We start from the raw sequence: 52,657 nt of genomic DNA, 5'->3' as shown, positions 1-52,657 counted from the left end.
TCCCGGTTTGAGGGCCGGGTTCTTGCTATCTGAAATTCACTTAATACAGTGACGGTGCCCCAACCGGGCGGGTCTTAAAGCGGCGATGTAACCACAGATATTGCTCAGGTGCGCGCATGATCTCTTTTTCGATCACTTTATTCATATAGCTGGCAGCGGCTATCTCATCATCAATCGGATAGTCCTCTAGCGCAGGCTGGATCAGCAGGTCATAGCCACTGCCATCAGCTTTGCGTAGTAAGACCAACGGCAGCAGTGCTGGTTTTGCTAACCGGGCTAACATAAAGGTCCCGCTGGTGGTCGCGGCCTGATCCACCGCGAACAGCGGCGCAAATACGCTCCCACGCGGGCCATAATCTTGATCCGGTGCAAACCAAACGGCCTCACCTTTTTTCAGTGCTTGCACCATGCCACGCAGGTCTTTGCGGTCTAGCATCGCTTTATTCGAGCGCATACGACCCCAAGTCTGTACCAGTTCCATCACTTTATTGTTGTGTGGGCGGTACATGGCCATCATCGGTTGGCACTGCCCCATCACGCGGCCACCCAGTTCCAGCGACATAAAATGAACACCAATGACCAGAACCCCCCGATGACCTTCCTGTGCTTTTTTCAGGTTATCCAGGCCGGTAACGGTAAACCAGCGTTTAATTCTGGCGTCAGGCCAAAACCACGCCATACCGGTTTCCAACAACCCCATGCCCAAAGATTCGAAATTACCAACGATGGTGCGCTCCAGCGTCTGTTGGTCCATATCAGGAAAACACAGCTCCAGATTGCGTCGTGCAATGGAAACACGCCGTTTAAGGAAGCGCATCGAAGTACGACCCAGCCAGATGCCTAATTTATTCAGGAGTGGATAAGGGAGCTGCACCAGTAAAAACAGGACACCAAGGCCAAACCAGGTTAGCCAATAGCGCGGACGGAGTAGGGAAATATGGAATTTCTGCGGCTTTATCATATGAACTCTATCATTTTGCGTTAAGTGCGAATGTGTAACGCATAAGGACATAACTCGATAGCGGTACATATCTTCAGACACTGATGGTCAACTATTGTTTTGCTGAATACTATAATTGATGCAATTTTTACATTAAAAGCGGGGGTCGCGTAGTGATTTGGCATAAAAGGCAGGTTATCTGTAGCGAAAACGCTTTTAATTAATTATATCATAACCGTAATAAATGAAAGAAAAAGATCAAAGGTAAACGCGATACTTGAGTTGTATCGACACAAATAACGCGTTTTTTTACTGTAAAGACAGACGTTAATAGTGAAAAGTGTGCAGAGTATTTCCCAACCAGCAGGGGAGTGAGAGCTTTATCCCAATTTTGGATAATTGTTATCGCGAAGATGAATGTCATGGAGATATCTGCGTGCTACAGAAAGATAATATCGTCTTTATTGTTTAATTTATGTAAATTAATCTAGTCGTTTTTGCATTTATTAACTTATTATCTGATCACTTACATTCATTTACTTAGATAATTAACCAAAATTTAACGTATTAACTCATTAAATTTAACCTTTTTGGGCTTGCATCACATCTCGCGACGACTTGTCGCGCAGCCTCTTGTGTTCCTTTGTTAACCTCCGTTATGTGAAAAGCAGTCACATGAAAATAATACTGTCACGGTACAACACCACGGACTCTTCACCCTGCAACTAACCCGTTACCTGAAAAAACAAGAAGGTATTGCTATGAAACTTAATCTCGCATTACTGAATGCATGTGTTGTTTCTGCATGTATGCTGTTCACCACGCAAACGATGGCGGAGAAAAAATATGAAATTGCTGTCGTCGCGAAAGTTACGGGTATTCCCTGGTTTACCCGCATGGAAGTCGGTGTAAATGAAGCGGCAAAAAAACTGAATATTAATGCTTATCAGGTTGGGCCAGCAACACCAGATCCTGCGCAACAAGTTAAAGTCATTGAAGATCTTATCGCTAAAAATGTGGATGCCATTATTGTGGTACCGAACGATGCCAAAGTGCTGGAGCCGGTGCTCAAAAAAGCACAAGAGAAAGGTATCGTGGTACTCACTCATGAATCGCCCGATCAACGCATCGGCCAGTGGGATGTTGAAACCATCGATAGCGAGAAATATGCTCAGGCCAATATGGACGAACTGGCAAAAGCGATGGGTGGCAAGGGCGGTTATGCCATTTATGTAGGCTCGCTGACTGTACCATTGCATAACGCTTGGGCTGATTACGCCATTAAATATCAGAAAGAAAAATACCCGGATATGTTTGAAGTCACCCCACGCCTGCCCGTGGCCGAGAACATTGATAAATCTTACTCCACCACGCTGGATCTGATGAAAACTTATCCGCAAATGAAAGGGATCATCGGTTTCGGTTCACTGGGGCCAATCGGTGCCGGCCAAGCAGTGGCTAAGAAACGCGCGAAAGATCAAATCGCGGTAGTGGGTATCGCCATGCCAGCACAGGCAGCGCCATATCTGATGCGCGGTGATATCAAAAAAGCATTGCTGTGGGACCCGAAAGACGCCGGTTTTGCGGTCGTCGTGATTGCCGATCAACTGCTGAAAGGCCAAAAAATCACACCAGATCTGACCATTGACGGCTTGGGTAAAGCTGATGTGGATAGCGAGAAAGGCGTGATTCGTTTCAACAAAATTCTCGAAGTCACCAAAGATAATGCGAAAACGTTAGGCTTCTGATTTTCAGTCGCCATATCTGGGGATTACCGGCTGATTAGCCGTGTTAGACAGTAAATCAGGCAGCGGGAGAGCATCCCCGTTGCCCTCACCATCATCACCGAATTGCTGTAAAAATAGCGCCATGTTTATGGCGTTAGGGAAGGTATTGTCATGACTCAGGCTAACGCATTCATCACTCTTGAAAATATCAGTAAGCGGTTCCCCGGTGTACTGGCGCTGGATAATGTGAATCTCACGCTGAATAAAGGAGAAGTGCACTGTCTGGCAGGTCAGAACGGCTGCGGCAAGAGCACCATTATCAAAGTGATTTCAGGAGTTTATCAGCCAGAGAAAGGCGCGAGTATCTTGATCGACGGCAAACTGTTTCATCAGTTTACGCCGCAACTCTCATTCTTCTACGGCGTGCAGGTGATTTATCAAGACCTGTCATTATTCCCCAATTTAACCGTATCCGAGAACATTGCCGTCCACCGCTATTTGCCGGGTGGCGACTTTTGGGTGAAACGCAAAAGTATGCGTGAGCGCGCCTTGGCCGCTATGCAGCGAGTCGGCGTGACTCTCGATCCCGATAAAAAAGTTGAACAGCTTTCCATTGCCGACCGCCAGTTAGTGGCGATTTGCCGCGCCATCGCCGCAGACGCCCGCTTGGTGATTATGGATGAACCCACCGCCTCGCTGACCAGCCAGGAGGTGAAAGGTTTGTTGAACGTGGTACGTGACCTCAAATCACAAGGCATCTGCGTAGTATTTGTCAGCCATAGGTTGGATGAAGTGATGGAAGTGGCCGACCGTATCAGTGTGATGCGCGATGGTAAGTTAATTGGCACCTGGCCTGCCAGCGAGTTAGATAGCCATGAGTTGGCATTCCTGATGACCGGCCAACGCTTTACTTATAGCCCGCTACCGCCGCTGGCAACCAAGGCTGTACCTTTGCTGGAAGTGAGAAAACTCAGCCGTGGCACGCAGTACCGTAATATCGATTTGACTCTACATCAGGGTGAGATTGTCTCTATCACTGGCTTACTTGGTGCAGGCCGAACCGAGTTGTGTCTGAGCTTATTTGGCATGACCCAACCCGATAGTGGTGAGTTGCGGGTGGCCGGTGAGCCGGTGCATTTTCGCAATAACCGCGATGCTATCCGCCACGGGATCGGCTATGTCTCTGAGGATCGTCTAACGCAAGGGTTGATCATGGAACAGTCGATCTATGACAACACTATTGTCTCGGTTTTCGACAAATTGCATACCCGCAGTGGATTGCTGGATCACACCAAAGCTAGTGCGCTGGTAAAACAGCTGGTGTTGGATCTGAACATCAAAGTATCCGATACCGCGCTGCCGGTGAAAACACTGTCTGGTGGCAATGCACAGCGTATTGCCATTGCCAAATGGGTGGCAACGCAACCGCGTATTTTGATCCTCGACTCCCCGACGGTAGGGGTGGATATCGCCAACAAAGAAGGGATTTACCACATTGCCAAGGCGCTGGCAGAGCAGGGAATGGCGGTCTTAATGATTTGTGATGAGATCTCGGAGGCCTACTACAACAGCCACCGGGTGCTGGTGATGCGTAAAGGCGAGCTGGTAGCAGAATTTTACCCTCATCAGTGTACCGAACAACAGGTAGCCGAGGTGGTCAATGGATAAGCTAAAACTACGTCAACTAACAGGGCGGCATGAGTTTTATCTCGGCCTGCTGGTATTGCTGTTGGCTATTGGCCTGAGTGTGAAAAGTCCGGAGTTCCTGACATTGGGGAACCTAACCGATGTCGCGACCAGTTATGCCATCTTGGGTATTCTGGCTTGCGGGCTGTTTGTGGTGCTGATCGCCGGTGGGATTGATATCTCGTTTCCGGCAGTAACGGCAATCGCGCAATACGTGATGGCATCATGGGTGATTACCCACGGTGGCAGCTTCCCACTTGCATTCGTTCTGGCTATGGCCGTTGGTTTGGTGTTGGGGCTGGTAAATGGATTGCTGGTGTATTGGCTGAAAGTGCCGGCGATTATTATCACCATTGCCACGCTGAATCTGTTTTACGGGTTACTGGTTTATTTCACTAACGGCACCTGGCTGTACGGCTTTCCAGACTGGTTTATGACCGGTATTAACTGGTTCTCGTTTACCGGCGGTGACGGTTATGACTATGGCCTGACATTACCGCTATTTTGCCTGGCTGCCACCATTATCTTTACCGGTGTGCTGATGAATTATACCCGCCTTGGGCGGCAGATATTTGCGATGGGCAGTAACAAAGATGCGGCTTCCCGTTTGGGCATTAATATTCTGCGGTTGCATCTGTATGTCTATGGCTATATGGGGTTGCTGGCGGGGGTTGCGGCGGTGGTTCAGGCGCAGATTTCTCAATCGGTTGCACCTAACTCATTGATGGGATTTGAGCTGACGGTACTGGCCGCGGTGGTACTCGGTGGCACCAGTATGAGTGGCGGTCGTGGCACATTAACCGGCACGGTGCTCGGTGTCATGTTGCTGGCATTTTTACAAAACGGCCTGACGCTACTGAGCGTCTCCTCTTACTGGCATACGGTTTTCAGTGGCGCGATCATTTTGGTGAGTATCAGTAGCACCGCATGGAATGAAAAACGTAAATTGCTGAGGGAGCACTGATATGACCTGGCTAAACCGAATGATTCCTAACGACCGCATTATCCGCCTACAATTGCTGATTTTGATTGCAGTGATGTTGGCCTTCTCACTGACCTTGGGGCAACGCTTTTTTAGTTTGGGTAACTTCCAGTCTATTTCCTCGCAGTTGCCCATTTTAGGCATGTTGGCGCTGGGAATGGGGCTGACCATGCTAACTGGCGGCATTAACTTATCGATTATTGCCGGAGCCAATGCTTGCTCGTTAGTCATGGCGGCCATCATTGTTAGCCATCCAGATCAACCGTTGTTCCTGCTGTTGGCTTTAGTCGCCGGATTGCTGGTGGCGGTGGTGATTGGCACCTTAAACGGCATGTTGATTTCGGTGATTGGTGTATCACCGATTCTGGCCACGCTGGGTACCATGACGCTGATTACCGGCCTGAATATCTTGTTGTCCAACGGGGATGTTATCTCCGGATTCCCGCCAGTAATTCAATACATTGGTAGCGGTGTTATTGCCGGTATTCCTGTGGCGATGATTCTGTTCTTGCTGGTTTCGGCTGGGTTATGGGTGCTGCTCGAACATACCACGCTGGGGCGCAGTATTTATCTGGTCGGCTCTAATGAGCAGGCGACTCGCTTTAGCGGTGTGAATACCCATCGGGTTCAGATTGCAGTTTATATCCTGTCAGCCTTATTGGGTTGGGGGGCGGCCATCTTGATGATGGCAAAATTTAACTCCGCCAAAGCCGGTTATGGCGAATCCTATCTGTTGGTGACCATTCTGGCCTCGGTGCTGGGTGGGATTAACCCGGATGGTGGTTTTGGCCGCATTATTGGTCTGATTTTGGCATTGGTGGTACTGCAATTACTGGAAAGTGGCCTGAATTTGCTGGGGGTGAGTAGCTACCTGACTATGGCGTTATGGGGTGGGGTGCTGATCCTCTTTATCGCATTACAGAATCGTAAGGCTTAAGAATTGAGGGATAAAACAATGGCAAGTTACTTTATCGGCGTAGATGTAGGAACCGGCAGTGCAAGAGCGGGAGTATTCGATTTGCAGGGCCGTATGGTCGGGCAGGCTAGCCGTGAAATCACCATGTTTAAGCCTAAGGCCGATTTTGTGGAGCAGTCTTCCGATAACATCTGGCAGGCGGTGTGTAATGCGGTGCGCGATGCGGTGAATCAGGCTGATATCAACCCGATCCAGGTGAAAGGGATGGGTTTTGATGCCACCTGTTCGCTGGTGGTGCTGGATAAAGAAGGCAACCCGTTGACCGTTAGCCCGTCGGGGCGCAGTGAGCAAAACGTGATTGTCTGGATGGATCATCGCGCGATTACGCAGGCGGAGCGGATTAATGCCACCAAACATCCGGTGCTGGAGTTTGTCGGCGGGGTGATTTCACCTGAAATGCAAACGCCAAAGCTATTATGGCTAAAACAGCACATGCCAACCACCTGGAGTAATGTCGGTCATCTGTTTGATTTACCTGATTTTTTGACCTGGCGTGCAACAAAAGATGAAACCCGTTCGCTCTGTTCTACCGTCTGTAAATGGACCTATCTGGGCCATGAAGATCGCTGGGACCCGTCCTATTTCAAATTGATCGGGCTGGCTGATTTGCTGGATAACAATGCGGCGAAAATCGGTGCTACGGTTAAACCAATGGGGGAGCCATTGGGACGAGGATTAAGTCAACGGGCGGCGTCAGAAATGGGCCTGATCCCCGGCACTGCGGTCAGCGTCTCGATTATTGATGCTCACGCTGGCACCATTGGTATTTTAGGTGCCAGCGGGGTTACTGGCGAAAATGCCAATTTTGATCGGCGAATTGCGCTGATTGGCGGCACCTCCACTGCACACATGGCGATGTCCCGTTCTGCGCATTTCATTGGTGGCATCTGGGGGCCATATTATTCTGCCATTCTGCCGAAATACTGGTTGAATGAGGGCGGGCAGTCGGCAACAGGAGCCTTAATTGATCATATTATTCAGACACATCCGTGTTATCCGGAGTTATTGGCTCAGGCTAAAAGCAAAGGGGAAACCATCTATGAGGCGTTGAATCACATTCTGCGCCAGCTTGCCGGTGAACCGGAGAATATCGCCTTCCTGACCAAAGATATTCACATTTTGCCGTACTTCCACGGCAACCGTTCGCCGCGGGCTAACCCGAATCTGACCGGTATTATTACCGGATTGAAGCTCTCGATAACCTTCGAGGATATGGCGTTACGCTATTTGGCGACCATTCAGGCACTGGCGCTGGGAACGCGGCATATCATCGAAACCATGAATAAGAACGGCTATTGCATTGACACTATGATGGCCAGCGGCGGCGGCACCAAGAACCCAATTTTTGTGCAGGAACATGCTAATGCTACTGGCTGCGCCATGTTGTTACCGGAAGAGAGTGAAGCCATGCTGTTGGGCAGCGCCATGATGGGCACGGTGGCCGCTGGCGTATTTGAGTCGCTGCCAGAGGCGATGACGGCCATGAGCCGAATTGGTAAAACGGTTACGCCGCAAACTAATAAAATCAAAGCTTATTACGATCGCAAATATCGGGTGTTCCACCAGATGTATCATGACCATATACGTTATCAGGAATTGATGCAGGAGGAGGCATGAGCCAGAGTGATGAATGGCGGATGGCCAGTGATGCATGGATGACTTACAGCCGTGAGCTGGCAGCATTAAAGGATAATGTCGATCAACGAGTGTGGTTACAGGTGCTGGGGATGCTGGCTGGGTGCCGTGGCAAAATTGCGGTAACGGGCGTGGGTACATCAGGTATTGCGGCGCGAAAAGTGGCTCATATGTTGGCTTGTGTGGAACAACCCGCGATTTACCTGAATGCGACTGATGCTGCCCACGGTGATTTGGGATTTTTGGGGCCGCAAGACATTATTATCCTGATTTCCCGTGGCGGTAATTCCGACGAACTGACCCGTTTGTTGCCAACGCTGCAACGCAAACAGGTAAAGATTATCAGTGTGACGGAGAATGAGCAGTCGGCTATCGCGCAGGTTTCTGCTTTAGTGCTAAAAACACATGTACAGCAAGAGATAGACCCGCTGAATATGTTAGCTACGACATCTATTGTTTTAGTGTTAGCACTGTTTGATGCCATTTGTGTTTGTCTAATGGCTCGCAGTGGTTTTAGCAAAGAAACATTACTGGCGGTACATCCCGGCGGGGATGTGGGTATTGAATTGCGCAAGTCACAGTAAGCTGTTGGTGCCATACAAAAACAAAAAAACCGCACTAAGGCGGTTTTTTTTATTCAGAATAACTTAACTGCTCAGGGCTATCACCTTCATCGCTATCGTAAGTTATTCTAATTATTGGCTTTACAGCACAACAACGTTTGCCGCTGCTGGGCCTTTAGCGCCGCTCTCGATAGAGAACTCCACTTTTTGGCCTTCATCTAAGGTTTTGAAATCATTGCTCTGAATGGCAGAGAAGTGAACGAACACATCTTTGCTGCCGTCAGCAGGCGTGATGAAACCGAAACCTTTATCAGCGTTAAACCATTTTACTAAACCAGTCATTTTATTAGACATAGAGATACTTCCTTCAATTTTTTATATTGCTGCCATAGGCGAGCGGAGAGGCTTGGGCACAACTTATGGGGGCACTTAGAAGGAATTTCGCGGAGAAGAGGTATCTGTCTGATAACGCTAATACGGAGAACTGCTTTACTAAAACTGCTTGCATAAATGTTACTGTCAACCGGGTACGACTTTCATACTTTACTTGGGGAGCTGGCTACACTGCTCGGGTCTGGCCGTCATCGCTATCGGCAGCCTGCTCCCCTAATCACGCTGTATTACAGAGCGACTACGTTTACCGCTGATGGGCCTTTAGCGCCGCTCTCGATAGAGAACTCCACTTTTTGGCCTTCATCTAAGGTTTTGAAATCATTGCTCTGGATAGCAGAGAAGTGAACGAACACATCTTTGCTACCGTCAGCAGGAGTGATAAAACCAAAACCTTTACCAGCGTCAAACCATTTTACTAAACCAGTCATTTTATTAGACATAGAGATACTTCCTTCAATTTTTTTTTGCCACAATAGTGTAGCGAACGTGGTCTGTTTTCAGAAGGTAACTTACTTAGGCACTTAGGAGGAGACTCACGGAGAAGGGATATCTATGGATAGCGCTTGAACTGAGGACTGCTTTACTAAAACTGCTTTCATAAGGTCTGTGTTCCAAACCGATGTCGCATTAAACCACAACACATTCATCGTGGCAACCTAATATTCAAATGATGTAATCAATATGAATGGTTTTTTCATCTATTTTCTGGCGTGAGCACGGTGTTTGATGTGATAAAACAGCTTGTTACGCAGATACGCGCTGGTGGTGAAATAAAGTGAAGATATTAATGATTTTGTCGTAAAAGCCGGAGGATGGCCCCCGGTTTTTGGCTTTAGCGAGGAGAGACGGTCACGGTGCCGCTACGATCACTGGCAATAATGACGCGTTGACCGGCACTGAAGCGGGTTGGCCCCTGCGCCTGAACCACCACAATACTGCTGCCATCATCACGGCGGATTTCTAACTGCACACCATCACTTCTGTTCATGGCACTTTGGACGCCCTGGCCTGCCATCCCACCAGCAACCACCCCACCAGCGGTTGCGAGGCTATTACCACGGCCCCCACCGATGGTATTACCTAAGAACCCGCCAACAACCGCGCCGCCAATAGCCCCCGCGACGTTATTTTTATCGCCACCTTGGATAGTGACCGGCCGTGCAGAAACCACGGTGCCATAAGTGACGGTCTGTACTTGTCGTGCCTGAGAGGCAGTGAAAGTATCACCAGACGCCGTTCTGTTATTCGCACAACCACTTAATACGGTGGCTGCGAGTGCTACGACAATGACCAGCTTGTTCATAATCAACCCCTATTATCAGTCCAAGTCAGACTTCCGTCAGCAATCCACTTCCTGCAACGTCAATTACTCTGGTATAGATAGTTGTTAATAATGACTATAGCGTGAGAACGATTAATCTGAGCAGATAAATATGATATCACGGTCGATATAGGCGGATTCTCGGCTTATTTTCGTGTTACCGTCAGTGCTATACATGGCTATTTATCGTCTCAGGAATGCTGTCTTGTCACGCTCTATTATTTCCAGCAAAATTTTCCGCCTCGACCTGGGTCGCTTAATCCTTATTCTGGCTGTGATGAGCGCGTTTGTGACGTTGGCGAACAGCTTTTATGCCAGTTATCGAGTACAGCGGCAGTTACTGATTGATAACACGCTGGAGGCTAATCGTGTTTATGCGACTAAGCTGGCGTCCAGTACTGAAATCTTTCTAAGAAGTGCGCAAAAGCAGCTTCATTACAGCAGCATGATCGCCGCTAAGCATTTTGATGATCAGGCCGTTCTGCAAGCAGAAACCGCGCGGCTAAAATACCAGACTGACAGCTTTAACTCGGTGGTGATAACCGATGCGCATGGGGTTATACGTGCAACATCCCCAGACAGCCTCCAGTTATTAGGCCGTGTCTTGTCATCCCCAGGTTCGGTGGAAGCATTAAAGCTGCGCCGTCCGATAATCAGTAAACCCTATATATCTGCTGCAAATAATCTCGTTATCAATATATCGACACCTATCATTACGCCGGATGGACGTTATCGCGGTTATATCGGCGGGACTATTTACCTGCGCAAGCAAAGTATTTTAAATGAGCTATTGGGTGAGCATTACTATCGTGATGGTTCCTACATCGTGGTGCTCGACCGTGATCGTCGCATCCTTTATCACCGGGATGTGAACCGTATCGGGGAGATTCTGGAACCAAGGCCCATCACTGAGGTAGCCAAAGCCGCGACCAATGGGAGTTTGATGGTCACCAGTACTGGTGGTGAGTCTATGCTGGCGGGCTACGCCATTGTCGAGCCATCAGGTTGGGAAATCATTACCCTGCGGCCGGAGGCATCAACCTTAAAGCCGTTGGAAGGGCTAATGCTTAAGGGATTGGGCCATATCACGCCGCTGGCGATACTCACGTTGCTGGGGGTTTGGCTGCTATCCCGGCTGATTGCCCGCCCATTATGGCTACTTGCGGGCAGTGCCAATAACATGGATAAGCCAGATATTGCCAACAGTATCAAAGAGATCCCATCTTGGTATTTTGAAGCGACGCAACTTAAGCGGGCGTTATTGATAGGCATTAGCCTATTACAAAAGAAAATTGGTAAGTTGAAATTTGAGGCACAAACCGATCCGATGACGGGGCTGTATAACCGCCGTGGGCTGGCAACCACCCTCGAACCTATTTCACAGCTCGGACAGCATTTTTCCGCCATTGCGCTAGATATTGACCACTTCAAAATGATCAATGACTCCTACGGCCATGATGTGGGTGATGAAGTTATCAAACAACTGGCGTTGCAAATACGTGATAGCTCTCGTGATACCGACATTCTGTGCCGTAGCGGTGGGGAAGAGTTTCTAATGTTATTACCAGGTATATCACGGGATGTCGCTGGGCAGGTCGCCAGCAGGCTACGTCATAATGTCGAAACGATGGTGATAGCGGATGTTCGTCCCATTACGATTTCATTGGGTGTAGCGCACTGGGATGGTGAGAATGGCTCGCCAGAAGATGCCCTGAAACAGGCGGATGAAGCGTTGTACCGAGCGAAACAGCAGGGGCGCAATCGGGTAGAAATGGTCTAACAAAAAAGGCGCGCTCCGTGTGGAGTACGCCTTTTTAAACAACAAGTTAACTGACTAGTATCAGTTCATGCCGTATTTTTTCAATTTCTTACGTAGCGTGCCACGGTTGATGCCCATCATCAGGGCAGCGCGGGTTTGGTTGCCACGGGTGTATTGCATCACCATGTCCAACAATGGCTGTTCAACTTCAGCCAGTACCAACTCATACAGGTCACTTACATCTTGACCATTCAGTTGAGCAAAATAGTTCTTCAGTGCTTGTTTAACCGAGTCACGCAAAGGCTTTTGAGTCACCTGATCTTGTGAGTTTACGGTTGCAACGGTCAGTACGTCAGAATTTACGCGTTGTTCGAACATAGTTCTGTCAGCTCTTTTTTCTGTTTACGCAAGATTTTCGAAATATGCCTCCAACGCCTCCAGCTGTTCGCTGGCATCCTCAATGGCGTTGAATGTGCGCCGAAACTGGTCGTTAGGGGCGTGCTCCTGGAGATACCAAGAGACGTGCTTACGTGCAATACGAAATCCCTTGCCTGGACCATAAAAGTCGTGCAATTCCCGTATATGCCCGTTTAACAAGCGCTGTACTTCGCCAAGTGGCATCGGTGGCAGCAGCTCCCCTGTGTCCAGGTAATGCTGGATTTCCCGGAAGATCCAAGGTCTTCCCTGAGCGGCACGTCCTATCATCAGAGCATCAGCTCCAGTGTAGTCGAGCACCGCTCTGGCTTTATGCGGGTCAGTGATGTCACCATTCGCGATAACGGGAATGGTGACAGTCTGCTTAACTGCCCGAATACTGTCGTACTCCGCCTCACCATTAAACAGGCAAGAACGGGTTCGGCCATGAATCGTCAGGGCTTGTATACCACAGTTTTCGGCTAGTTGGGCAATTTCTATACAGTTACGGTGTTCTGGCGACCAACCCGTCCGGATCTTCAACGTTACTGGAACATCTACCGCATTAACCACAGCGGAGAGGATCTGTTTGACCAGTTCAGGATGCTGCAATAATGCTGATCCTGCCAGTTTGCGATTCACTTTCTTGGCCGGGCATCCCATATTGATGTCAATGATTTGAGCACCATTCGCCACATTGATTCTGGCGGCTGCTGCCATCTCATGCGGGTCGTTACCGGCAATTTGCACGGTACGAATCCCCGGCTCATCACTATGAACCATGCGCAAACGCGACTTATCTGTCCGCCACACTTCTGGATTAGAAGAGAGCATTTCAGATACAGCCATCCCAGCCCCCATGCCATGACATAGCGTTCTGAAGGGGCGATCTGTGATACCCGCCATCGGAGCGGCAATCAGGCAATTTGTAAGCTGGATGTGTCCAATGCGCATAGACAAAGAATGACCACACTGTGTCCGTAAGGGCGCGTATATTACGCATTTTTGCGCTCAGATGAAAGGCCAAACTTTGACCAATTAATTAAAAAAGCGCAATAAAGAATAAGATAATCTGGGTTAATTAATTATTTATTCATATATAACATGATGTTAATTCTATTTGGTTAAATGATGCGCTTTGATATTTTCTGCTAAACAACATCATTATCGACTGGTTATGCAGTATGAACGCGGTCAATAGTGCTGATTTATTCATCAAATCAACGATAAAGCACAGATATAAATCAGCCGTATATCAAATTTCGGACAAAAAAATTTGTCTTGGGTTGCACTCAATACTCATTCGATATGGACAACCTTGCCCGCGCGCTGGTGTACTGTGTTCGCGAGGGCAGTTCTTGCATTTTTACTTTTTGATACCGGTGATGCGGCACCATTCTTCTTTCTCAGCGACCGCATCGAGGGTGAACTTATCCTCATAAGCCTGCGCGACACCCACAGCTTGAGTTGCCAGCACGCCGGATAAACCCAGATGCCCGCCTGCAACGGGCAGGACGCTTATCAGCGGAGCCAGTTCTCGCAATGGGCCTGCCAGAATATTGGCGACGACCACGTCAGCAGATAAGTCTGCCGGCTGGTCTTTGGCGAGATATAGCGCCAAACGCTCTGAAACGCCGTTACGCTGTGCGTTATCACGGCTGGCTTGAATGGCTTGAGGATCGATATCGATGCCAATAGCGTGCGCTGCACCGAGTTTTAGCGCCGCTATCGCCAGGATGCCAGAGCCACAACCGAAATCGATAACCGTCTTGCCGGCCAGATCCAGGCCATCGAGCCATTGCAGGCATAATGCGGTGGTCGGATGGGTGCCGGTACCAAAAGCCAAACCGGGGTCGAGCATCACGTTGACCGCCGTTGGGTCGGGCACATCACGCCAGCTCGGACAAATCCATAAGCGCTCGCCAAAACGCATTGGATGGAAGTTATCCATCCATTCGCGTTCCCAATCTTTATCTTCCAACTGCTCGATTTTATGGACAAAACCTTTACCGAGCTGCGGATTGTATTCCAGCATGGCAATCACGTCTGCCATATCGGTTTCAGCATCATATAGACCGATGACATCGGTATCACCCCACAGACGCGTTTCCCCTGGTAGCGGCTCAAACACCGGATTATCGTGGGTATCTTGAAACGTTACCGATACTGCGCCGCTTTCGATTAGCGCATCCCCAAGGGATTCGGCCTGATTGCCGGTAGTGTTTAATTTTAGTTGGATCCAAGGCATAACTTTTCTCTCAAAAGCTCAATTCCCTTAATCTTTCAAGTCGCAGGGATGTTGGCTGTGCTCACGCACCCGAATCACTTGACTGTGTAAGCTCATCGGGATGCCCTCGCTTACCGTCTTCCTGCATCTTGAAATCTATTGGGTATATAATTGAGCTGATATAAATTAATCGTTTCTAATCAGCGCTAACTACCACGGGCTGTCGCGCTCTAGCCCGGTCGCCAAACTGATTACCGATATAAAACGCCAGTAGATTGAGAACCAGCGACGGCACTATCGGGTGCAGACCGGCTATCTTAATATTGAAACTGGCCAGTACGGTATAGCATACCGCACCGACAATCATCGCGCTAAGCGCGCCGTGAGCATTGGCCCGTTCCCAGTACAACCCCAGCACCAATGGCCACAGGAATACCGCTTCCAGGCCGCCAAAGGCCAGCAGGTTAAGCCAGATAATCATTTCTGGTGGCCGCCAGGCGGCAAGCAGCAGTAATAGCCCAAGAACCAGTGTCGATAAGCTGGAAATTCGCGCCAACTTACGTTCATTCTTCAACTCATCTGGCCATAAATTGAGGTATAAATCTTTCACGATGGTGGCAGAAGATTGCAGCAACTGAGCATTGATGGTGGACATGATCGCCGCCATCGGTGCTGCCAGAAAGATCCCCGCAGCAAAGGGCGGTAACACGGTGATCATCAGTGTTGGGATCACCTGATCGGGGATCTTCAGATCCGGTAGGATCGCCCGCCCCAATGCACCGGCCAGATGCATACCAAACATCAGGATTGCCACCACAATGGTGCCGAGGATAATGCCGCGATGCACCGCTTTGCTATCACGATACGAAATACAGCGCACGGCGGTATGTGGCAGGCCAATGACCCCAAAGCATACCAAAATCCAGAATGATGCCATAAAGGGCAGATCGAGGATCTGATCGCCCCCTTGCGGGGAAACGAGCGCTGGATCGATATGTTGCAGGGTTTCGACTGCTTTATGCAGCCCGCCTGCGGCATGGATTACCGCCACTAGTAGCAAAATGGTGCCAACCAGCATTACCAGCCCTTGCAAAGCATCATTCAGCACACTGGCGCGGAAGCCACCAAAAGAGGTATACAGCGCGATACTGATACCGAATATCAATAAACCGGTATCGTAAGGAATGCCTGCCGCCGTTTCCAGTAAACGTGCGCCACCAATAAATTGTACCGTCATGGCTCCGACAAACGCCACCAACAGGCTAACACTGGCCAGCCACACCAGTAACCGGCTCTGATAGCGGGCATACAGCATATCGTTGAGGGTGACGGCGTTATAGCGACGGGCTAAAATGGCAAATTTCTTACCCAGAACGCCCAGTGACAGCCAGACCGCAGGTAACTGGATCATCGCCAATAACACCCAACCAAGGCCATATTTATAGGCCGCACCCGGCCCGCCAATAAATGAACTGGCACTGATATAAGTGGCGGTCAACGTCATTGCCAGAACGAATCCTCCCATCGAGCGATTGCCGATAAAGTATTCGTTGAGAAAATTTCCTGTTTTGCGGCGGGTATAGGCATACACGGATAAGCCAAATACCATGACCAGATAGCCCACCAGTGGCAGGACAACATCAGTTTGCATTATCGTCCTCCAGTGAGATGTCGCGGAAGACAAAACGCACCATCAGAACGCACAGCACAATAAACACCAGTGGCAGCGCAATACAGGCGGCTTCAAACCAAGCCGGGAGGCCGCTTATCCCAGCAATGTTACCCGGTAAATACGCCGTTATTATCCACCCAGCCAGATAAGCCAGCGTTAAGCCAAAGGCCCAGCGTGCTTCTTTATTGGCTTGTAGAAATCTTGTATCCATGTCTTTTCCCCATACCCTTGGTACTTGGCACTACAGTGTTGTTAGCTGCTCTCACTTACCCGAATTAACTTATCGGATTTCATTAGATTGCCGCTTTGCTACAACGCCAATGACTTGGGTATAAAAGTATAAACAAAGTTTAAAAAGAAAAAGGCCGATGATTAACCGGCCCTGATATAAAAGGTAAAACTCATGAAAGGCGAAATATTAGGTTTCTTGCAACCCGAGTTTTTTCTCCAGATAGTGGATATTGGTGCCACCGTGCTGGAAGTTTTCGTCGTTCATGATGCGTTGCTGCAACTCAACGTTGGTCTTGATGCCATCGATAATGAGTTCTGCCAACGCATTCTTCATGCGGGCAATAGCAACATCACGGTTTTCACCGTAAGTAATCAGCTTGCCGATCATGGAGTCATAATATGGCGGCACGGTATAACCGGCGTAAATATGAGACTCCCAACGCACACCAAAACCGCCCGGCGCATGGAAACGGGTAATTTTACCCGGACTTGGCAGGAAGGTGTTTGGATCTTCGGCGTTGATACGGCATTCCACGGCGTGGCCATGAACCTTCACTTCATCTTGTTTGATAGACAGAGGTTGGCCCGCCGCGATGCGCAGCTGTTCTTTGATCAAATCGACACCGGTGATCATTTCGGTAACCGGGTGTTCAACCTGAATACGGGTGTTCATTTCAATGAAATAGAACTCGCCGTTTTCATACAGGAACTCAAAGGTTCCTGCACCGCGATAACCGATATCCACACAAGCTTTCGCGCAGCGCTCGCCGATATAACGGCGCATTTCGCTGGTAATACCGGGGGCTGGTGCCTCTTCAACCACTTTCTGGTGACGGCGCTGCATAGAGCAGTCACGTTCAGCCAGATAGATAGCTTTACCCTGACCGTCAGCCAAAATCTGAATTTCGATATGGCGTGGGTTTTCCAGGTATTTTTCCATGTAAACCATGTCGTTATTGAAAGCCGCTTTGGCTTCCGCACGGGTCATGTTAATGGATTGTTCAAGATCTTTGTCGTGACGAACTACACGCATACCACGACCACCGCCACCGCCAGATGCCTTGATAATGACCGGATAACCGATTCGTTTGGCAAAGGCTTTGTTCTTGGTAGTGTCGTCATCCAGCGGGCCATCAGAGCCAGGTACGCAAGGTACACCGGCTTTCTTCATAGCATTGATCGCGGAAACCTTGTCACCCATCAGGCGAATGGTTTCGGCGCGTGGGCCGATGAAGATGAAACCTGAACGTTCTACCTGTTCGGCAAAATCAGCATTTTCAGACAGGAAACCATAGCCGGGGTGAATTGCCACCGCGCCGGTGATCTCAGCAGCAGAAATGATTGCTGGGATGTTCAGATAGCTTTTAACAGAAGGCGCGGGACCAATACAGACAGTCTCGTCAGCCAGTAATACGTGTTTAAGATCACGATCCGCAACAGAGTGAACTGCCACAGTTTTGATCCCCAGCTCTTTACAAGCTCGCAGGATACGTAGCGCAATCTCACCGCGGTTAGCGATTACGATTTTATCAAGCATGGAACGCCTCGTTACTCGATGACGACAAGAGGCTCGTCGAATTCAACCGGTTGACCATTTTCAACCAGAATGGCTTTTACAGTACCGGATTTATCTGCTTCGATTTGGTTCATCATTTTCATCGCTTCAACGATGCAAAGAGTGTCACCAGCAGAAACTTTCTGACCTACTTCAATGAAGGCTTTAGCATCCGGGCTCGGGGTGCGGTAGAAAGTACCGACCATTGGGGAGCGCACGATATGACCACTGATAGCAGCCGGTGCAGCCGCTTCAGCAGGTGCTGGAGCAACGGCTGCTGCCAGCGCTGGCTGTTGCTGTGGTGCAGCAAACGCATACGGCTGTTGCATCATTGGGTAGTTTGGTGCGGCGGGAGCACGACTGATACGTACTGACTCTTCGCCTTCTGAGATTTCCAGCTCTGAAATGCCGGACTCTTCAACCAGTTCGATCAGTTTCTTAATCTTACGAATATCCATGAGTGTGATTCCGTACTCTTTGTGTGTTGCATTAGTTGGATTTTGACAAGCGATTTACCGCTGCCTGTAAAGCAAAGTTGTAGCCATCTGCGCCAAGTCCACAGATTACGCCAACCGCGATATCAGAGAGATATGAATGATGACGGAAAGGCTCCCTGGAATGCACGTTAGACAAGTGGATCTCGATAAACGGGATCTGCACACCTAGCAATGCATCGCGCAGCGCCACGCTGGTATGCGTAAACGCTGCCGGGTTGATCAGGATAAAATCGATATTACCCCGAGCCTGATGAATTCTATCGATCAGCGCATGTTCTGCATTCGACTGCAAATGGGACAGCGCCACATCCAATCCCTGAGCTTGAGCCTCTAACTGGCTAACAATCTCAGCCAGTGTGGTGTAACCGTACTTTTCCGGTTCACGCGTTCCAAGCAGATTCAGGTTAGGGCCATTTAGAAGCAAAATGTGAAACTTATCCGACATTGTGCAGGTATCTCCGGCAATTAGTCCATCATCGTAAAAAATAACCTGATGTCACCGATTTGTCACCTTTTTACGACGAAATTGACACTGCGATCGGCACTAAGGTCGGGCATTATAATGATATCGTAGCAATTAGCAGCTAAATACTGGTCTTATCAGCGAAGATATTCAATAGAAAAGAGTGCGAACTGTGCGTTCAGCATTATTTATGATGGGGAGAACGATGATAAGTTCAGGCAGTTAGCGGCACCATTGGCGGAATTTTTTATAGCGTAGCGCCAGCAATATAACCGCTGCCACGGCGTAGATAATCGGCAGTGGCGAAAGCGTTTTCACCGACCAAAGATAATGAATTGGTGCAAGAATGGCGACAAGATACACCAAATTATGCAATTTTTGCCAGTTGGGTCCCATTTTTCGTTGCGCCCACAAAGTGGATGTTACGGCTAACGAGAGTAACAATAGCCAACTGATAATGCCCAACGTCAGGTAGGGGCGGGTAACCAGTTCTCGCCCTAACAGGCTGATATTACTCAATCCTAACTCCAGAACAGAATAACTGACCAGATGCAGCGTGCCCCAGGCAAAACACCACAATCCGAGCAGGCGACGGCAGCGGATAAGCAATGGCTGCTTGCCGTAGCGTGCCAACGGTGTGACGACTAGCGTAACTAATAACAATTTCAGTGTCATGCGGCCGGTAAAATGCTGAATGTCTTTGGCGGGATCAGCGCTGAACCAACCCTGATCGACCGATAAAACCAGCCACAGGAACGGTAAGGATGCCGCCAGCCAGATAGCCACTTTTAGCCATTTAATTTGCCGCAAGCTGAGTCGCATCAGAAATTCACCCTTAAGTCTAAACCGCGATACAGCGAGGCGACCTGATCGGCATAACCGTTAAACAGTAGCGTCGGTTGGCGCTGTACATCTAAAATGCCGCCTGAACCGATAAAACGCTCGGTAGCCTGCGACCAGCGTGGGTGGTCGACATGCGGGTTTACGTTGGCATAAAAACCGTATTCGTTAGGCGCACTCAGGTTCCAGGTGGTGGGCGGCTGGTCATGAGTCAGGCGAATATGAACAATGGACTTTATTCCTTTAAAACCGTATTTCCACGGCGTGATAAGCCGCAGTGGTGCACCATTTTGTGGCGGTAGGGCTTTGCCATACACACCTAAAGTCATAAAGGCCAGTGGGTGCATTGCCTCATCCAGCCGTAGTCCTTCGACATAAGGGTATTTCAGGCCGCCGCCAATAAAGCGATCTTCCTGCCCTGGCATTTGATCCGGTGCGTAAAGTGTCTGAAACGCGACGTAGCGGGCATTACTGGTGGGTTCAACCAGTTTTAGCAATTTGCCCAATTCAAAACCGATCCACGGCACCACCATTGACCAGGCTTCAACGCAGCGCATCCGGTAAATGCGCTCTTCCAACGGGAAGCGTTTTATCAGGTCATCAATATCCAGTGTCATCGGTTTAGCCACATCACCGTCGATACGTATCTGCCAACCCTCAGTTTTTAACGTGCCAGCATTGGCGGCGGGATCAGCTTTATCCAGACCAAATTCGTAGAAGTTATTGTAACCGGTCACTTTGTCTTCTGGCGTCATTGCCAGATCGGGGTGATAAGCCGTTGATGGGGTAAACGTCAATGGCTTGCCTGACGGCGCTTTAGGGCGGCCATTACCTTTAAACCATGCTAACAAGTCGGCCTGTGCCGCGGTGGGCAAGGCCAGTGATGCTGCCGTGATCCCCAACGCCTGCAACACCTTGCGGCGCTGATAGAAAATACTTTCCGGCGTGACGTCAGCTTCGGTCAGCTTGCGTGGTTTGGTACTGCTACCACGAAGACTATTTTTTGAATGAGAGAAAAAGTTGTTCATAGACCTACTCCATCGGGCAGGGGAGTCATACTGACCATTATGGTATTAATCATGGCGGCTTATGGACACAAGTGCGAGGCTGCTGGGAAAAATATGAAATTTCTGAGAGCGGAGTGATAGGGCCGGGTGGTAGCAATATCCACCCGGTGACTTTTGCAAAATCAATAATTAGCGAACTTTAACCAACGTCCGGCCAGTGACTTCATTCGCCAGCAGGCGTGCGGCGATAGTTGGAGCATCTGCCAGCGTGATGGATTGTGATGCCTGCTGATAGAAGCTGTCAGGTAAGATTTTCAGCAGCCGCTGCCAGGCTTGTTGGCGGCGCGGTTGCGGTGTCATCACCGAATCCACGCCCTGCAAGCGCACGTTGCGCAGAATAAAGGGCATCACGGTGGTGGGCAGAGTATAACCACCTGCCAAACCACAAGCTGCGACGGTGGCGTTGTAACTCATCTGCGCCAGCACTTTAGCCAGTAACTTGTCGCCAACCGTATCAATGGCACCGGCCCACAATTGTTTCTCCAATGGACGCGAAGCATCAAGATAATCGTTGCGCGAGAGCACCCGATGCGCGCCCAGGCTCTTCAGATATTCGCTGTTACTGTCGCGGCCAGAAATGGCAGCAATCTGATATCCCAGCGCGCAGAGCAGGGCAATTGCGGTGCTGCCGACACCGCCACTGGCCCCGGTGACCACCACTTCGCCGCTTTCTGGCGTCACACCACCTTCCTCCAGCGCCATCACACACAGCATCGCGGTAAACCCGGCGGTGCCGATAATCATGGCATTACGTGGGTCCATCCCTTCAGGCATGGGGACCAGCCAGTCACCATTAACGCGCGCTTGTTCCGCTAAACCACCCCAGTGGTTTTCGCCAACTCCCCAACCGGTCAGTAACACTGATTGGCCGACATGAAAACGCGGATCTTCGCTGCTATGAACGGTTCCGGCAAAATCAATGCCTGGCACCATCGGGAATTCGCGGATAATTTTCCCTTTTCCGGTGATCGCCAATGCATCTTTATAATTCAGACTGGACCAATTGACGTCAACCGTGACATTACCCGCAGGCAGTTGTGAAGGTGAGATGTTACGTACTTCGGCGATAGTACGGCCTTCAATTTGCTCAAGGACAAGCGCTCGCATATAACACTCCTAATACCCTGCCGGCTTCACGTTGCAGCGTGGTTATCATCGATACTTACTGGCTGCAACGCCAATGAGGTGAGGTATGCATTATGAGAAATACAGAAACGTATGGGCTAAGAGTGAGCCAATATAGTGTTAACGGCAACTTTTGAGCCTGATCAAGGACAAAAATCATGTCGATGGTTTTTGTCAGCAGCTATTCTTTAACCAGGGATTGCACGAACGTCAGGGAAAAAGAGCAAATTATTGTGTATTTATCGCATCATGAGGTAAAAAATCAGCGTTGCGCCCGGTTTTTGTCATATAGTGTTCTCCCCAAGGAGCTGAGGGCTTTTTTCCATTTAATTGCACAACGCAAGGCTAAGGGATGCGATTTACAACCAAACTTTCTGCGTTTATGACGCTGCTGGTCGTATTGGCGATGTGTTTAGTGTTACTGGGCAGTACCGTCAGTTTCTTCTATTTATGCCAGAAAAAAATGGAGCACCGTCTCCAGAGCATCGTGACGGCTTATGATCAGTCACTATTACAGCAACCGGCAGATAAACAACGTGAATGGTTGCCGCTGATGATGCAGGCCATTGGTGTGGTGGAACTCAGTGTGAATAACCAGACCAGCACCTTGTATCATCTTAAACTCCCAGCGATTTATGCTCCCTGGAATCAAGCAAGCCGCTATCGCACTTTGGCGCTGCCGATGCTGCATCAGTCGGGGGCGACCATGCATTTTACCTATATCGACCCCCTCAAAAGCTATACCCGCTCCCTCTATGCGGCGGCAATTCTGTCACTGGTCGTTGTGCTGGTGGGGTTGACGCTGCTACTGAGCTTCCGTTGGCTGCGGGATCAAACGGCAGGGCAGGAGAAACTTGAGCGACGAGCCAAGCGTATTCTCAATGGTGAACGCGAATATGCCATTCGTAGTGAGGATTATGAATGGCCTCCTTGTGCGAGCCGGGCCATCGATCATCTATTGGCGGAGTTAGCGGAGGTTCGCGAAGAGCGTAATCGCGTTGATACGTTAATTCGCACGTTTGCTGCTCAGGATGGCAAGACCGGGCTAAACAACCGCCAGTTTTTTGATAACCAACTGACGACTCAGTTGGAGGAACCCGGCGCGCATGGTGTAGTCATGGTGGTGCAGTTACCGGACTTTGATAGCCTGAATGACACGAGAGATAATCAGCAAGTACAAGAATTGATGAGTTCGTTGATTAACCTGCTGTCCACGTTTGTCGCCCGTTACCCCTCGGCCTTGCTAGCCCGTTATCTAAATAGTGACATGGCAATCTTATTGCCACACAAAACACTGAAAGATGCTGAGGTTATGGCCGCTCAGTTGGTCAACGCCGTCGGATCGCTACCAGAGCCACATATAATTGACCGTGAGTCACTGTTGCATATTGGAATTGTGGCTTACCGCCGTGGAGAATCGGCAGAACAGATTATGGATAATGCTGGACAAGCGACTAAAAATGCGGCGTTGTATGGGGGTAACGGTTGGTATGTGTATGATACGCAGGTACCCGAAAGTGGCCGTGGTAGTGTTAAATGGCGTACTTTGCTGGAACAAACACTGGTAAACGGTGGCCCACGGTTATATCAAAAACCCGTCATTACTGTAGACGGTAAAGTTCATCATCGTGAAGTGATTAGCCGTATATATGATGGCGAGAAAGAGTTACTGGCTGCTGAATTCATGCCATTGGTACAATTGCTCGGATTAGCGGAACGCTATGACCGTCAGAAAATTGATCGGATAATTCCTTTATTAGCTTTATGGCCTGACGAAACTCTGGCATTTTCTATCTGCGTTGATTCATTATTACAGCGTCCTTTCCAGCGCTGGCTGCGGGATACGCTATTGCAATGCAGAAAATCTGACAGAAAGCGTATTATCTTTGAACTTGCAGAGGCAGATGTGTGTCAACATATCGATCGAATTCGCCCGATGATCCGTTTGCTGCTCGGCGTAGGGTGCGAAGTGATGGTTTCACAGGCTGGATTGACGGTTGTCAGCACCTCTTATCTTAAGTTGTTGCGGGTTGAAATGATAAAGCTTCATCCCGGATTAGTAAGAAGCATTAATTTACGTTATGAAAATCAGCTATTTGTCGAAAGTCTGACCGGTGCCTGTGCAGGAACACATGCGAAAGTTTTTGCGGCAGAAGTTCTTACCCGTGAAGAATGGCAAACGCTACAGGCGAAAGGTGTTCATGGCGGGCAGGGCAATTTTTTTGCTCCGCCGATGCCTTTGAACGCCGGAAAGAAAAAATATTCGTAATAGGGCCATGTTTAGCCTGATCGTTGAGCAAAAATTAACGTAGAATGTGTCAACCATTTCCGTAAATCGTTGGTGGGCGCTTACTTTCAACGAGAATCAGGTTAAATGTTAGATTTTATGTGCTGTGTTACGCCAGTCGTTACACAGAGTCCGTGTTGTGTCGGGGCGGTTATTCAACCTTTACTGGCAAGATGGGCTTTGATTGCAACGAGATGTGAATAACGCAGCTACTTTTTCACCGAATCAGGACGTTTTTGCGCCTTGTCGCTGCTTCGTGTGGTTGGTAAAGTAGGCGGATTTTATTTTCCGCCCCCAGCTTGCAGGATTATCCTTTCGTTATGTTTAAGAAATTTCGTGGCATGTTTTCCAACGACTTGTCCATCGACTTGGGTACCGCCAATACCCTTATTTATGTTAAAGGACAAGGCATTGTACTGAATGAACCTTCAGTGGTTGCTATTCGCCAGGATCGTGCCGGTTCACCGAAGAGCGTTGCGGCTGTGGGCCATGATGCCAAGCAGATGCTAGGGCGTACCCCTGGCAATATCGCAGCTATTCGCCCGATGAAAGACGGCGTTATTGCCGATTTCTTTGTCACTGAGAAAATGCTGCAACACTTTATCAAGCAAGTTCACAGCAACAGCTTTATGCGCCCAAGTCCGCGTGTCTTGGTGTGCGTACCGGTCGGGGCAACTCAGGTTGAGCGCCGTGCGATCCGTGAATCTGCTCAGGGCGCAGGTGCGCGTGAAGTGTTTCTGATTGAAGAACCAATGGCCGCAGCGATTGGTGCTGGCCTGCCTGTTTCTGAAGCAACCGGTTCAATGGTTGTGGATATTGGTGGCGGTACCACAGAAGTGGCCGTTATCTCTCTAAATGGCGTGGTTTACTCTTCTTCTGTTCGTATCGGTGGTGACCGTTTCGATGAAGCTATCATTAATTATGTGCGTCGTAACTACGGTTCATTGATTGGTGAAGCCACGGCCGAGCGTATCAAGCACAGCATTGGTTCTGCTTATCCGGGTGATGAAGTTCTGGAAATCGAAGTCCGTGGCCGTAACCTGGCTGAAGGTGTACCTCGTGGCTTTACTCTGAACTCCAATGAGATTCTCGAAGCGCTTCAAGAGCCACTGACCGGTATCGTTAGCGCGGTTATGGTTGCGCTGGAGCAGTGCCCGCCAGAATTGGCTTCCGATATCTCTGAACGCGGTATGGTATTGACCGGTGGTGGCGCATTGTTGCGTAACCTGGATCGCCTGCTGATGGAAGAGACCGGTATTCCGGTGGTGGTAGCAGAAGATCCATTGACCTGCGTAGCACGCGGCGGTGGTAAAGCGTTGGAAATGATCGACATGCATGGCGGCGATTTGTTCAGCGAAGAATAATAGTCAGCCAAAAAAGAGGAGGGCCAGATCAAATTGTTTGGCACCTCCTTTTGTCGTCGAGGAATACGCATAACTTATGAAGCCGATTTTTAGCCGGGGTCCATCCCTGCAACTGCGACTTTTTTTTGCCGTTCTTGCAGCCATTGCGTTGGTTATCGCCGATAGCCGGTTGGGTACGTTTGTTAAAATACGGACCTACATGGACACCGCCGTCAGTCCTTTCTATTTTCTGGCCAACGGGCCACGAAAAGTTCTCGACAATGTTTCCGAAACTCTGGCTACCCGTGGGCAGTTGGAGCTGGAAAACCGTGCATTGCGCCAAGAGTTATTACTGAAAAATACTGATTTACAGTTACTTGGGCAATTTAAGCAGGAAAATAACCGCTTACGTGAATTGCTGGGTTCTCCGTTGCGTCAAGATGAGCAAAAAATGGTGACTCAGGTGATGTCCAGTGGGACAGATCCCTATAGTGATCAGGTTGTTATCGATAAAGGTTCTAACAATGGCGTGTACGAAGGCCAGCCGGTTATTAGTGACCGTGGTGTCGTAGGCCAGGTTGTGGCGGTGAGTAAGTTAACCAGCCGCGTATTATTGATTTGCGATGCTTCCCATGCGCTACCTATTCAGGTACTGCGCAATGATATTCGGGTGATTGCTGCCGGCAGTGGTTGTACTGATGACCTATTACTGGAGCATTTGCCTAGCAATACCGATATTCGCGTTGGTGATGTGTTGGTCACGTCTGGCTTGGGTGGTCGCTTCCCCGAAGGGTATCCGGTGGCCGTAGTGTCTTCTGTCAAAGTGGATAACCAGCGTGCTTACACTGTGATTCAGGCACGCCCAACCGCTGATTTACAACGCTTACGTTACCTGTTGTTATTGTGGGGCGCTGATCGTAATGGCGATGTTCCGTTGCCCGCGGATGAAGTGCGTCGCGTGGCGAACGAACGTCTGGCACCAATGATGTCACAGGTGCTACCTGCTGCTGACGCGATGGGGCCACCGGCTCCGCCTGTGGTGACGGCTCCCGCCACAGTCACTACGCCGGGAGTCTCGCCATGAACCGTTACAGCAGTAATGGACGTTGGGTTATCTGGTTATCATTCCTGATTGCTATGGTGCTGCAAATTATGCCGTGGCCGGAACAGATTTATATGTTCCGCCCCTCCTGGTTGGCATTGATATTAATTTATTGGGTGATGGCGTTACCGCACCGGGTGAATGTAGGTACCGGATTTATTCTTGGGCTGATTATGGATCTCATTTTAGGATCAACCCTTGGGGTGCGTGCGCTGGCACTGAGTATCGTGGCCTATCTGGTGGCGTTTAAGTTTCAGCTTTTCCGCAACATGGCACTGTGGCAGCAGGCGCTCATTGTTATGCTCCTTTCGCTGACAATGGATGTCGTGGTGTTCTGGTCTGAGTTTTTAGTGATTAATGTCTCATTCCGCCCAGAAGTTTTCTGGAGCAGTGTAGTAAACGGTATTCTATGGCCTTGGCTATTCTTATTAATGCGTAAAATTCGCCGTAAATTTTCGGTGCAATAAGGACTTAAGACCCATGACCGCCCTGTATCTTGCCTCCGGTTCCCCGCGTCGCCGCGAATTACTGACTCTGCTTGATGTGTCCTTTGAGGTGTTACAAACAGATGTTGAAGAACAACGTCGCCCTGAGGAAAGCCCGTCAGAATATGTACAACGCCTGGCGCAGGACAAAGCACGAGCAGGTGTGATGGTTGCACCACAGGATTTGCCGGTATTAGGGGCAGATACCATCGTGGTGTTAAATGGGCAAGTGCTCGAAAAACCACGAGATAAAACACATGCACAGCAAATGTTGAGTGCGTTATCCGGCAAATCGCATCAGGTCATCACTGCGGTATCGCTCGCTGACCGGCAAGACGTATTATCTGTCATGGTGGTGACAGATGTGACATTTCGTGTGTTATCCCAATTAGAAATCAGTAATTATATTGCTACCGGTGAACCCACGGACAAAGCGGGCGCTTACGGTATTCAGGGGAAAGGTGGTTGCTTCGTCAGATCCATTGCTGGCAGTTATCATGCCGTGGTGGGGTTGCCGTTAGTTGAAACCCATGAATTACTAAGTAATTTCATTGCGCTACGTAATGTGAGAGGAATACATGACAGCTGAATTACTGGTCAATATCACACCGTCTGAAACGCGGGTTGCCTATATTGATGGTGGCATCTTGCAAGAAATACACATTGAGCGTGAAGCCAAAAGAGGGATCGTCGGCAATATCTACAAAGGTCGTGTCAGCCGGGTATTGCCGGGGATGCAGGCGGCTTTTGTCGATATAGGTCTGGATAAGGCAGCCTTCCTTCATGCCTCCGATATCATGCCCCACACCGAATGCGTGGCTGGGGATGAACAGAAAAATTTCAATGTGCGCGATATCGCCGAACTGGTTCGTCAGGGGCAGGATTTAATGGTACAGGTGGTGAAAGATCCACTTGGCACCAAAGGCGCACGTTTGACGACCGATATCACCCTGCCTTCCCGTTATCTGGTGCTAATGCCCGGAGCGGCACATGTGGGCGTTTCTCAGCGTATAGAGAGTGAAGCTGAACGCGAACGGCTGAAAAAGACCGTGGCCGCGTATTGTGATGAGCAGGGTGGATTTATTATTCGCACCGCTGCGGAAGGTATTGGTGAAGAGGAATTATCTGCCGATGCTGCCTTCCTTAAACGTTTGTGGACTAAAGTTCAGGAACGTAAGAAGCGCAATATCACCAAATATAAGCTGTATGGCGAGATGGCGCTGGCGCAACGTGTGTTACGTGACTTTGCCGGTGCCGCGCTGGATAAAATCCGCGTTGACTCCAAGTTGACTTACGATTTGCTGGTAGAATTTACCAGCGAATATATTCCGGAAATGACCGCGAAGCTGGAGTTATATACCGGCAAGCAGCCGATTTTTGATCTCTTTGATGTCGAAAACGAAATTCAGCGCTCGTTAGAACGGAAAGTTGAGCTAAAATCAGGCGGTTACCTGATTATCGATCAGACAGAAGCCATGACGACGGTGGATATTAATACCGGTGCTTTTGTCGGCCATCGCAATCTGGACGAAACTATTTTCAATACCAATATTGAAGCCACGCAAGCCATCGCCCGCCAGTTGCGGATGCGTAATCTCGGTGGAATTATCATTATTGATTTCATTGATATGAGTAATGAAGAACATCGCCGGCGTGTATTGCATTCACTGGAACAGGCTCTCAGTAAAGATCGGGTAAAAACCAGTATTAACGGTTTCTCTCAGCTAGGCTTAGTTGAAATGACCCGCAAACGCACGCGGGAGAGCATCGAACATGTGTTGTGCAATGAATGCCCGACGTGTCGTGGCCGTGGCACGGTGAAATCGGTTGAAACGGTGTGCTACGAAATTTTGCGTGAAATTGTCCGCGTACACCATGCTTATGATTCTGATCGCTTTTTGGTTTATGCGTCACCAGCGGTAGGGGAAGCGCTGAAAGGCGAAGAATCTCATGCGCTGGCAGAAGTGGAAATCTTCGTCGGTAAGCTGGTGAAAGTTCAGATTGAGCCACTGTATAACCAAGAACAGTTTGATGTGGTGATGATGTAAGCACTCCCTGCCTTACAGGGATATACCCGTCATCTTTCAAACTGCAGGTGTGTTGGCTGCGTTCAATCACCCGAATCACTTAACTGATGTAAGTGATTCGGGATTATGAGCCTCATTAGAGGCTCACCCTGCGGGCCAGCGCAAGCGCCGTTCAAAATGGTTTGCAACCAATTTGTCATTCGCTTGCCGCCTTCCTGCATTTCGAAATTTATTGGGTATGGGGTCTATCAATACCCGCTGCCACATTTGTAGCGGATGCCAAGGAGAGAAGTGTGAGGCGACTGCCCAGGATAATGCTCGCAACAGGCGTCACAATAATTGTTGTGGTGGCGCTGTTGGTCAGTGGGCTACGTATGATGTTGCCGCTCATCAACGATTATCGCCCGCAAATAGTGGCTAAGATCCAGTCCGTCAGCGGTATCCCTCTGGAAATAGGGTTCATGCAAGGGGCGTGGGAATCTTTTGGCCCGACGTTAGAATTACGCGATATCCAAGTGAAAATGCCACACACCGATTGGCAAGTACAACGGGTTACGCTGGCACTGGATGTATGGCAATCGCTGCTGCATTGGCGCTGGCAATTGCGCGATATGACCTTCTATCAGTTGCAGCTGGACCTCAATACCACGCTGAATATGCAGCAAAATAATAGCCGCAATCTTGAAGCGGGTAATCTGGCCGATATCTTCTTGCGTCGGTTAGACCATTTTGACCTGCGTAACAGCCGTATTTCGTTTCTCACTCCCTCTGGCCCGCGTGCCAAATTAGATATACCACAACTGACCTGGCTTAACTCCCATAACCGGCATCGTGCTGAAGGCGAAATCAGTCTGTCCACCATTAATGGTCAGCATGGTGTAGTGCAGGTGCGGATGGATTTGCACGACAATCAGGGCATTCTTAATAACGGCACAGTTTATATGCAGGCCGATAATATCGACCTGAAACCGTGGATCAGTCGCTGGCTACGGGCTAATACCGGGTTGGATAGCGCAGAATTCAGCCTGGCGGCGTGGTTAACGATTAAAAGTGGCGAAATCTACCACGGCAATGTACTGCTCAGCGAGGGGCAGGCTAACTGGACTGTGGCGGGTAAAGCACATCAGCTAGCGGTGGATAATTTTGTGCTGGAAGGCCGCCGACAGGGCAATGGTTGGCAAATTGATGCGCCGGAACTGAATCTGAAAACCGATGGTCAGGCATGGCCTAAAGGGTATTTATCCGCACTGTGGCTACCTGAAAATACCCAATTTATCGGCCCGGACCAAGCTCAAGAGTTACGTATTCGTGCTACCAATATTCAGTTGGAGCGGGTGGGGCCACTGTTACCCACCCTGTCACTTTTCACACCGGAACTACTCGATAGCTGGGCTGACTTACAACCACAAGGCCGCGTGGATGCACTGGCATTGGACATTCCCATTAGCCAGCCGGAAAAACTCCGTTTTCAAGCTAAATGGCACGATGTCAGTTGGCAACACTGGAATCTGCTGCCAGGGGTGAATCATTTTGCTGGTGCGCTGAGGGGGTCGGCTGAAAATGGGCGATTGGATATCAACCTCAAAGACAGCACATTGCCCTATGGTGATATGTTCCGCGCGCCGCTGGAAGTGAGTCAGGCCAGTGGATCACTGAACTGGCAGGTGGATGATAACGGCTGGGAGCTGTGGAGTGACCAACTGGATGTGCGGGCTAAGTCTTTGTGGAGCACCGGCAGTTTCCGCTATCAGCAACCCGATATTGGGCAGCCTTGGCTGAAAATTCTGGCCGGTATCCGCCTGTATGATGCGACCGATGCCTGGCGTTATTTCCCTGAGCCGCTGATGGGCAAGAAGCTGGCCGACTATCTGACCGAGGCGTTACAGGGGGGGCAGGTAGACAACGCCACGCTTATCTATAACGGCAATCCTCATGATTTCCCTTACAAAAAGAAAGAGGGGCAGTTCCAGGTTTATGTGCCGCTGCGTAACGCCACCTTCCAGTTCCAACCGGATTGGCCCGCGCTTGAAAATCTGGCTATCGACCTCGATTTCCTCAATGAAGGGCTGTGGATGGACGCCCCCCACGCCATGCTGGGGAATGTCACGGGCCGCAATATCACGGCGATTATTCCGGATTATCTGAAAGAAAAGTTATATGTCGATGCTGAGGTTGTCGGTGAGGGGAGCGATGTCCATGACTACTTTACCGAGACGCCACTTAATGATTCGGTCGCGGCAGCACTGGAAGAGTTGCAGGTGGGTGGTGAAGTTAGTGGGCGCTTACACCTAGATATTCCGTTGGAAGAGAATCGCATCACTCATGCCAGTGGTGAAGTGACGCTGCATAACAACAGCCTGCTGGTTAAGCCGTTACAGAGTCAGTTAGAGAATATCAGCGGTAAATTCCGTTTTAATGATGGCAATCTCGATAGCGATACCTTATCCGCCAACTGGTTCGGGCAGCCGCTGGCGGTTGATTTCACGACACAAGAGCAGCCGAAGAACTTTCTGGTCAATGTAGGGCTGCGCGGCGACTGGTTACCCGCGAAGTTACCCGGCGTACCGGATGATGTGGCGAAATTACTTAATGGCAGTGCCAACTGGCAAGGTAAGGTCGCGGTACAATTGCCTAAGAATGGTAAGCCAAATTACAAAATTGATGTCAACGCCGACTTGAAAAAAGTGAGCAGTCACTTACCACCACCGCTGGATAAAACAACGGGTCAGGTGTTGCCGTTACATGTTCAGGCGGTAGGGGGACTGGACGATTTCACCCTCTCAGGGACGGCGGGTAACAATAGCGCTTTCAACAGCCAGTGGTTACTGCAAAAAGATAACGTAGAGTTGGCGCGAGCCATTTGGCAAACCGACAGCAAAAAAATACCGCAGCTCCCTGAAAGCAACGGTCTGGTGCTCAAATTACCCGCTCTTGATGGGGAGCGCTGGCTGGCATTGTTGGCTCCGCAGTTTGCGGTGATAGCCGCCCCTTTCGCTTCAGCGGATCAAGCGAAAATCAAAGGCAGCAGCACCAATGTCATTTTGCCGAAACGCCTGACCTTGCAGACACCACAGCTATTCGTGGGTGGGCAGGCATGGCATCAATTGACCTTATTGATCGAGCCGCTGCTAAGTGGCACGAAACTGACAGCCAAAGGGCAAGAGGTTGATGGTAGCTTGCTGATGGCGGCCCATGCCCCGTGGCATGGCGATATCAGTTACCTCTATTACAACCCGCAATGGGGCGGCAGTGAGGCGAAAAATCCGCTCAAACAAGCGGCCTTGCAGACGCCAAAAAGTGCCAGCACAATCTCGTTCCATGATTGGCCAGCACTGCAATTGCGTTGCAAAGAGTGTTGGATTCTGGGCCAGAATATTGGGCGGGTTAATGCAGATTTAACACCGAAAGGCTCGGTACTGGTGCTGACTAACGGATTGATTGACGCGGGCAATGGGCAAGCTAAAGTTTCCGGTCAATGGCAGCAAGATGGTAATGGTGATAAAACGGCGTTTAACATTACGCTGAATGGGCCAAAAATTGACGAAACTATCTCGTTCTTTGGGTTATCAACCCCGATCAAGGGCGCATCTTTTGATATCAACGCCGACGTAAGCTGGCACGGTGTTCCCTGGCAGCCACAGATAAATACCCTGAATGGGACATTAAAAACTAGATTGGGCAGAGGCCAACTGAGTGATCTCGGTGGTGGACGCGCGGGGCAGTTACTGCGTCTGGTGAGTTTTGACGCACTATTACGTAAGCTCCAGCTCGATTTTAGTGATACGTTTAGTCGTGACTTCGCATTTGACTCAATTCGCGGTACTGCCAACATTAAAAATGGCGTGATGCATACCAATGACTTAGTGGTGGATGGCCTGGCGGCCGATATCGCTATGAACGGCAATGTGGATTTGGTTAAGCGGCAGATAGATATGGAAGCGGTTATCACCCCCGATATTTCAGCTACCGTCGGTGTCGCGACCGCCTTTGCAATTAATCCAGTGGTTGGCGCAGCCGTCTTTGCGGCATCTAAGATTTTAGGGCCGTTATGGAGTAAGGTTTCGCTGATTCGCTACCAGATTACCGGCAACATCGATCAACCGAATATCCATGAAGTATTACGCCAGCTAAAGGAGAGTAAGGCGCCATGAAAAATGCCAATGTTGCATTATTGCAGTTATGCAGCGGTGAAAATATCCGTGACAATCTGGCTCAAATTGAGCAACAGATCAAACAGTTAAGCTCAGGTATTAAACTGGTTATGACGCCTGAAAACGCATTGCTATTCGCCAATGCAGCGTCTTATCGAAAGAATGCCGAGCCACATAATGATGGGCCATTGCAACAGGAAGTGCGTGAAATGGCGCGTAAGTATGGTGTCTGGATACAGGTTGGCTCCATGCCGATGGAAAGCCGCGAATCACCTGATTTGATCACCAGCAGTAGCTTGTTGTTTGATGATCAAGGTGAGTTGAAAGCCCGCTATGACAAAATACATATGTTTGATGTGGACATTAACGATACACATGGGCACTACCGTGAGTCTGATACCTATCAACCGGGCCAGCAACTGACCGTGGTGGACACGCCGGTAGGTCGCCTTGGCATGACCGTTTGCTATGATTTGCGTTTCCCTGGTTTGTTCCAGGCTTTGCGGGCGCAAGGTGCTGAGATTATCTCTGTTCCAGCAGCCTTTACCAAAATGACCGGTGAAGCGCACTGGGAAATATTATTGCGCGCACGGGCGATTGAAAACCAGTGTGTGATACTGGCCGCAGCACAGGTCGGGCGGCATGGTGCCACTCGCCGCACTTGGGGCCACTCCATGGCGGTTGATGCCTGGGGTAAAATCATTGGGCAGAATCCAGATGCGGTTGCTGCTTTAAAAGTCAAAATTGAAACCACAGGTTTGAAAAATATTCGTAACCAGATGCCGGTATTGCAGCATAATCGCTTCCTGCCGCCGTTGGTGCCGTCGTTGAATAAACCATCTAATTAAGAGTGAAAATTATGAGCCTCTCGTTTGTCAGTGAGCAGTTACTCGCTGCTAACAAGCTGAACCATCAGGACTTGTTCTCAGTGTTGGGGCAGTTGGCTGAACGCCGCCTCGATTATGCTGACCTGTATTTCCAGTCCAGCTTCCATGAGGCATGGGTGTTGGAAGACAGCATCATTAAAGATGGCTCTTACAATATTGATCAGGGCGTGGGCGTGCGTGCGGTCAGCGGTGAAAAGACCGGTTTTGCTTACGCGGATCAAATCACTCTGAATGCTTTGCAGCAAAGTGCCCATGCCGCGCGCAGCATTGTACGTGACACCGGTAACGGTCAAGTGCATACCTTGGGTGAGATTGGCTATCAGGCACTCTATCCGCTGCTCGACCCGTTACAAAGTTTGTCGCGCGAAGACAAAATCGCTTTATTGCATCGCGTAGATAAAGTCGCGCGCGCTGCTGATAAGCGGGTGCAGGAAGTCAGCGCCAGTTTGACCGGTGTCTATGAGCAAATCCTGGTCGCCGCAACGGATGGCACACTGGCGGCAGATGTGCGCCCACTGGTGCGGTTATCGGTTAGCGTATTGGTGGAAGACAATGGTAAACGCGAACGCGGTGCCAGTGGTGGCGGTGGCCGTTTCGGCTATGATTACTTCCTGGAAACTGTCGACGGTGAAGTGCGTGCCGATAACTTTGCCAATGAAGCGGTTCGTATGGCGCTGGTGAATCTATCTGCTGTCGCAGCACCTGCCGGTGCAATGCCAGTTGTATTGGGCGCAGGCTGGCCGGGTGTGTTGCTGCATGAAGCGGTCGGTCATGGTTTGGAAGGTGACTTCAACCGCCGTGGCAGCTCGGTATTTAGTGGGCAAATGGGTCAATTGGTCGCTTCAGAACTCTGTACTGTGGTGGACGATGGCACCATGCAAGGCCGCCGTGGATCGCTGGCGATCGATGATGAAGGTGTACCGGGCCAATACAACGTATTGATTGAAAACGGTATTCTGAAAGGCTATATGCAGGATAAACTGAATGCGCGCCTGATGGGGGTTGCACCTACCGGTAACGGCCGCCGTGAATCCTATGCACACTTACCCATGCCTCGGATGACTAACACTTATATGTTGGCCGGTAAGTCGACACCGGAAGAGATTATCGCCAGTGTGGAGTATGGCCTGTATGCACCTAATTTTGGTGGTGGTCAGGTGGATATCACTTCCGGTAAGTTTGTGTTTTCAACCTCTGAAGCGTATTTAATCGAAAAAGGCAAAATCACCCGCGCGGTAAAAGGGGCCACTTTGATTGGCTCCGGTATTGAAGCCATGCAGCAGATTTCGATGGTCGGTAACGATCTGGCGCTGGATAAAGGTGTCGGCGTTTGCGGCAAAGAGGGGCAAAGCCTGCCGGTGGGTGTTGGTCAACCAACCCTGAAGCTGGATAATCTGACAGTAGGCGGTACAGCGTAAAAGTGGTTAGCTGGGTGCTTAGTTTAGAATTAAATTAAGCACCGAATAACTATGATGTATTCAGCGATAGCCCTGATATACCTCAGCCACCCGTTTAAAGTACTCGGTCAAATAATCGATACAGACCTGAACCTTGAGCGGCATTTTATCTTTCTCGGTATAGAGTGCATATACCGGGCGGGGATCGGAATGGTATTTTTTAAACAGTATCTCCACATCGCCCCGCTTGATTTCTTCTATTACCCACATCAATGGCGCATAAGCAATGCCCGTACCAGCGTTGAGCCAACGGATCATGGTTTGTGAGTCGTTCGTGACAAAGCGACCTTGGGGGGATATTTGCGTGGTAATGCCTTCCGGTGCGATCAATTCAAAGTTACTGTCAGGTCGCACGCTGTATTCCAGCCAGGAGAAATTGGTCATATCGCTGGGTTTTTCTGGCGTGCCATGTTGCGCTAAATAACTTTTGGCGGCGCAGACCACCATCGGCATAGAGCCGAGACGGCGTGAAAATAACCCTGAATCCTGCAACGCGCCAACGCGGATCACCACATCCAAACCATTGGCAATTAAATCGGGTGCGGGAATGCCGGTGACTAAATTAACCGACAGACCGGGATACTCTTTGAGCATCTCTACGGTCATGGTGGCCAGCACATTTTGCGCCATCGTTGAGGAACATCCGATGCGTAAGGTGCCGGTTGGCGTATTGTTAAAAGCATATAACTGCTCATGAACTTCCTGCACTTCCTGCAACATCCGTCGACAACCCTGATAATAAATCCGGCCTGCTTCCGTTAAACCAATACGGCGAGTACTGCGGTTAAGCAGCTTAACATTCAGCTCCGTTTCCAGCTTTGATACTGTTTGGCTGATGGACGACACACTCATCTCCAACTGCCGGGCTGTGGCAGTAAAAGACCCACACTCAACCACTTTGGCGAATACTGACATCCGTTTTAATCTTTCCATTATTCACCTTGAGTTGATTTTTTGCTTTGTATCAATTGTTAACGTGTGATTGATTGTTAACTCTGGCTTAAAAGTGATTTAGATCACGCATTGTAGATAAGTTTATAATAAGCAGGCTAATATACAGCGGTCGGGAGAATCGTTTTAGGTTTGAAAACCGCGCAGTCGAAGTGTTATCTCACCGGGTTCACGTTGCAGTCGCACTGATCAATCAAGTTTAACCTATAAGTCAGCCATTTGGCTGATGCTTTGGTAGTGGTTTCTGGTGATTGGATGAGTTCACTCGTGCGTTTTATTATTTATTCAAGCTGGTTCACTGGCACTTATATATAGAAAGGATCTACAGAATGACGTTGCTTCCGGTGATGGTGATATTTGGTCTCTCGTTTCCGCCAATATTTTTTGAGCTGCTCCTTTCGCTGGCGCTGTTCTTTGTTTTGCACCGTGTGCTGCAACCCACTGGCATTTATGAATTTGTTTGGCATCCAGCGCTCTTTAATTCCGCGCTGTTTTGTTGCCTTTTCTACTTAATATCCTGTTTTTTTCCTGAGGTCGCCGTGAGTACTTTTTCATTAAAAATAATCCGTATCGGCATCACCTTATTGGTGGTTTTACTGGCGGTTATCGCTATTTTCAAAGTCTGGGCTTTTTATACCGAATCACCGTGGACTCGTGATGCTAAATTTACTGCCGATGTGGTCGCTATCGCGCCAGATGTCAGTGGGCTTATCACCGAGGTGCCAGTAAAAGATAACCAACTGGTGCAAAAAGGCCAGATCTTATTCGTTATTGACCAACCCCGTTACCAGCAAGCATTGGCAGAATCTGAAGCGGATGTGGCTTACTACCAGACGCTGGCTGCGGAAAAACAACGTGAGTCCGGCAGACGGCAGCGCCTGGGAATTCAGGCCATGTCACAAGAAGAGATTGATCAATCCAACAACGTATTGCAAACCGTAAGACATCAGTTGGCTAAAGCCATCGCAGTTCGTGATTTGGCCAAACTTGATTTAGAGCGAACTACCGTGCGGGCACCTGCGCAAGGTTGGATTACAAACCTGAATGTCCATGCCGGAGAGTTTATTAACCGTGGTGCCACCGCCGTTGCATTGGTTAAAAAAGATACTTTTTATATTTTAGCTTATTTGGAAGAGACTAAATTGGAAGGGGTTAAACCGGGATATCGGGCGGAAATCACCCCATTGGGCAGCAACCGTATCTTGCACGGTACTGTCGACAGCATCTCGGCGGGGATCACCAACAGTAGCAGCAGTATTGATACCAAAGGATTGGCGACGATTGATAACAATCTGGAATGGGTTCGCTTGGCGCAACGCGTGCCGGTGAAGATCCACCTCGATAGTGGAGATCAACAGCATTCGTATCCGGCGGGCACGACTGCGACAGTCGTTATCACTAGAGCGAATGAACGCACTCCAAACCAAATTTCGCCGATCGTCAAACTGATGCATCGTCTACGCGAGTTTGGCTAAGATGACCAGCCCGACCTTTATCCGCCTGCGCTTTGCGTTCAAACTCAGTTTTGCCATTGTGGCCGCACTGTTTCTGGGGTTCCACCTGCAATTGGAAACGCCGCGTTGGTCGGTGCTGACCGCGGCGATTGTCGCCGCAGGCCCTGCTTTTGTCGCCGGTGGTGAGCCATTCTCCGGTGCTATTCGTCACCGTGGTTGGTTACGTATTATCGGGACATTCATTGGCTGCATCGGTGGCTTGGTTATTATAGTTCTGACTATCAGAGCGCCGGTATTAACCCTGATGCTTTGCTGCCTGTGGGCCGGGGTTTGTACCTGGATCTCTTCACTGGTACGGGTTGAGAACTCTTACGCATTCGGTCTGGCGGGTTACACCGCGCTGATTATCATTGTGACCACCAGCGGAACACCGCTTTTAACACCGCAGTTTGCGGTTGAGCGCTGTAGCGAGATTGTGCTGGGGATTGTCTGTGCGGTGATGGCGGATCTGCTGTTTTCTCCGCGATCGATCAAACAGGATATTGATCGGTTGGTCGATAAAGTGCTGGTCGATCAATATACGTTATTGCAGTTATGTATCCGTCCGGCAGAAAAAAATGATATCGATCGTGCCTGGAATGATCTAGTCAAAAATACTTCTGCACTCAATGGGATGCGCAGCTATCTGATGATGGAGTCTTCCCGTTGGCAGCGTTGTAACAGCCGTTTGCGGGTATTGCATACCGAGTCACTGGCGCTTATCACCCAGGCATGTGAAAGCTATCTGGTAGGGCTTAATCACCCTGACATGCTGAGCGCTGAGCTGAAAGCAATATTAAGCGAACCGGCCAAAACTCCGGCTGAAATTCATCAGCGGATGAAAATATTGCGTGGCTATATCGGTGCCAGTCACAGCAAGGCTATCCCCCCAACGATTAGCCGTTGGATCGGAGCGGCGACACGCTATTTATTGCTGTCAAAAGGGATTCATACCAACAGCAGTATCAGCCGAGTGGAAGAAGAAATTCTGGCCTCGGATGTCCCGGTCAAATACGTTTCAGCCGAAGGCCATCATGCGATGATCAATGGCCTTAGAACCGGTATTGCCACGGCGATTGGTGGGCTGTTCTGGTTATGGACCGGTTGGACATCAGGTGCTGGCTGCATGGTGATGATTGCAGTGGTGACCTCACTGGCAATGCGCACGCCTAACCCACGCATGGTCGCGATGGACTTCCTGCTGGGGGTTATCATGGCGCTGCCCATTGGCGCGCTCTACTTTATGTTTATTATTCCATCGACTCAACAAAGCATGTTGCTGCTGTGTATCAGTCTCGGGCTATTGGCTTTTATTATCGGTATCGAGGTGCAAAAGCGGCGGCTAGGATCACTTGGGACACTGGCCAGTACTATCAACATCATGGTGCTGAGTAACCCAATGGAATTTAATGTCAGCATGTTTCTCGACAGCGCTCTGGGCCAGATTGTCGGCTGCTTCGTGTCGTTGATTGTACTGTTGTTGATCCGTGATAACGCCAAAGACAGAACGGGCAGAACCTTACTGAACCGCTTTGTTTATAGTGCAGTATCGTCGTTGACCACCAATAAAGCCCGCCGCAGCGAGCATAATTTACCGGTGTTATACCAGCAACTGAATCAGCTCATGATAATGTTTCCCGGTGATATTGATAAGTATCGTTTGGCCTTGACGCTGATCATTGTGCATCAGCGGCTCAATAATACTGAAATCCCGGCGAATCCCGAATTGAGCGCTTTCCACAAACAGATCCGCTATACCGTCGAACGGGTTATTAATGCAAAAAACGATCAGAAACGGCGCAATTACTTCGCCTGCTTGCTACAGGAAATGGATCAATATCAACAAAAACTGGCCGATTATCAATCGCCTGACTCATTGACTCACCCGGTTAGACTGTTGGCTAACATACTACACAAGTATCAGAGTGCGCTTATTTAGTGAGCGTCTCAATAGGGCTAAACTGTTCCCATAACCTTATCCGGGGTTATACTGAGTCTGGAGCCGTCCTTCCTCGCCCTCTACCAACAGAGGGCACCATTCCCCTCAGGAGGTTGACAAGATGTTTGCACAAAGCCCATCACACCATCGATTACACGACCCATTACAATCCCAACGACACCACGACGGTGTATACCATATCGGCTATTTTGTCGCAGGATGTTGGCATCAGGGCGAAGAGACATTCGAGGTGCATAACCCTGCGACCGGCGCGCTGGTGGCAAAAGTGGCGAAATCCGGTAAAAAAGAGACTGAAGCGGCTATCAACGCAGCCAGTGAGGCTTTTCCCGCCTGGCGCAGGATGCCCGCCAAACAGCGCGCTGAGATTTTGCAACGGTGGTATTTGCTGATAATGGAAAACCAGCAATCATTGGCTGAAATAATGGTTTCTGAGCAAGGTAAACCATTGAAAGAAGCGCTGGGCGAAGTTGTTTATGCCGCCAGCTTTATTCAATGGTTTAGTGAGCAGGCCAAACGGGCCAACGGTGAAATCATTCCGCCAGCCAAAGAAGGTGCGCGCATTTTGGCAACTCGCGAGCCGATCGGCGTGGTAGCGGCCATTACGCCGTGGAATTTCCCGCTGGCGATGCTAACCCGCAAACTTGGGCCAGCACTGGCCGCCGGTTGTACTGGGTTGATTAAGCCGGCTAATAACACTCCCTTATCGGCTTTTGCCTTGCTGGCGCTGGCTCAACAAGCGGGTGTGCCTGCGGGGGTGCTCAACGGGGTTGCCGGTGATACACAGGCTATCAGTGATGCCATTATGGCCAGCTCTAAAGTACGTAAAATTTCCTTTACCGGTTCGACCGAGGTCGGCAAAACATTGATGCGTAATGCGGCCGCCACCATGAAGAAAATCTCGATGGAACTGGGTGGCAACGCGCCTTATATTGTGTTTGATGATGCTAATTTGGATACAGCGGTTGCCGGTGCTATGGCATGTAAATTCCGTAACGCCGGCCAGGTGTGCGTGTGCGTCAATCGCTTCTATATTCAGGATGGCGTGTATGACGAGTTTGTCACCCGTCTGGCTGCTGAGGTTAAAAAACTGAAGGTCGGCAACGGCATGGATAAAGACGTACATATGGGGCCGTTAATTAATATTGCCGGAGTGGAAAAAGTAGAAGATCACGTCAAAGATGCGCTTGAGAAGGGAGGGCGTCTGCTAGTCGGGGGGCATCGTCATGCGCTGGGCGGGAATTTCTACCAACCCACCGTGATTGCCGATGCAAATGAACAGATGAAAGTGGCATCGGAAGAGACGTTTGGCCCACTGGCAGCTTGTTTTCGTTTCAAAACTGAAGACGAAGTGATTCAACGGGCAAACAGTACCCCGTTTGGGTTGGCGGCTTATTTTTATACACAGAATCTGCAACGCGTATTTCGGGTTTCTGATGCGTTGGAAAGCGGTATGATTGGTGTCAATGAAAGTTCGGTGTCTACCGAACTGGCTCCCTTCGGCGGCGTGAAAGAATCCGGTCTTGGCCGTGAAGGTTCGGTATTAGGGCTGGATGAGTTTATGGAAGTCAAAACTCTTCATTTGGGTAATTTATAAATTAGATTGATGAGCCAACAGTGAGCGTGGGTTATCGTGATGATGAATAAAACCGTTATTGGAAGTTTTAGGGTTAAGGAAAACCATGAATAAAAAGCTTATGGCCATTCTGAGCGGGGTATTGTTACTGGCGCTAGCGGCACTGCTGGGGGTTGGCGGCGTCACTGCGCGAGATATCGGTCAATCGCCGGACTTGGATCGCTCCCCGATAACGGCTCAAACCATTACTGCCCCTGCTTCCATTGAGCAATTAACCCAGCTCAAGCCGGTAGTAAAATACTTGCAAACGCATCATCGCTTGCCGGATTTTTACATCACTAAGCAGCAAGCCCGCGCACAGGGCTGGGAACCAAAGAGAGGCAATTTGTGTAACATATTGCCAGGTAAAGCGATTGGCGGTGATCGGTTTTCCAACCGTGAGCGTCAGTTACCGGAAGCCAAAGGCCGTAATTGGCATGAGGCTGATGTGAACTATCGTTGCGGGCACCGTGGTAGTTACCGTTTGTTGTATTCGAGTGACGGCCTGATTTATCTAACTCAGGATCACTATAAGCATTTCATTCGGGTGGAGTGAGAAGATGGTAAAAGTGGTATTCGATTTCGACCATATACCGGACTTTCCCGCATTCTATGCCGCATTTCGCCAGAAGTTTTCGCTGAGCGAAGAGTTTGGTGCCAATCTGGATGCATTGTGGGATGTTGTTACCGGAGAGATAGCATTACCGGTAGAGATTGAATTTATTCACTTCAATCCCCGCCACAAACGCCGTTTTGGTGCAATAGTGCTGCTATTTGAAGAAGCAGAAGAGGAGCTGGCGGGTAGCTTACGCTTCAATATCACATGATAGTCGGTGCATGTGAGTCGGGAGCCGGGTTAGACCCGGCCCCGCCCGATTAACGCTGTTTCTCTGCCAATTCACGCAGATACTGAAAGATCTGGCGATAGGATTTTGGTGGTTTATTGGTGGTTTTCTCTTTCTGTGCGTTACGCACCAAGCTACGCAGTTGCTGGCGATCAGCATCTGGGTACAATTCTAATACCGTTGGGATCGCCTCATCACCTTCTTCAACCAAACGATCACGCAGCATTTCCAGTTTATGGAACAGCGAGACTTGCTGGTTATGGCGGTTTTTCAGTTTATCCAACGCAGTCTGAATCGGTTCTACATCGCGGGCGCGCAACATCTTGCCGATCAACTGGATCTGACGGCGGCGGCCTTCTTTTTTGATCTTCTGTGCCAGCTCAACGGCGGCCAGCAGATCTTCATCCAATTGGATCCGTTCCAGTGCGTTTTTACCCAGCTCAACCAGCTCGGTACCGAGGTCTTTCAGTGCTTCGGCATCACGTTTAATTTCACTTTTACTGACCCAGATTATCTCATCATCATCTTCATTTTTATCTTCTGGGACTGCATCTAGCCAGTCTTCGGGCTGTTTGTTCATGGTCAAATTCCTTAAAAAGAGGCTAATCCTAGCAGGTTGTTGGCTTTCTGCGAAATTGTACAAAGATCTCTGATAGACTCAGAACTAAGGCATTCTCTATTTTATCCGTGAAAGCCGTCGTATTACGACACTTTCCTGAACGATTATCTCATTAATTATGGCAGACTGATGAAAGTAGTCACTCAAGTTGCAGAACAGCGTAAAACGCTGGAACAAGCGGTTGCACAGGCGTTAGAATTGGCTCGTGCTGGCTCTGATGCGGCCGAAGTCGCCGTCAGCAAAACCACCGGAATTAGCGTCAGCACACGCTTTGGTGAAGTGGAAAACGTGGAGTTCAACAGCGATGGTGCGCTGGGAATTACCGTTTATCACCAGCAGCGCAAAGGCAGTGCGTCTACCACTGATTTAAATCCAGATGCCGTCGCCCGCACGGTGCAGGCGGCGCTGGATATCGCCCGTTATACCTCACCGGACCCTTTTGCCGGGCCGGCTGAAAAATCGCTGCTGGCTTTTGAGGCGCCAGATCTGGATCTGTTCCATCCGAGCGATCTGGATGCAGAACAAGGTATCGTGTTGGCCGCTCGTGCGGAGCAGGCGGCATTGCAGGCAGATAAGCGGATTACCAATACCGAAGGCGGCAGCTTCAACAGCCATTATGGTATTAAAGTCTTTGGCAACAGCCACGGTATGTTGCAAAGCTATTGCTCCAGCCGTCATTCGCTTTCCAGCAGCGTTATTGCTGAGCACAATGGCGACATGGAACGGGATTACGCCTATACCATTGGTCGGCGGATGGAAGATTTAGCCAGCCCGGAATGGGTCGGTGCAGAGTGTGCTCGGCGCACGTTGTCGCGCCTCTCGCCACGCAAACTGCCTACGATGCAATCGCCGGTGTTGTTTGCCGCTGAAGTGGCGACCGGCCTGTTTGGTCACTTGGTTTCGGCTATCAGTGGCGGCAATATTTACCGCAAGTCGACCTTCCTGCTCGATCATCTGGGAAAACAGATTTTACCTGAATGGCTGATCATTGAGGAGCACCCGCACTTATTGCGTGGCCTGGCGTCAACGCCATTCGACAGTGAAGGTGTGCGCACGGTACAACGTGAAATCGTTAAAGATGGAGTGCTGCAAACCTACCTGCTGACCAGCTATTCCGCCCGTAAATTGGGGCTGCAAAGCACCGGACACGCAGGTGGCATCCATAACTGGCGCATTGCTGGTCAGGGGCAGGATTTTGCCGGAATGCTAAAGCAACTGGATAAAGGCTTGGTGGTAACTGAGTTGATGGGCCAGGGTGTCAGCACCGTGACTGGTGATTATTCCCGTGGTGCGGCAGGCTTCTGGGTTGAAAACGGTGAAATTCAGTATCCGGTTAGCGAGATAACCATTGCCGGAAACTTGAAAGATATGCTGCGCAATATTGTCAGCGTAGGCAGCGATATCGAAACCCGCAGTAACATTCAGTGTGGCTCTATCTTATTACCTGCGATGAAGATTGCGGGCGAATAATAAATTGTTGTTGTGAATCTAAGGCTGGCATCTGTTGCCAGCTTTTTTTTGGTCTCAATCTAACCGCACCTCATTTCTCAACTGATTACACAAAATCATTGTCGGTTTTTGCTCCCATTGCCTATGTTAAATAGGAGCAATGTACTAATACACACTATTTCAATAACAATAATCCGACCCAAACTGGGTATTGCTGCAAAACGTGGCAACGCCGAATTTGAGGGGGATAGAAGGAATGTGAGCATGGGTAAGAAAATGATGGCGTTAATGGCGGCAGTATTACTCAGTGCCAGCACTGTAGCGATGGCGGCGAGTGTGGCAGACAACATGGAGACGATTGCTGAGAATTACGGTAAGGTGCTGAAATCTGCGTCAACAGATGTGGTTAAACAAGGCTTAGAAGCGATGCGTGCGGCGGCGCAGGATGCGCAGAAGGGCATCCCTACCAAGCTGAAGAGTAAAGGCGAGGGTAGCGCTGAGGTGAAGGATTTTCGCCACGGCCTCGACTTACTCATCGGGCAGATTGATGGCGCGTTGGCTTTAGCGAATCAAGGCAAGACCGATGAGGCTAAAAAAGCCGCGCAAGACTTCAAACTTACCCGTGATACCTATCATAAAAAGTACCGTTAATAGTATCCCCTGTCCTTGACGTTACAGCGCGCTTCGCTAGCTGGCTGTAACGTCAATCGCTTTAGGTTTGGTGTTTAGCGGTGATATTCACCGGCGGCTTCCGGCTGGTAAAGCAATTCCAGTACGGTTATACGCGTCTCATCGCCACCAGGCAGTTGCCAACTGATTTCGTCATTGACGTGCATTCCTAGTAATGCCGCGCCCAGCGGTGCCATCACTGAAAGTTGCTCGTTGCTGTCTTTTAGCGATGCCGGGTAAACCAATGTGCGGATATGCTCTTCCTGACTGTTCAAATCACGAAAACGCACGCGGCTGTTCATCGTCACCACATCGGCAGGAATGGCGTTAGGTGGCAGAATTTCTGCACGATCCAGTTCTTCGTTGAGCGCTTGTGCGACCACCGTACCGGCAAAGGCCGGTTGTGCCAGTAATGCATCCAAACGTTCAGCATCCAGCTCGTTAATCGTGATGGTTGGCTTGGTCATACCACTCTCCAATTCAATTTCAGCAAAACATAAAAACAACACCCCCGCGCCATAGGAGAGGGGGTGTTAGAAAATAATCTATTATTACTCTGATATTAGGCGCTTCCGGCTAGAAAAGAAAGAGATCCGGATCACGAACTTTTTTTCGCTACAAATGAACTCTACGTATTTATAGCGAAGTTATTTTGTTGTTAATGATTAAGTTAGCGATGTCATTGTGCATTTTTGCGAATGTGATCCCTCCGGTACATTACTTTTCCACTTTGAACTGGAAAAAAAGCCGCTACACACCCATTCCGCGAGCAGGTAGGGTGATGTCATAGCGCAAAGGCAAGGGAGGGTAGATAAATCACTGAACTTATCTTTGCAGTCATAAATTTGTTATAGCAAGGAATAGAGGATTGCCAGCGTGAATGATATAGCCGCAGTGAATGCAGCCGAGGTCCCTGGAATGGAGGAAGCAAATATCATCACCGAGCGGGTATTAGCTGAAATTACCGCGATGTTAAATGCTGAAAATATTTTTACTAATGACGTTCAGCAGCAGATGTTGACATCACATATTCGGGCAATGGTATTACGCTCAATTACTGGTGAGCCGTTACCTGAAGTGGATAAGTCATTATTTGATGAGATTTCAGCACATTCGATGCAAATGGCACAGCAAGTCGTCGATAAGTTTGTTAGTTTGCCGATTGAAGAAGCTTACCTGTTGTCTGTCCATTTTGAAGTAGCGAAAGATAATAACCCATAAATACTGATCTGGAGAAGAAACTATGAGTCAAATTACCGTTGTGATTGGCGACCGTTTAGGAAAAGGCCAGAAAGTGGGCCAAGGTGTTGAATTAGCGGGTGGCCGTGTTGTCGTTATTCCTGGCGTTGCCGCAGACATGAAACTGGGTGATATGATGAATAGCGAAAAAGCGGATTTCGGTATTTCATTCTGTGGTAGTGGTGGTGCCGGTGCCATTACAGCACAAAACAAATATGGCTATAAAGCAAAATACGGTATGCGTTCAGTTGAAGAAGGCGTAACGGCAATAAATGAAGGCTACAAAGTATTGGGTTTTGGATTTATGGATAAAGAAGAGTTAGGGCAGAAATTAGTTGAAGCCTATATTAAGAAATACGGCCAACCGTAATGAAAGAGCAATATACCACACAGGTTAAGGTAAAAGGCAAAGGCGATACTAAAGGTAAAGCTTTCGCAAACGCACTGGGTAATGTCCAGAATACGGTGTTGAAATCGACACAAAATATTCTACTAAGGATTGAGCCACAAGACGTAAAAGTATTAAGTGCAGAACTATCCGTTAAAAATGAAAAATTTTTATATTTTTTTCTGCCTCGGGAAAGAAAGACATACAGCGTTGAGTTAGATATTACCGTGAACGTGACAATCATTAATACAGATAAGGTCGTTTTCGTTTCTAAATAAAAAGGATATCCCCTTCGTACTTGAAGCCGCAGGGGGTTAGCTGCAACTCCAATTGCTTTGGGTATAGCTTATAGATGAAAAGGATATACTGATGTTTTTAATCATTCTTTTTAAGTCGATTATTATCGGCGGACTGGTTGGTGTGGGGGTCGGTGTTGGGGCCGCCCGTATGTTCCATGCACCGACAATACAGGGAATGGGCGCGTTTCGTACCTTGGGCGAGTTAAACTCGTGTGAGGGGGATCCAGCATCGCACTTCTCCTTTGGTTTAGGATTCTTCTTCAACGCCTGGGCCTCTTCGGTCGCGGCAGGTGCATTTACTCAGGACGTTGACCATCGCATTATTCCTAACTGGGGTGCCGCAGCATTGATGATCAAAAATCGCAATGTAGCGGAAACTATGCATAACCCGAAAAAGATGGCCATCGCCTGTGGGATTATTGGGGTTATTGTTGTCAGTTTCTTGAATACCACTGCTTCTGCGGTGCCAGCAGCATTGCAGGTAACGGCAATTAAAGTGTTAGTACCTGCGGCAAATATTCTGGTTAATACGGTGATGCCGGTTATTTTCTGGTTAGCCGCAATTGACGCCGGGCGTCGCTCCGGGTTCTGGGCCACTATTTTCGGCGGTTTAGCACAGTTAATTATGGGTAACGCCGTTCCAGGTCTGGTTCTGGGTATTTTAATTGGTAAAGGTGTTGAGGAAAGCGGTTGGAATAAAGTCACCAAGATCATGATGACAGTCATTGTGCTGTTATTTGTTCTCAGTGGTTTCTTCCGCGGATTTGACATGAAATTCCTGGAGTCATTCAGTCTGGGCGTGCCCGTCTGGCTCGATACCATTCATAACGCATTGAGCGGAAAATAACACAGCAATAGGAGCTTGATGATGGATGAAAAAACCAAGAATGATTTTTGGTATGCCGACTGGTCATTCCCAATCTTTGTAGGATTATTATCCTCCGGCGTATTTGCTGGTACTCATATGTATTATTTATATGGTATCGGTGCATTTAACGAAGTGGCATTTGTTTCAATGTTGCGTGCTGGAATGGATACCGGTGTTTATGGTGCAGTTGCTGCATTTGGTGCCAGTTTCTTATTTGCCCGTATTATTGAGGGTTCGCTAGTTGGTATTTTGGATATCGGTGGTGCGATTCAAACCGGTGTGGGGCTGGGTGTGCCAGCATTATTACTGGGGGCTGGGTTTGTCTTCCCGGTTGCTAATTTTGCCGCATCACTGGTCACTGGCCTGATTATTGGTTTAGCTATCGGTTATCTGATTATTTTGGCGCGTAAATTTACGATTAACCAAAGTAATTCAACGTACGGTGCTGATGTCATGATGGGGGCAGGTAATTCCTCTGGCCGTTTCTTAGGGCCATTGATTATCCTGTCTGCTATTACTGCATCTATTCCGATTGGAATTGGCTCTTTAGGTGGTGCACTACTATTTTATCTGTGGAATAAACCTATTACCGGTGGCGCGATTTTGGGTGCCATGATTTTAGGTTCTATTTTCCCAGTCGCTATTTAATGATGTACAGGGTAAATATTAAAATTACTGATGTTTACCCTGCTAACACCACTGCGGCGTCAAGTAAGAAGGGTATAAGATAATGTATGACTTTATTATCAAACAAGCAGTATTAGTTGACGGTCGTCAGGTTGATATCATAATTAATGATGGAAAAATAGTTGCAGTCGATGCAGCCATTACTGCTGAAGAACATAATAAAACCGAACCTTCGGTTTATTCCGCCAGAAAGGTGTTGAGTCTCGCGGGGAAATATTACATCAGTGCCGGCTGGATTGATTCTCACGTTCATTGTTATCCCGCATCTCCTATTTATCATGATGAAGCTGATTTGGTTGGCGTTGCCAGCGGTGTGACGACAGTCGTGGATGCAGGCAGCACTGGGGCTAATGATGTTGATGATTTTTACCGCCTGACCCGTGAGGCTAAAACCCATGTCTATGCTTTTTTGAATATTGCGAAAACTGGCATTGTTACGCAAAACGAATTAGCTGATATGGCGCAAATTGATAAACAGAGTGTTAGCGAGGCGATTGCCCGTAACCCCGGTTTTATCATTGGTATTAAAGCCCGGATGAGCAGCAGCGTAGTGGGTAAGAATGGCATTAAGCCACTAGTCCGTGCCAAAGAAATTCAGCAGGAAAACAACCAATTACCGCTGATGGTACATATTGGTAATAACCCACCGGATCTGGATGAAATTGCTGATTTGCTCATGCAGGGTGACATCATTACCCACTGTTACAACGGTAAACCCAATCGTATCCTGACGCCCGCCGGTGTTTTGCGTGAATCTATCCAGCGTGCATTGGAACGCGGCGTATTACTGGATGTGGGGCACGGTAGCGCCAGCTTTAGTTTTGATGTCGCAGAGCTTGCCATCAAGCAAGGGATTTATCCGCACACCATCAGCTCTGACATTTATTGTCGTAACCGCATCAGTGGCCCGGTGCACAGCCTGGCAACGGTGATGTCCAAATTTTTCACCATCGGTTTGAACCTTGAGCAGGTGATCGCCTGCGTAACAGAAAATGCGGCGCAAGCCTTGCGTTTAACCGATAAAGGCGTGCTGGCAACGGGCTATGACGCTGACCTGACGATTTTTGAGCTTAAACAGCAACCTCAGGTATTCAATGATTCAGAAGGTAAATCGGTAACCGGTGAGAAGTACCTGGTGCCGCTGGCTGCCGTGGTAGCTGGTGACGTAGTGTTAACTGACGAAGGGAAGTCTAAAGATGTCTTCAGTCTATGAGAAATACCAGTTAAAACATGTAATTAACGCTTCTGGTCGCATGACGATGTTGGGTGTTTCAACGCCACGACAAGATGTGGTTGAGGCGGTAGAGTTGGGTTTAAACCATTACTTTGAAATGAAAGATTTGGTGAATAAGACCGGTGCTTATATTGCTAACTTGCTAAATGTTGAGAGCGCAGTCGTTGTGTCCTGCGCTTCCGCCGGGATTGCCCAGTCGGTCGCCGCGGTGATTGTGAAAGATGACGCTAATTTACGGGTTAATCTTCATGCTGCACCCCGCACAGTGCCGCATGAAATTGTCTTACCAAGAGGCCACAACGTTAATTTCGGTGCGCCAGTTGATACGATGGTGACGCTGGGGGGCGGTAAAGTCGTCGAAGCCGGTTATGCCAACGAATGTTTGCCTGAACAGCTAGAAGCGGCGATCACGCCAAATACAGCCGCGATCTTGTATATAAAATCGCACCATTGCGTACAAAAAAGCATTTTATCAGTCGAACAGGCGGTGGTGATCGCACGTAAACATCAATTGCCATTAATTGTCGATGCAGCAGCAGAAGAAGACTTGCAGTGTTACTACCAGATGGGCGCTGACTTGGTGATTTATAGCGGTGCCAAAGCCATTGAAGGGCCAACCAGTGGGCTGGTTTTAGGCAAAAAAACCTATGTTGAATGGGTGAAGTTGCAATCAAGCGGCATTGGGCGGGCGATGAAAGTGGGCAAAGAGGGCATCCTCGGTCTGACCCGTGCCATTGAGAGTTATATGACGCTGGAGAAGGAAACTGGCCAGCAAATGATAACCAAAATGACGCCATTTATCAGCCAGCTAAATACCGTTGATGGCGTATCTGCCAAAGTAGTTTGGGATGCTGCCGGGCGTGATATTGCCCGTACCGAAATCAGTTTTGATGAAGCCAAAATTGGCCGCTCGACACCGGATTTGGTGGACGCGCTGCAAAATGGCGATATCGCAATCTATTTCCGTGCCTATAAAGCTAACGAAGGTAAGATTGAAGTTGATGTGCGAAGTGTTACCCCGTCGCAGCTTGACACTATTTACCGTTGTATTAACCACTTGGTTAAAGGAGCCTGACCGATGAAGTTAACCCCGAATTATTACCGTGACCGTGTCTGCCTGAATGTGCTGGCCGGTTCGAAAGAGAATGCGCGTGAGATTTATCAGGCGGCTGAAGGCCATGTCCTCGTCGGCGTGTTATCGAAGAATTATCCCGATGTTGATAGCGCAGTCAAAGACATGCGCGAGTACGCGGCGCTTATTGATAATGCTTTGTCAGTTGGCCTGGGGGCCGGTGATCCGAAACAATCGACTATGGTCAGCCAGATCTCACAACAGGTTCAGCCGCAACATGTGAATCAGGTTTTCACCGGTGTCGGCCCAAGTCGTGCGTTACTGGGGCAGCATGATTCTGTGGTGAATGGTCTGATTTCACCCACTGGTAAAGTGGGTTACGTAAAAATCTCCACCGGCCCGCTCAGCTCACAGCAAAAGGACGCGATTGTTCCGGTTACTACCGCCATTGCGATGTTGAAAGACATGGGGGGAAGCTCGGTGAAGTTCTTCCCGATGAATGGATTGGATTCGATTGATGAGTACCGTTTTGTCGCTGAGGCTTGTGCGGCGACCGGTTTCTGGTTGGAGCCAACCGGTGGTATCGATCTGGATAATTTCGAACAAATTGTGCAAATCGCACTGGATGCCGGGGTGACCAAAATCATTCCTCACATCTACAGCTCGATTATTGACAGCAAAACCGGCAATACCCGCCCGGCTGATGTGAAAATCTTATTGGATATTGTGAAAAAGATAGTACCGTAACAAACTGATTTACTGGCGGAAACTGAGTTAAGCCGCGACGTGAGACTGCGGCGATGATCGGCGCAGTCTCAGTGCATTGAGATAATCTGTAGCCCGCCGGTGATTGCATCGGGTTTTTAACCGGTTTTTCTCAACAGCCCCAGGCTTTCAACTTGGTCTTCCAAGCTTTACGTTCTGGGGAGGGAAGGCTGATGCGGAGTTTGAAAAATTTAACTGAGTACTTTTCCGGTTTCGCCTTAATTAAGAGGTCACGTAGCATGTTATGGAGCCACGGCGCGTTGCCCACATGTTCAAAGTGTTTGGTCTTTTCTAATTGAGGCACTAAATCTTGCAAACTAGCCAGTTTGTCTATCATTTTTCGGCTATTTCCCTGTTGTCTGGCTACTTGAACAGGGGAAATAAAACGGATAAATCGAACCCATAAACTCTGAGGAGGACTTTTTAAGTTATCTATGGCTTGTTGAATAATGTCCAGTACCGGTGATGGCAGTATTGCTGTTTTTGGCGTTAAGATTGACAGTAGTGTCATATTTTTTTGGTACTGATTTTCATGCGATTGGATAGTATTGTCTAGTTTTGTATACTCGGATTTCAATAGATCGTAATCGTTATACGCCAATATTCCTTCTTTTCGTAGTAGAGGTAAATTTGAACCATTTGTGTTTATCGGTGAAGAATACCCAAACTGTTGTATATACATCAACAACAACTCA

50 protein-coding genes and 1 pseudogene (1 of these 51 running past the window's edge) are annotated in these 52,657 nt (G+C 49.1%); 32 read left to right on the top strand and 19 right to left on the bottom strand.

What is annotated here, in order from left to right; translation table 11 throughout:
* Positions 1-40: 40 nt before the first annotated feature.
* A complete protein-coding gene (gene lpxP, locus YALDO0001_RS07425) occupies positions 41-961 on the bottom strand; it encodes a kdo(2)-lipid IV(A) palmitoleoyltransferase (protein ID WP_004701509.1) in 921 nt (306 codons plus the stop codon).
* A 740-nt stretch (positions 962-1,701) separates the two neighbouring features.
* Between lpxP and YALDO0001_RS07420 the strand changes: the two genes are divergently transcribed.
* From YALDO0001_RS07420 to YALDO0001_RS07395, 6 genes are all read left to right on the top strand, one after another.
* A complete protein-coding gene (locus tag YALDO0001_RS07420; RefSeq protein WP_004701507.1) occupies positions 1,702-2,688 on the top strand; it encodes an autoinducer 2 ABC transporter substrate-binding protein in 987 nt (328 codons plus the stop codon).
* A gap of 150 nt (positions 2,689-2,838) precedes the next feature.
* The gene (locus YALDO0001_RS07415; protein WP_004701503.1) at positions 2,839-4,335 is read left to right on the top strand and encodes a sugar ABC transporter ATP-binding protein; all 1,497 of its coding nucleotides are present in this window, start codon (positions 2,839-2,841) and stop codon (positions 4,333-4,335) included.
* Entirely contained in the window at positions 4,328-5,317 is a 990-nt protein-coding gene (locus YALDO0001_RS07410; RefSeq protein ID WP_042839550.1) for an ABC transporter permease, read from the top strand. The genes YALDO0001_RS07415 and YALDO0001_RS07410 overlap by 8 nt, the downstream gene beginning before the upstream one ends.
* A 1-nt stretch (position 5,318) precedes the next feature.
* On the top strand, positions 5,319-6,272 hold the full coding sequence (locus YALDO0001_RS07405; RefSeq protein ID WP_042839549.1) for an ABC transporter permease: 954 nt from the start codon (positions 5,319-5,321) through the stop codon (positions 6,270-6,272).
* An 18-nt stretch (positions 6,273-6,290) separates the two neighbouring features.
* Positions 6,291-7,928: an FGGY-family carbohydrate kinase gene (locus YALDO0001_RS07400; protein WP_004701497.1), complete on the top strand. Its 1,638-nt coding sequence runs from the start codon at positions 6,291-6,293 to the stop codon at positions 7,926-7,928.
* Positions 7,925-8,530 carry a KpsF/GutQ family sugar-phosphate isomerase gene (locus YALDO0001_RS07395; RefSeq protein WP_042547096.1) on the top strand — a complete coding sequence of 202 codons (606 nt, stop codon included), beginning with the start codon at positions 7,925-7,927 and terminating at the stop codon, positions 8,528-8,530. Before YALDO0001_RS07400 ends, YALDO0001_RS07395 begins: the two co-directional genes overlap by 4 nt.
* A gap of 120 nt (positions 8,531-8,650) precedes the next feature.
* On the opposite strand, the gene cspG is transcribed toward YALDO0001_RS07395, so the two are convergent.
* The 3 genes from cspG to YALDO0001_RS07380 all read right to left on the bottom strand — a co-directional run bounded on the left by cspG (position 8,651) and on the right by YALDO0001_RS07380 (position 10,205).
* Positions 8,651-8,863, bottom strand: a complete 213-nt coding sequence (gene cspG, locus YALDO0001_RS07390) for a cold shock protein CspG (protein ID WP_042547095.1) — start codon at positions 8,861-8,863, stop codon at positions 8,651-8,653.
* A 266-nt stretch (positions 8,864-9,129) separates the two neighbouring features.
* Complete coding sequence (gene cspE / locus YALDO0001_RS07385) at positions 9,130-9,342, bottom strand: transcription antiterminator/RNA stability regulator CspE (protein WP_011817288.1); 213 nt, start codon at positions 9,340-9,342, stop codon at positions 9,130-9,132.
* A 392-nt stretch (positions 9,343-9,734) separates the two neighbouring features.
* A complete protein-coding gene (locus tag YALDO0001_RS07380) occupies positions 9,735-10,205 on the bottom strand; it encodes an outer membrane lipoprotein (RefSeq protein WP_004701487.1) in 471 nt (156 codons plus the stop codon).
* Positions 10,206-10,440: 235 nt separating this feature from the next.
* Here YALDO0001_RS07380 and YALDO0001_RS07375 point away from each other — a divergent pair, with 235 nt between their 5' ends.
* Positions 10,441-12,003, top strand: coding sequence for a sensor domain-containing diguanylate cyclase (locus YALDO0001_RS07375; RefSeq protein WP_049596060.1), 1,563 nt, complete (start codon positions 10,441-10,443; stop codon positions 12,001-12,003).
* A 60-nt stretch (positions 12,004-12,063) separates the two neighbouring features.
* Here the strand turns inward: YALDO0001_RS07375 and fis are convergent, their stop codons facing one another.
* From fis to acuI, 11 genes are all read right to left on the bottom strand, one after another.
* The gene (fis, locus tag YALDO0001_RS07370) at positions 12,064-12,360 is read right to left on the bottom strand and encodes a DNA-binding transcriptional regulator Fis (RefSeq protein ID WP_002210061.1); all 297 of its coding nucleotides are present in this window, start codon (positions 12,358-12,360) and stop codon (positions 12,064-12,066) included.
* Positions 12,361-12,384: 24 nt separating this feature from the next.
* Positions 12,385-13,350 carry a tRNA dihydrouridine synthase DusB gene (gene dusB / locus YALDO0001_RS07365; protein WP_004701483.1) on the bottom strand — a complete coding sequence of 322 codons (966 nt, stop codon included), beginning with the start codon at positions 13,348-13,350 and terminating at the stop codon, positions 12,385-12,387.
* Between the two features lie 412 nt (positions 13,351-13,762).
* Positions 13,763-14,644 (bottom strand): 50S ribosomal protein L11 methyltransferase, encoded by an 882-nt coding sequence (gene prmA / locus YALDO0001_RS07360; RefSeq protein ID WP_004701482.1) that lies wholly within the window; start codon positions 14,642-14,644, stop codon positions 13,763-13,765.
* Positions 14,645-14,819: 175 nt separating this feature from the next.
* Positions 14,820-16,274, bottom strand: coding sequence for a sodium/pantothenate symporter (gene panF, locus YALDO0001_RS07355; protein WP_042839547.1), 1,455 nt, complete (start codon positions 16,272-16,274; stop codon positions 14,820-14,822).
* Positions 16,264-16,506: a YhdT family protein gene (locus YALDO0001_RS07350; protein WP_004701477.1), complete on the bottom strand. Its 243-nt coding sequence runs from the start codon at positions 16,504-16,506 to the stop codon at positions 16,264-16,266. Before YALDO0001_RS07350 ends, panF begins: the two co-directional genes overlap by 11 nt.
* A 207-nt stretch (positions 16,507-16,713) precedes the next feature.
* The gene (gene accC, locus YALDO0001_RS07345) at positions 16,714-18,063 is read right to left on the bottom strand and encodes an acetyl-CoA carboxylase biotin carboxylase subunit (RefSeq protein ID WP_004701476.1); all 1,350 of its coding nucleotides are present in this window, start codon (positions 18,061-18,063) and stop codon (positions 16,714-16,716) included.
* An 11-nt stretch (positions 18,064-18,074) separates the two neighbouring features.
* The gene (gene accB, locus YALDO0001_RS07340; RefSeq protein ID WP_004701474.1) at positions 18,075-18,539 is read right to left on the bottom strand and encodes an acetyl-CoA carboxylase biotin carboxyl carrier protein; all 465 of its coding nucleotides are present in this window, start codon (positions 18,537-18,539) and stop codon (positions 18,075-18,077) included.
* A gap of 31 nt (positions 18,540-18,570) precedes the next feature.
* Positions 18,571-19,023 (bottom strand): type II 3-dehydroquinate dehydratase, encoded by a 453-nt coding sequence (aroQ, locus tag YALDO0001_RS07335; RefSeq protein WP_004701473.1) that lies wholly within the window; start codon positions 19,021-19,023, stop codon positions 18,571-18,573.
* Between the two features lie 240 nt (positions 19,024-19,263).
* Positions 19,264-19,863 carry a protein-methionine-sulfoxide reductase heme-binding subunit MsrQ gene (msrQ, locus tag YALDO0001_RS07330; protein ID WP_042839546.1) on the bottom strand — a complete coding sequence of 200 codons (600 nt, stop codon included), beginning with the start codon at positions 19,861-19,863 and terminating at the stop codon, positions 19,264-19,266.
* Positions 19,863-20,909 (bottom strand): protein-methionine-sulfoxide reductase catalytic subunit MsrP, encoded by a 1,047-nt coding sequence (gene msrP, locus YALDO0001_RS07325; RefSeq protein ID WP_004701470.1) that lies wholly within the window; start codon positions 20,907-20,909, stop codon positions 19,863-19,865. The genes msrQ and msrP overlap by 1 nt, the downstream gene beginning before the upstream one ends.
* A 168-nt stretch (positions 20,910-21,077) precedes the next feature.
* On the bottom strand, positions 21,078-22,055 hold the full coding sequence (gene acuI / locus YALDO0001_RS07320) for an acrylyl-CoA reductase (NADPH) (protein ID WP_004701468.1): 978 nt from the start codon (positions 22,053-22,055) through the stop codon (positions 21,078-21,080).
* A 370-nt stretch (positions 22,056-22,425) separates the two neighbouring features.
* On the opposite strand from acuI, the gene csrD reads away from it, so the two are divergent.
* The 9 genes from csrD to tldD all read left to right on the top strand — a co-directional run bounded on the left by csrD (position 22,426) and on the right by tldD (position 35,773).
* Positions 22,426-24,342: an RNase E specificity factor CsrD gene (csrD, locus tag YALDO0001_RS07315; protein WP_042839545.1), complete on the top strand. Its 1,917-nt coding sequence runs from the start codon at positions 22,426-22,428 to the stop codon at positions 24,340-24,342.
* Positions 24,343-24,680: 338 nt separating this feature from the next.
* Positions 24,681-25,724 carry a rod shape-determining protein MreB gene (gene mreB, locus YALDO0001_RS07310; RefSeq protein ID WP_002228205.1) on the top strand — a complete coding sequence of 348 codons (1,044 nt, stop codon included), beginning with the start codon at positions 24,681-24,683 and terminating at the stop codon, positions 25,722-25,724.
* A gap of 76 nt (positions 25,725-25,800) precedes the next feature.
* Positions 25,801-26,787, top strand: coding sequence for a rod shape-determining protein MreC (gene mreC, locus YALDO0001_RS07305; RefSeq protein ID WP_004701461.1), 987 nt, complete (start codon positions 25,801-25,803; stop codon positions 26,785-26,787).
* Positions 26,784-27,272 (top strand): rod shape-determining protein MreD, encoded by a 489-nt coding sequence (gene mreD / locus YALDO0001_RS07300; RefSeq protein WP_042547084.1) that lies wholly within the window; start codon positions 26,784-26,786, stop codon positions 27,270-27,272. The genes mreC and mreD overlap by 4 nt, the downstream gene beginning before the upstream one ends.
* Before the next feature lie 13 nt (positions 27,273-27,285).
* On the top strand, positions 27,286-27,879 hold the full coding sequence (locus YALDO0001_RS07295) for a Maf family protein (RefSeq protein ID WP_004701458.1): 594 nt from the start codon (positions 27,286-27,288) through the stop codon (positions 27,877-27,879).
* Positions 27,869-29,338: a ribonuclease G gene (rng, locus tag YALDO0001_RS07290; protein ID WP_042839544.1), complete on the top strand. Its 1,470-nt coding sequence runs from the start codon at positions 27,869-27,871 to the stop codon at positions 29,336-29,338. Before YALDO0001_RS07295 ends, rng begins: the two co-directional genes overlap by 11 nt.
* A 272-nt stretch (positions 29,339-29,610) precedes the next feature.
* Positions 29,611-33,468: an AsmA2 domain-containing protein YhdP gene (yhdP, locus tag YALDO0001_RS07285; RefSeq protein ID WP_071986386.1), complete on the top strand. Its 3,858-nt coding sequence runs from the start codon at positions 29,611-29,613 to the stop codon at positions 33,466-33,468.
* Positions 33,465-34,316 carry a deaminated glutathione amidase gene (nit1, locus tag YALDO0001_RS07280; protein WP_042547081.1) on the top strand — a complete coding sequence of 284 codons (852 nt, stop codon included), beginning with the start codon at positions 33,465-33,467 and terminating at the stop codon, positions 34,314-34,316. The genes yhdP and nit1 overlap by 4 nt, the downstream gene beginning before the upstream one ends.
* Positions 34,317-34,327: 11 nt before the next feature.
* On the top strand, positions 34,328-35,773 hold the full coding sequence (tldD, locus tag YALDO0001_RS07275) for a metalloprotease TldD (protein WP_004701449.1): 1,446 nt from the start codon (positions 34,328-34,330) through the stop codon (positions 35,771-35,773).
* Positions 35,774-35,833: 60 nt separating this feature from the next.
* Here the strand turns inward: tldD and aaeR are convergent, their stop codons facing one another.
* Positions 35,834-36,745: an HTH-type transcriptional activator AaeR gene (gene aaeR, locus YALDO0001_RS07270; RefSeq protein WP_004701445.1), complete on the bottom strand. Its 912-nt coding sequence runs from the start codon at positions 36,743-36,745 to the stop codon at positions 35,834-35,836.
* 347 nt (positions 36,746-37,092) lie between these two features.
* On the opposite strand from aaeR, the pseudogene aaeX reads away from it, so the two are divergent.
* The 6 genes and pseudogenes from aaeX to YALDO0001_RS07240 form a co-directional block, all read left to right on the top strand.
* Positions 37,093-37,278 (top strand): annotated as a pseudogene (gene aaeX, locus YALDO0001_RS22340) (p-hydroxybenzoic acid efflux pump operon protein AaeX); the annotation flags it as partial.
* Positions 37,279-37,302: 24 nt separating this feature from the next.
* The gene (aaeA, locus tag YALDO0001_RS07260; protein WP_042839552.1) at positions 37,303-38,238 is read left to right on the top strand and encodes a p-hydroxybenzoic acid efflux pump subunit AaeA; all 936 of its coding nucleotides are present in this window, start codon (positions 37,303-37,305) and stop codon (positions 38,236-38,238) included.
* Between the two features lies 1 nt (position 38,239).
* Positions 38,240-40,195 (top strand): p-hydroxybenzoic acid efflux pump subunit AaeB, encoded by a 1,956-nt coding sequence (aaeB, locus tag YALDO0001_RS07255; protein WP_004701440.1) that lies wholly within the window; start codon positions 38,240-38,242, stop codon positions 40,193-40,195.
* Positions 40,196-40,316: 121 nt separating this feature from the next.
* On the top strand, positions 40,317-41,810 hold the full coding sequence (locus YALDO0001_RS07250) for an NAD-dependent succinate-semialdehyde dehydrogenase (protein ID WP_042839542.1): 1,494 nt from the start codon (positions 40,317-40,319) through the stop codon (positions 41,808-41,810).
* Between the two features lie 85 nt (positions 41,811-41,895).
* A complete protein-coding gene (locus tag YALDO0001_RS07245) occupies positions 41,896-42,384 on the top strand; it encodes a ribonuclease (RefSeq protein ID WP_042839541.1) in 489 nt (162 codons plus the stop codon).
* A gap of 4 nt (positions 42,385-42,388) precedes the next feature.
* Positions 42,389-42,655 (top strand): barstar family protein, encoded by a 267-nt coding sequence (locus YALDO0001_RS07240; protein ID WP_004701434.1) that lies wholly within the window; start codon positions 42,389-42,391, stop codon positions 42,653-42,655.
* A gap of 49 nt (positions 42,656-42,704) precedes the next feature.
* Here YALDO0001_RS07240 and yjgA read toward each other — a convergent pair whose 3' ends face one another.
* On the bottom strand, positions 42,705-43,253 hold the full coding sequence (gene yjgA, locus YALDO0001_RS07235; RefSeq protein ID WP_004701432.1) for a ribosome biogenesis factor YjgA: 549 nt from the start codon (positions 43,251-43,253) through the stop codon (positions 42,705-42,707).
* 168 nt (positions 43,254-43,421) lie between these two features.
* Here yjgA and pmbA point away from each other — a divergent pair, with 168 nt between their 5' ends.
* Entirely contained in the window at positions 43,422-44,762 is a 1,341-nt protein-coding gene (gene pmbA / locus YALDO0001_RS07230) for a metalloprotease PmbA (protein WP_004701430.1), read from the top strand.
* 243 nt (positions 44,763-45,005) lie between these two features.
* Positions 45,006-45,392 (top strand): cytochrome b562, encoded by a 387-nt coding sequence (gene cybC, locus YALDO0001_RS07225; protein WP_004701428.1) that lies wholly within the window; start codon positions 45,006-45,008, stop codon positions 45,390-45,392.
* 74 nt (positions 45,393-45,466) lie between these two features.
* Here cybC and rnk read toward each other — a convergent pair whose 3' ends face one another.
* Positions 45,467-45,877, bottom strand: a complete 411-nt coding sequence (rnk, locus tag YALDO0001_RS07220; protein ID WP_042548587.1) for a nucleoside diphosphate kinase regulator — start codon at positions 45,875-45,877, stop codon at positions 45,467-45,469.
* 409 nt (positions 45,878-46,286) lie between these two features.
* Here rnk and YALDO0001_RS07215 point away from each other — a divergent pair, with 409 nt between their 5' ends.
* From YALDO0001_RS07215 to dagF, 8 genes are all read left to right on the top strand, one after another.
* Positions 46,287-46,631, top strand: a complete 345-nt coding sequence (locus tag YALDO0001_RS07215; RefSeq protein ID WP_042547070.1) for a PRD domain-containing protein — start codon at positions 46,287-46,289, stop codon at positions 46,629-46,631.
* 22 nt (positions 46,632-46,653) lie between these two features.
* Positions 46,654-47,019: a glycine-rich SFCGS family protein gene (locus tag YALDO0001_RS07210; protein ID WP_004701422.1), complete on the top strand. Its 366-nt coding sequence runs from the start codon at positions 46,654-46,656 to the stop codon at positions 47,017-47,019.
* Positions 47,019-47,315 (top strand): DUF4312 family protein, encoded by a 297-nt coding sequence (locus tag YALDO0001_RS07205; RefSeq protein WP_042547069.1) that lies wholly within the window; start codon positions 47,019-47,021, stop codon positions 47,313-47,315. Before YALDO0001_RS07210 ends, YALDO0001_RS07205 begins: the two co-directional genes overlap by 1 nt.
* Positions 47,316-47,406: 91 nt before the next feature.
* Positions 47,407-48,183, top strand: coding sequence for a DUF4311 domain-containing protein (locus tag YALDO0001_RS07200; protein ID WP_004701420.1), 777 nt, complete (start codon positions 47,407-47,409; stop codon positions 48,181-48,183).
* An 18-nt stretch (positions 48,184-48,201) separates the two neighbouring features.
* Positions 48,202-48,852, top strand: a complete 651-nt coding sequence (locus YALDO0001_RS07195) for a DUF4310 family protein (RefSeq protein ID WP_004701417.1) — start codon at positions 48,202-48,204, stop codon at positions 48,850-48,852.
* Positions 48,853-48,934: 82 nt separating this feature from the next.
* A complete protein-coding gene (locus YALDO0001_RS07190; RefSeq protein ID WP_004701414.1) occupies positions 48,935-50,104 on the top strand; it encodes an amidohydrolase/deacetylase family metallohydrolase in 1,170 nt (389 codons plus the stop codon).
* A complete protein-coding gene (locus tag YALDO0001_RS07185) occupies positions 50,088-51,200 on the top strand; it encodes a DgaE family pyridoxal phosphate-dependent ammonia lyase (protein WP_042839540.1) in 1,113 nt (370 codons plus the stop codon). Before YALDO0001_RS07190 ends, YALDO0001_RS07185 begins: the two co-directional genes overlap by 17 nt.
* A gap of 3 nt (positions 51,201-51,203) precedes the next feature.
* Complete coding sequence (gene dagF, locus YALDO0001_RS07180; protein ID WP_004701411.1) at positions 51,204-51,944, top strand: 2-dehydro-3-deoxy-phosphogluconate aldolase; 741 nt, start codon at positions 51,204-51,206, stop codon at positions 51,942-51,944.
* 130 nt (positions 51,945-52,074) lie between these two features.
* Here the strand turns inward: dagF and YALDO0001_RS07175 are convergent, their stop codons facing one another.
* Positions 52,075-52,657, bottom strand: partial view of a hypothetical protein gene (locus tag YALDO0001_RS07175; protein WP_004701409.1) — the final stretch only. The gene runs 740 nt beyond the window's last position; 583 of the gene's 1,323 nt are visible here — the last part of the coding sequence; its start codon lies off the right edge, out of view; the stop codon is at positions 52,075-52,077.

It is taken from the genome of Yersinia aldovae ATCC 35236, from assembly GCF_000173735.1.
Taxonomy (GTDB): domain Bacteria; phylum Pseudomonadota; class Gammaproteobacteria; order Enterobacterales; family Enterobacteriaceae; genus Yersinia; species Yersinia aldovae.
The sequence above is the reverse complement of the archived record's forward strand: the minus strand, read 5'-3'. Positions and strand labels throughout refer to the sequence as shown.

Excerpts from the sequence above, each read along its gene's own strand:
- YALDO0001_RS07205 (WP_042547069.1), top strand. The coding sequence starts at position 47,019 with ATGAAAGAGCAATATACCACACAGGTTAAGGTAAAAGGCAAAGGCGAT.
- rnk (WP_042548587.1), bottom strand. The coding sequence starts at position 45,877 with ATGACCAAGCCAACCATCACGATTAACGAGCTGGATGCTGAACGTTTG.
- accC (WP_004701476.1), bottom strand. The coding sequence starts at position 18,063 with ATGCTTGATAAAATCGTAATCGCTAACCGCGGTGAGATTGCGCTACGT.
- YALDO0001_RS07185 (WP_042839540.1), top strand. The coding sequence starts at position 50,088 with ATGTCTTCAGTCTATGAGAAATACCAGTTAAAACATGTAATTAACGCT.
- tldD (WP_004701449.1), top strand. The coding sequence starts at position 34,328 with ATGAGCCTCTCGTTTGTCAGTGAGCAGTTACTCGCTGCTAACAAGCTG.
- rng (WP_042839544.1), top strand. The coding sequence starts at position 27,869 with ATGACAGCTGAATTACTGGTCAATATCACACCGTCTGAAACGCGGGTT.
- mreD (WP_042547084.1), top strand. The coding sequence starts at position 26,784 with ATGAACCGTTACAGCAGTAATGGACGTTGGGTTATCTGGTTATCATTC.
- YALDO0001_RS07420 (WP_004701507.1), top strand. The coding sequence starts at position 1,702 with ATGAAACTTAATCTCGCATTACTGAATGCATGTGTTGTTTCTGCATGT.
- aroQ (WP_004701473.1), bottom strand. The coding sequence starts at position 19,023 with ATGTCGGATAAGTTTCACATTTTGCTTCTAAATGGCCCTAACCTGAAT.
- dusB (WP_004701483.1), bottom strand. The coding sequence starts at position 13,350 with ATGCGCATTGGACACATCCAGCTTACAAATTGCCTGATTGCCGCTCCG.
- YALDO0001_RS07195 (WP_004701417.1), top strand. The coding sequence starts at position 48,202 with ATGATGGATGAAAAAACCAAGAATGATTTTTGGTATGCCGACTGGTCA.
- pmbA (WP_004701430.1), top strand. The coding sequence starts at position 43,422 with ATGAAAGTAGTCACTCAAGTTGCAGAACAGCGTAAAACGCTGGAACAA.
- nit1 (WP_042547081.1), top strand. The coding sequence starts at position 33,465 with ATGAAAAATGCCAATGTTGCATTATTGCAGTTATGCAGCGGTGAAAAT.
- cybC (WP_004701428.1), top strand. The coding sequence starts at position 45,006 with ATGGGTAAGAAAATGATGGCGTTAATGGCGGCAGTATTACTCAGTGCC.
- aaeB (WP_004701440.1), top strand. The coding sequence starts at position 38,240 with ATGACCAGCCCGACCTTTATCCGCCTGCGCTTTGCGTTCAAACTCAGT.
- YALDO0001_RS07395 (WP_042547096.1), top strand. The coding sequence starts at position 7,925 with ATGAGCCAGAGTGATGAATGGCGGATGGCCAGTGATGCATGGATGACT.
- YALDO0001_RS07380 (WP_004701487.1), bottom strand. The coding sequence starts at position 10,205 with ATGAACAAGCTGGTCATTGTCGTAGCACTCGCAGCCACCGTATTAAGT.
- mreB (WP_002228205.1), top strand. The coding sequence starts at position 24,681 with ATGTTTAAGAAATTTCGTGGCATGTTTTCCAACGACTTGTCCATCGAC.
- msrQ (WP_042839546.1), bottom strand. The coding sequence starts at position 19,863 with ATGCGACTCAGCTTGCGGCAAATTAAATGGCTAAAAGTGGCTATCTGG.
- aaeR (WP_004701445.1), bottom strand. The coding sequence starts at position 36,745 with ATGGAAAGATTAAAACGGATGTCAGTATTCGCCAAAGTGGTTGAGTGT.
- YALDO0001_RS07240 (WP_004701434.1), top strand. The coding sequence starts at position 42,389 with ATGGTAAAAGTGGTATTCGATTTCGACCATATACCGGACTTTCCCGCA.
- YALDO0001_RS07415 (WP_004701503.1), top strand. The coding sequence starts at position 2,839 with ATGACTCAGGCTAACGCATTCATCACTCTTGAAAATATCAGTAAGCGG.
- prmA (WP_004701482.1), bottom strand. The coding sequence starts at position 14,644 with ATGCCTTGGATCCAACTAAAATTAAACACTACCGGCAATCAGGCCGAA.
- YALDO0001_RS07245 (WP_042839541.1), top strand. The coding sequence starts at position 41,896 with ATGAATAAAAAGCTTATGGCCATTCTGAGCGGGGTATTGTTACTGGCG.
- yjgA (WP_004701432.1), bottom strand. The coding sequence starts at position 43,253 with ATGAACAAACAGCCCGAAGACTGGCTAGATGCAGTCCCAGAAGATAAA.
- mreC (WP_004701461.1), top strand. The coding sequence starts at position 25,801 with ATGAAGCCGATTTTTAGCCGGGGTCCATCCCTGCAACTGCGACTTTTT.
- YALDO0001_RS07400 (WP_004701497.1), top strand. The coding sequence starts at position 6,291 with ATGGCAAGTTACTTTATCGGCGTAGATGTAGGAACCGGCAGTGCAAGA.
- YALDO0001_RS07210 (WP_004701422.1), top strand. The coding sequence starts at position 46,654 with ATGAGTCAAATTACCGTTGTGATTGGCGACCGTTTAGGAAAAGGCCAG.
- accB (WP_004701474.1), bottom strand. The coding sequence starts at position 18,539 with ATGGATATTCGTAAGATTAAGAAACTGATCGAACTGGTTGAAGAGTCC.
- cspG (WP_042547095.1), bottom strand. The coding sequence starts at position 8,863 with ATGTCTAATAAAATGACTGGTTTAGTAAAATGGTTTAACGCTGATAAA.
- dagF (WP_004701411.1), top strand. The coding sequence starts at position 51,204 with ATGAAGTTAACCCCGAATTATTACCGTGACCGTGTCTGCCTGAATGTG.
- fis (WP_002210061.1), bottom strand. The coding sequence starts at position 12,360 with ATGTTCGAACAACGCGTAAATTCTGACGTACTGACCGTTGCAACCGTA.
- cspE (WP_011817288.1), bottom strand. The coding sequence starts at position 9,342 with ATGTCTAATAAAATGACTGGTTTAGTAAAATGGTTTGACGCTGGTAAA.
- YALDO0001_RS07190 (WP_004701414.1), top strand. The coding sequence starts at position 48,935 with ATGTATGACTTTATTATCAAACAAGCAGTATTAGTTGACGGTCGTCAG.
- lpxP (WP_004701509.1), bottom strand. The coding sequence starts at position 961 with ATGATAAAGCCGCAGAAATTCCATATTTCCCTACTCCGTCCGCGCTAT.
- acuI (WP_004701468.1), bottom strand. The coding sequence starts at position 22,055 with ATGCGAGCGCTTGTCCTTGAGCAAATTGAAGGCCGTACTATCGCCGAA.
- YALDO0001_RS07295 (WP_004701458.1), top strand. The coding sequence starts at position 27,286 with ATGACCGCCCTGTATCTTGCCTCCGGTTCCCCGCGTCGCCGCGAATTA.
- YALDO0001_RS07200 (WP_004701420.1), top strand. The coding sequence starts at position 47,407 with ATGTTTTTAATCATTCTTTTTAAGTCGATTATTATCGGCGGACTGGTT.
- YALDO0001_RS07410 (WP_042839550.1), top strand. The coding sequence starts at position 4,328 with ATGGATAAGCTAAAACTACGTCAACTAACAGGGCGGCATGAGTTTTAT.
- msrP (WP_004701470.1), bottom strand. The coding sequence starts at position 20,909 with ATGAACAACTTTTTCTCTCATTCAAAAAATAGTCTTCGTGGTAGCAGT.
- YALDO0001_RS07405 (WP_042839549.1), top strand. The coding sequence starts at position 5,319 with ATGACCTGGCTAAACCGAATGATTCCTAACGACCGCATTATCCGCCTA.
- YALDO0001_RS07350 (WP_004701477.1), bottom strand. The coding sequence starts at position 16,506 with ATGGATACAAGATTTCTACAAGCCAATAAAGAAGCACGCTGGGCCTTT.
- YALDO0001_RS07250 (WP_042839542.1), top strand. The coding sequence starts at position 40,317 with ATGTTTGCACAAAGCCCATCACACCATCGATTACACGACCCATTACAA.
- csrD (WP_042839545.1), top strand. The coding sequence starts at position 22,426 with ATGCGATTTACAACCAAACTTTCTGCGTTTATGACGCTGCTGGTCGTA.
- panF (WP_042839547.1), bottom strand. The coding sequence starts at position 16,274 with ATGCAAACTGATGTTGTCCTGCCACTGGTGGGCTATCTGGTCATGGTA.